Origin of the sequence: Geomonas subterranea, assembly GCF_019063845.1 — a bacterium.
In the GTDB taxonomy this organism is placed as follows: Bacteria; Desulfobacterota; Desulfuromonadia; order Geobacterales; family Geobacteraceae; genus Geomonas; species Geomonas subterranea.
The window spans coordinates 4,927,370-4,985,040 of record NZ_CP077683.1; the positions used below are offsets into that span (position 1 = coordinate 4,927,370).

At 63.9% G+C, this 57,671-nt stretch carries 45 protein-coding genes, 1 tRNA gene and 2 riboswitches (1 of these 48 cut by a window edge); of the genes, 24 read left to right on the forward strand and 22 right to left on the reverse strand.

Annotated elements, in window-relative coordinates:
- Window positions 1-251: 251 nt before the first annotated feature.
- Window positions 252-1,271, reverse strand: coding sequence for a glycosyltransferase family 2 protein (locus KP001_RS21540; RefSeq protein WP_217287519.1), 1,020 nt, complete (start codon window positions 1,269-1,271; stop codon window positions 252-254).
- Between the two features lie 287 nt (window positions 1,272-1,558).
- Here KP001_RS21540 and KP001_RS21545 point away from each other — a divergent pair, with 287 nt between their 5' ends.
- Both KP001_RS21545 and KP001_RS21550 read left to right on the forward strand, forming a co-directional pair.
- Window positions 1,559-2,260 (forward strand): glycosyltransferase family 2 protein, encoded by a 702-nt coding sequence (locus KP001_RS21545; protein WP_217287520.1) that lies wholly within the window; start codon window positions 1,559-1,561, stop codon window positions 2,258-2,260.
- Between the two features lie 3 nt (window positions 2,261-2,263).
- Entirely contained in the window at window positions 2,264-2,629 is a 366-nt protein-coding gene (locus tag KP001_RS21550; protein ID WP_217287521.1) for a DUF2304 domain-containing protein, read from the forward strand.
- Between the two features lie 197 nt (window positions 2,630-2,826).
- Here KP001_RS21550 and KP001_RS21555 read toward each other — a convergent pair whose 3' ends face one another.
- From KP001_RS21555 to KP001_RS21565, 3 genes are all read right to left on the reverse strand, one after another.
- Entirely contained in the window at window positions 2,827-7,068 is a 4,242-nt protein-coding gene (locus KP001_RS21555; RefSeq protein ID WP_217287522.1) for a PKD domain-containing protein, read from the reverse strand.
- A gap of 292 nt (window positions 7,069-7,360) precedes the next feature.
- Window positions 7,361-8,431, reverse strand: coding sequence for a hypothetical protein (locus KP001_RS21560; protein ID WP_217287523.1), 1,071 nt, complete (start codon window positions 8,429-8,431; stop codon window positions 7,361-7,363).
- A gap of 67 nt (window positions 8,432-8,498) precedes the next feature.
- The gene (locus KP001_RS21565; protein ID WP_217287524.1) at window positions 8,499-9,821 is read right to left on the reverse strand and encodes an OmpA family protein; all 1,323 of its coding nucleotides are present in this window, start codon (window positions 9,819-9,821) and stop codon (window positions 8,499-8,501) included.
- 486 nt (window positions 9,822-10,307) lie between these two features.
- On the opposite strand from KP001_RS21565, the gene KP001_RS22135 reads away from it, so the two are divergent.
- The gene (locus KP001_RS22135) at window positions 10,308-10,994 is read left to right on the forward strand and encodes a cytochrome c3 family protein (protein WP_224963022.1); all 687 of its coding nucleotides are present in this window, start codon (window positions 10,308-10,310) and stop codon (window positions 10,992-10,994) included.
- Between the two features lie 204 nt (window positions 10,995-11,198).
- Here the strand turns inward: KP001_RS22135 and KP001_RS21575 are convergent, their stop codons facing one another.
- Entirely contained in the window at window positions 11,199-11,564 is a 366-nt protein-coding gene (locus KP001_RS21575; protein WP_217287525.1) for a hypothetical protein, read from the reverse strand.
- Window positions 11,565-11,713: 149 nt separating this feature from the next.
- Window positions 11,714-12,907 (reverse strand): glycosyltransferase family 4 protein, encoded by a 1,194-nt coding sequence (locus KP001_RS21580; RefSeq protein WP_217287526.1) that lies wholly within the window; start codon window positions 12,905-12,907, stop codon window positions 11,714-11,716.
- Window positions 12,908-13,107: 200 nt separating this feature from the next.
- Here KP001_RS21580 and KP001_RS21585 point away from each other — a divergent pair, with 200 nt between their 5' ends.
- Window positions 13,108-13,284, forward strand: a complete 177-nt coding sequence (locus KP001_RS21585; RefSeq protein ID WP_183348221.1) for a hypothetical protein — start codon at window positions 13,108-13,110, stop codon at window positions 13,282-13,284.
- Window positions 13,285-13,291: 7 nt separating this feature from the next.
- On the opposite strand, the gene KP001_RS21590 is transcribed toward KP001_RS21585, so the two are convergent.
- The 3 genes from KP001_RS21590 to KP001_RS21600 form a co-directional block, all read right to left on the reverse strand.
- Window positions 13,292-14,845 carry a sensor histidine kinase gene (locus tag KP001_RS21590; RefSeq protein ID WP_217287527.1) on the reverse strand — a complete coding sequence of 518 codons (1,554 nt, stop codon included), beginning with the start codon at window positions 14,843-14,845 and terminating at the stop codon, window positions 13,292-13,294.
- A gap of 49 nt (window positions 14,846-14,894) precedes the next feature.
- A complete protein-coding gene (locus KP001_RS21595) occupies window positions 14,895-15,353 on the reverse strand; it encodes a hypothetical protein (protein WP_217287528.1) in 459 nt (152 codons plus the stop codon).
- Window positions 15,354-15,510: 157 nt separating this feature from the next.
- Complete coding sequence (locus KP001_RS21600; protein ID WP_217287529.1) at window positions 15,511-16,008, reverse strand: Spy/CpxP family protein refolding chaperone; 498 nt, start codon at window positions 16,006-16,008, stop codon at window positions 15,511-15,513.
- Between the two features lie 267 nt (window positions 16,009-16,275).
- Between KP001_RS21600 and KP001_RS21605 the strand changes: the two genes are divergently transcribed.
- The 4 genes from KP001_RS21605 (at window position 16,276) to KP001_RS21620 (ending at window position 19,906) form a co-directional block, all read left to right on the forward strand.
- Window positions 16,276-16,479, forward strand: coding sequence for a GSU3473 family protein (locus KP001_RS21605; RefSeq protein ID WP_217287530.1), 204 nt, complete (start codon window positions 16,276-16,278; stop codon window positions 16,477-16,479).
- Between the two features lie 418 nt (window positions 16,480-16,897).
- On the forward strand, window positions 16,898-18,199 hold the full coding sequence (locus KP001_RS21610) for an L-lactate MFS transporter (protein ID WP_217287531.1): 1,302 nt from the start codon (window positions 16,898-16,900) through the stop codon (window positions 18,197-18,199).
- 115 nt (window positions 18,200-18,314) lie between these two features.
- Window positions 18,315-19,493: a pilus assembly protein TadG-related protein gene (locus KP001_RS21615; RefSeq protein ID WP_217289679.1), complete on the forward strand. Its 1,179-nt coding sequence runs from the start codon at window positions 18,315-18,317 to the stop codon at window positions 19,491-19,493.
- Window positions 19,494-19,495: 2 nt separating this feature from the next.
- Window positions 19,496-19,906, forward strand: a complete 411-nt coding sequence (locus KP001_RS21620) for a DUF309 domain-containing protein (protein ID WP_367620597.1) — start codon at window positions 19,496-19,498, stop codon at window positions 19,904-19,906.
- A gap of 71 nt (window positions 19,907-19,977) precedes the next feature.
- On the opposite strand, the gene KP001_RS21625 is transcribed toward KP001_RS21620, so the two are convergent.
- Complete coding sequence (locus tag KP001_RS21625; RefSeq protein WP_217287532.1) at window positions 19,978-20,667, reverse strand: carbonic anhydrase; 690 nt, start codon at window positions 20,665-20,667, stop codon at window positions 19,978-19,980.
- A gap of 226 nt (window positions 20,668-20,893) precedes the next feature.
- Here KP001_RS21625 and KP001_RS21630 point away from each other — a divergent pair, with 226 nt between their 5' ends.
- Window positions 20,894-21,058: a hypothetical protein gene (locus tag KP001_RS21630; RefSeq protein WP_217287533.1), complete on the forward strand. Its 165-nt coding sequence runs from the start codon at window positions 20,894-20,896 to the stop codon at window positions 21,056-21,058.
- Window positions 21,059-21,066: 8 nt separating this feature from the next.
- Here KP001_RS21630 and KP001_RS21635 read toward each other — a convergent pair whose 3' ends face one another.
- Window positions 21,067-21,381, reverse strand: coding sequence for a DUF1634 domain-containing protein (locus tag KP001_RS21635; protein ID WP_239027852.1), 315 nt, complete (start codon window positions 21,379-21,381; stop codon window positions 21,067-21,069).
- Window positions 21,375-22,211, reverse strand: coding sequence for a sulfite exporter TauE/SafE family protein (locus KP001_RS21640; protein ID WP_217287535.1), 837 nt, complete (start codon window positions 22,209-22,211; stop codon window positions 21,375-21,377). The genes KP001_RS21635 and KP001_RS21640 overlap by 7 nt, the downstream gene beginning before the upstream one ends.
- A gap of 508 nt (window positions 22,212-22,719) precedes the next feature.
- Here KP001_RS21640 and KP001_RS21645 point away from each other — a divergent pair.
- The 9 genes from KP001_RS21645 (at window position 22,720) to KP001_RS21685 (ending at window position 32,678) form a co-directional block, all read left to right on the forward strand.
- A complete protein-coding gene (locus KP001_RS21645) occupies window positions 22,720-23,463 on the forward strand; it encodes a hypothetical protein (RefSeq protein ID WP_217287536.1) in 744 nt (247 codons plus the stop codon).
- A 178-nt stretch (window positions 23,464-23,641) separates the two neighbouring features.
- A tRNA-Met gene (locus tag KP001_RS21650) sits at window positions 23,642-23,718 on the forward strand.
- 448 nt (window positions 23,719-24,166) lie between these two features.
- Window positions 24,167-26,086, forward strand: a complete 1,920-nt coding sequence (locus KP001_RS21655) for a sulfurtransferase (protein WP_217287537.1) — start codon at window positions 24,167-24,169, stop codon at window positions 26,084-26,086.
- Window positions 26,087-26,158: 72 nt separating this feature from the next.
- Window positions 26,159-26,998, forward strand: coding sequence for a hypothetical protein (locus KP001_RS21660; RefSeq protein ID WP_217287538.1), 840 nt, complete (start codon window positions 26,159-26,161; stop codon window positions 26,996-26,998).
- A 9-nt stretch (window positions 26,999-27,007) separates the two neighbouring features.
- A complete protein-coding gene (locus KP001_RS21665; RefSeq protein ID WP_217287539.1) occupies window positions 27,008-28,828 on the forward strand; it encodes a VTT domain-containing protein in 1,821 nt (606 codons plus the stop codon).
- On the forward strand, window positions 28,825-29,589 hold the full coding sequence (locus KP001_RS21670; protein WP_217287540.1) for a glycosyltransferase family 2 protein: 765 nt from the start codon (window positions 28,825-28,827) through the stop codon (window positions 29,587-29,589). Before KP001_RS21665 ends, KP001_RS21670 begins: the two co-directional genes overlap by 4 nt.
- 176 nt (window positions 29,590-29,765) lie before the next feature.
- A complete protein-coding gene (locus tag KP001_RS21675; RefSeq protein WP_217287541.1) occupies window positions 29,766-30,647 on the forward strand; it encodes a sulfurtransferase in 882 nt (293 codons plus the stop codon).
- Window positions 30,648-30,706: 59 nt separating this feature from the next.
- Window positions 30,707-31,105, forward strand: coding sequence for a hypothetical protein (locus KP001_RS21680; protein WP_217287542.1), 399 nt, complete (start codon window positions 30,707-30,709; stop codon window positions 31,103-31,105).
- 97 nt (window positions 31,106-31,202) lie between these two features.
- A complete protein-coding gene (locus KP001_RS21685) occupies window positions 31,203-32,678 on the forward strand; it encodes a glycosyltransferase (RefSeq protein ID WP_217287543.1) in 1,476 nt (491 codons plus the stop codon).
- Here the strand turns inward: KP001_RS21685 and KP001_RS21690 are convergent.
- From KP001_RS21690 to KP001_RS21715, 6 genes are all read right to left on the reverse strand, one after another.
- Window positions 32,656-34,053: an MptA/MptB family glycosyltransferase gene (locus KP001_RS21690; RefSeq protein ID WP_217287544.1), complete on the reverse strand. Its 1,398-nt coding sequence runs from the start codon at window positions 34,051-34,053 to the stop codon at window positions 32,656-32,658. The genes KP001_RS21685 and KP001_RS21690 overlap by 23 nt on opposite strands.
- A 276-nt stretch (window positions 34,054-34,329) precedes the next feature.
- The gene (locus tag KP001_RS21695; protein ID WP_217287545.1) at window positions 34,330-36,888 is read right to left on the reverse strand and encodes an Ig-like domain-containing protein; all 2,559 of its coding nucleotides are present in this window, start codon (window positions 36,886-36,888) and stop codon (window positions 34,330-34,332) included.
- 230 nt (window positions 36,889-37,118) lie between these two features.
- Window positions 37,119-37,194: riboswitch (cyclic di-GMP riboswitch) on the reverse strand.
- Between the two features lie 118 nt (window positions 37,195-37,312).
- Window positions 37,313-37,388: riboswitch (cyclic di-GMP riboswitch) on the reverse strand.
- A gap of 545 nt (window positions 37,389-37,933) precedes the next feature.
- Entirely contained in the window at window positions 37,934-38,566 is a 633-nt protein-coding gene (locus KP001_RS21700; RefSeq protein WP_217287546.1) for a tetratricopeptide repeat protein, read from the reverse strand.
- An 11-nt stretch (window positions 38,567-38,577) separates the two neighbouring features.
- Window positions 38,578-40,026, reverse strand: a complete 1,449-nt coding sequence (locus KP001_RS21705) for a response regulator (protein WP_217287547.1) — start codon at window positions 40,024-40,026, stop codon at window positions 38,578-38,580.
- A gap of 422 nt (window positions 40,027-40,448) precedes the next feature.
- Window positions 40,449-41,090 carry a response regulator gene (locus tag KP001_RS21710; protein WP_217287548.1) on the reverse strand — a complete coding sequence of 214 codons (642 nt, stop codon included), beginning with the start codon at window positions 41,088-41,090 and terminating at the stop codon, window positions 40,449-40,451.
- Entirely contained in the window at window positions 41,087-44,614 is a 3,528-nt protein-coding gene (locus KP001_RS21715) for a sensor histidine kinase (RefSeq protein ID WP_217287549.1), read from the reverse strand. Before KP001_RS21715 ends, KP001_RS21710 begins: the two co-directional genes overlap by 4 nt.
- Window positions 44,615-44,871: 257 nt before the next feature.
- On the opposite strand from KP001_RS21715, the gene KP001_RS21720 reads away from it, so the two are divergent.
- Window positions 44,872-45,282 carry a PilZ domain-containing protein gene (locus tag KP001_RS21720; RefSeq protein WP_217287550.1) on the forward strand — a complete coding sequence of 137 codons (411 nt, stop codon included), beginning with the start codon at window positions 44,872-44,874 and terminating at the stop codon, window positions 45,280-45,282.
- On the opposite strand, the gene KP001_RS21725 is transcribed toward KP001_RS21720, so the two are convergent.
- On the reverse strand, window positions 45,283-45,756 hold the full coding sequence (locus KP001_RS21725) for an Lrp/AsnC family transcriptional regulator (RefSeq protein ID WP_217287551.1): 474 nt from the start codon (window positions 45,754-45,756) through the stop codon (window positions 45,283-45,285).
- A gap of 145 nt (window positions 45,757-45,901) precedes the next feature.
- Here KP001_RS21725 and ald point away from each other — a divergent pair, with 145 nt between their 5' ends.
- Entirely contained in the window at window positions 45,902-47,017 is a 1,116-nt protein-coding gene (ald, locus tag KP001_RS21730) for an alanine dehydrogenase (protein WP_217287552.1), read from the forward strand.
- Between the two features lie 185 nt (window positions 47,018-47,202).
- Here ald and KP001_RS21735 read toward each other — a convergent pair whose 3' ends face one another.
- Complete coding sequence (locus tag KP001_RS21735; protein WP_217287553.1) at window positions 47,203-48,054, reverse strand: ABC transporter substrate-binding protein; 852 nt, start codon at window positions 48,052-48,054, stop codon at window positions 47,203-47,205.
- Entirely contained in the window at window positions 48,054-49,931 is a 1,878-nt protein-coding gene (locus KP001_RS21740) for a TonB-dependent receptor plug domain-containing protein (RefSeq protein WP_239027853.1), read from the reverse strand. The genes KP001_RS21735 and KP001_RS21740 overlap by 1 nt, the downstream gene beginning before the upstream one ends.
- A gap of 274 nt (window positions 49,932-50,205) precedes the next feature.
- Between KP001_RS21740 and KP001_RS21745 the strand changes: the two genes are divergently transcribed.
- Window positions 50,206-52,197 carry an ATP-binding protein gene (locus tag KP001_RS21745; protein ID WP_217287554.1) on the forward strand — a complete coding sequence of 664 codons (1,992 nt, stop codon included), beginning with the start codon at window positions 50,206-50,208 and terminating at the stop codon, window positions 52,195-52,197.
- A gap of 102 nt (window positions 52,198-52,299) precedes the next feature.
- Here KP001_RS21745 and KP001_RS21750 read toward each other — a convergent pair whose 3' ends face one another.
- A complete protein-coding gene (locus tag KP001_RS21750) occupies window positions 52,300-53,304 on the reverse strand; it encodes a peptidylprolyl isomerase (protein WP_217287555.1) in 1,005 nt (334 codons plus the stop codon).
- Window positions 53,305-53,719: 415 nt separating this feature from the next.
- Here KP001_RS21750 and KP001_RS21755 point away from each other — a divergent pair, with 415 nt between their 5' ends.
- The 3 genes from KP001_RS21755 to KP001_RS21765 all read left to right on the forward strand — a co-directional run.
- Complete coding sequence (locus KP001_RS21755) at window positions 53,720-55,285, forward strand: cytochrome c3 family protein (protein ID WP_217287556.1); 1,566 nt, start codon at window positions 53,720-53,722, stop codon at window positions 55,283-55,285.
- A 356-nt stretch (window positions 55,286-55,641) separates the two neighbouring features.
- Entirely contained in the window at window positions 55,642-56,583 is a 942-nt protein-coding gene (locus KP001_RS21760; protein ID WP_217287557.1) for a hypothetical protein, read from the forward strand.
- Window positions 56,584-56,796: 213 nt separating this feature from the next.
- Window positions 56,797-57,671, forward strand: the 5' portion of a protein-coding gene (locus KP001_RS21765) for an NHL repeat-containing protein (protein WP_217287558.1). Its footprint extends 403 nt past the window's final position; only the first 875 of its 1,278 coding nucleotides appear in the window; it begins with the start codon at window positions 56,797-56,799; the stop codon falls past the right edge of the window.

The following is a 57,671-nucleotide window of genomic DNA, read 5'->3' on the forward strand; positions in this document are numbered from 1 at the left end:
TGTGATTCGGGCGATGTGTGGAAGACCGGATGAGCTGTAACCGTTACAACGTGCCATGTAACCGTTACATCGGGCCATGTAACCGTTACATTAAACGTCTAGGAACTGCAAAGAGCGTGAAGCTGCCGCTAAGGGGGCAGATTTCTCCTCAAAGGAGCCACCATTGTCGTGGCGCCGATCGACGGCGAGACGCGCCTGTCTTGCGGCGGGCAAGCGAGATGATTTTCCAAAGACGATGGTGGTGCTCGGTTTCAGGAGGGCGGCACATCGAGCAGTTCGTGGAAGGTCAGGTGGTGGCGCCTTAGTAGTTGCATTGTTTCACGGGGGGACAGGTTCTTGTGCCGCATCACCTCGGCGCGTTTCCTGGTTAGGGTGGGGAGGGCGAGCAGGGCGTCGCGCATTCCGCGCAACAGGGCGAGTGCGCACTCGTTCCTGCTGCCGCTGGTCTTGAACTCGCCTCCGGTTCCTTTGCCGTGCAGCACCACCCTGGCCTGTACCAGGTAGCGCAGCAGGGTGTACAGGGGGAGCGTAAGGAGCAGCACCAGCGGGAAGTTTTTCACAACTGCGTAGAAATGGTTGCGCTCGACGAGGTAGAGCTTCAAGGGGGACAGGGTCCCCGCGGTCATGGAGTACTTGTGGTACACGACGGCGTCACGGGCCAAAACGGCCTGCCACCCGGCGAGCCGCCCCCTAAGACCCAGGTCGCTGTCCTCGCAGTAGGCGAAGAAGTCGCCGTCGAAGAAGCCGATCTGGTCGACCATGGCGCGCCGGTACAGCGCGACGCAGGCCGAGGGGAACAGGATCTCGGCTTCGTCCTCGACGGCAAGCTCTGCATAGCGCCTCCCCCGGAAGTTGCCGCGGGACATGCCGTCCCTGCAGATCGCCATCCCCATCGAATCAACCCGCTCCGGATCCTGATAGCTGAGGATCCGGCATCCCACCATCCCCGCCTCCGGGTGCCGGTCGGCTACCGCCACCAGCTTTTCCAACCAGTCGGGCTCGGCCTTGGTGTCGTTGTTCAGGGTGACCAGGTACTCGCCCCGGGCGAAGGGAAGGGCGGCGTTGTTGCCGGCGGCGAAGCCTGCATTCTTCTCTAACGGGACCAGCCGCACCTCCGGGCGCTGCTCGAGGTAGGGGACGGATCCGTCGCTGGATCCGTTGTCCACCACGATGACCTGGAAATCCCTGAAGGTCTGCTTTTGCAGGCTGTCCAGGCATTCCGGCAAATGGCCGAGGCCGTTCCAGTTGACGATGATTACGGATACGCGCACGCCTGCTCCGGTTACTGACATTGAAAAAGTTGAATCATGGTTGTGGCGCGGTTCCCGCTCTCTGTGCTGCAGCCCGGCACCGGCCGGTAAAGCGTCTGCCCGCACGGCGCCCTCTCTATGACTTTTTTAATTGCGCGCCGCCAGATATTTATATTAGTATCGGGCTCCTTGGCAAGTCTTATCTCCTGTCCTAATGCCTGAAAGTTGGTCCGGATCTTGTATTCATTCAGAAAAGGTCCGTTTCCGGCTTTTCATTACGCCATATGGCGTTGGCATAGGTGGGTGATATGAGGATTCTTGCAATAATCCCGGCGTACAACGAGGCCCGTAATATCACGGCTGTCATCGAGGACCTCAAGTGTTTTAGCGGGGACATCCTGGTCGTGAACGACGGATCGACCGACGATACCGCCGCCGTTGCCAAGGGGCTCGGCGCGGAAGTGGTCAGCCACCCGTTCAACCTCGGCATCGGCGGGACGGTGCAGACCGGCCTGAGATACGCCTACGAGCACGGCTACGACATGGCCATCCAGTTCGACGGCGACGGCCAGCACCGCGGCGACCAGATCTTCAAGATCGTCGAGCTGGTGCAAAGGGGGGAGGCCGACCTGGTGATCGGTTCGCGCACCCTGCCCGGCGGCTACAAGATGGGGATCACCCGCTTCATCGGTTCGCGCATCTTCCACTGCCTGATCCGCTGCCTGGCGGGGAAGGCGATTCACGACCCGACTTCCGGGTTTCGCTGCTACGGCAAACAGACCATTCGCCTGTTCTCGCGCTTTTACACCGACGACTACCCCGAGGTCGAGTCGATCATCACCGCCGCACGCAACGGGCTGCGCGTGGTGGAGGTCCCGGTGCTGATGCGGGGCAGGCTTTCCGGGCACTCCTCCATTACCAGGAGAAAGTCCGCCTACTACATGCTGAAGGTCACGCTGGCGATGGTGGTTGATGCCATGCGCGGCAGGGATCTGGTCGGGGAATCATAACCTGTGGATTTAACCAAAATCGCTTCGCTGGGCCTCAGCGTTGGCATTTTCTGCTTCGTGGTCTGGCTGGTCAGGGAGCGCCGCCTGCGCGAGAAGTACGCCCTGCTCTGGCTCTGCACCTCCGTTTTCGTCATCCTCCTCACCGTGTCGCGCCGTATCCTCGAGGTGGCGGCGCTCGGCATCGGCATCTACTATCCCCCCTCTCTGCTCTTCCTGGTCGGCGTCCTGTTCCTGCTGCTCGTCGCCATCGGGCATTCCGTCACCCTCTCCAGGCTCTCCGAGAGTAACCACAACCTGGCGCAGGAGGTGGCACTCTTGAGGAAGCAGGTTGAGGATCTGAAAGATCTGCAAAAGGGCGACAAGCTGTGAAAAATTATTTTTAACGCAAAGCCGCAAAGCCGCAAAGGAAAACCTAAACGGAACAAAACGGGTTGAGTCAATGAGCGCTTGAGCTGTTGGTGTCCTTGCGCCTCTTCGCCTTTGCGTTAATCCAGACTTTTAAAAAACGAAGGCTTCGGGGAAATCCCCGAAGCCTTCGTTGCGTTTAACGTTCCCTTACTGTCGGGTCAAAATAGCGGGCGCGGCGTGACGTAGCCAAAAACCGCCGGGTTCTGCAGCACAGTGGCTTCGACGCTGTTGTTGTCCGGCGCTCCGTCGTCGAGGTAGTCGATGGTGTCGTAGAGAAGCCGCTTGGCGTAGCTGGCGTTGTGGACCCAGCCGCTTCCTGAGTCGAGCAGCCTCAGGTTGAACGCCGCCCCCATCACGTGCGCCCCCTGGACGGTGCCGGAGAGGTTCCAGTCCACCACGCGCGTCTCCTGCGACTGCTGCGCCGGGTCGGGGGTGGTGAAGAAGTACGGGTACCGGCCGCTGTTGTAGTGGATCCCCCTGGCGGCGAGCTGGGCCCAGATGAAGGACAATGCCGCCCGGTACCCCGCTCTCTTAGTCTCGAGCGCGGAAGGCGTCATGGCAAAGGCGACGCCACCGTGGCAACTGGCGCTGGAGCAGGAAGTGGCGGTCACCCCGCTGATCACCCCGTTACTGGACGTGGAAATGGCCTTGAAGGAGTGCTTGGCCGGTGCACTCATGTGGCACCCGACGCAGGGGCCGCGCCACGTGCCGTCCATTCCCAGGTTGACATGGAAGGTACTCGTCGTGGTCTGGCCGGGGCGGTATTCGTAGCCTTGGGGGAGGTCGCCGGGGTACATCAGGTTCGGCCCCGTGCCGCCGTGCGGGTCGATGAAGTCGACGTTGCTCCAGAAGCTGTTGCTGAGGCCGGGGTCGTGCGCTCCTCCCCCCAGCCGGCAGACGATGGAGGGGGCGTCGGGGGGGCAGATGAACGCTCCCCTGAAGCCGGGCGTCACCTGCTTGATGACTCCGCCTGCCCCCTTGCCGGCGTGGCAGGCGATGCAGATGTTGGAGTCCCCCATGTCCCGCGACCCGCTGGTGGTGCTGTACAGCTTCGGCCGGACGATCTTCCCGGTGGCGGCGGACGAGTAGCCGCTCCAGGAGATGACGTCATAGGTGTAGGTGGCGTAGTTGGCGATTCCCACGATGTTCCTGCTGTACCGGGAATCGAACGGGGTGGGGGCGTGGCAGGCCGGACAGCCGATCATCTCGCGGGTGCGGTCGCCTCCGGGCGCGCTCCCGGGGACGCCGAAGGGGGCGATGGCGGTGAAGTTCGAGTTGACGTAGTTGTTGAAGCCCGTGGTGGTGTGGCAGCGGACGCAGTCGAACTGCACGGTGGTCGCGGGAGTGGCCGGCGCAGGCGTCCCCATGCTCTTGAAGTCGAAGCTGGTCACCGCGGCCGACCGGTAGTCTCCCTTGGCGCTCCGGGCCCATTCGCGGTGCTCAGGCAGGACCTGGAACGTGCTCCCCGTCTGGGCGTCCACTTGGTAGTGGCAGCTCTGGCACTGGAGGTTGGGTGTCACGTACTGCGCCGTGCTGAAGCTGGCGAGGTGCGGTGCCGGCAGTACCGCCTTCAGGCGGTGGCCGTTATGGCAATTGGTGCAGATACCGGCGCTGGGCCAGCTGTGGACCGGGTGGCACTGGAGGCACCTGGGGTTGATGTCGGCGGTTGCCTTCAGCATCGGCTCCGCGCCGGGGTGGGCGCTCGTGGGGGCCGGTGCATGGCAGGACACGCAGGCGGCGCCTGCCGCGCTCAGGGCATGCTTGCTGGCGCCGTAGTCGGCGAATATGTCGCCGCCGGTGAGCGGGTCGGTCGCGCCCCGGTGGCATACCTGGCACGCGGAGGCGCCGCTCCCGGAGAGGGAAAGGAAGGCGGTGGCGTTGTCCCTGTCGCCGCTGCCGGAAAGGAGTCCCGCGATGGTGGGGGCGAGGTCGCGGCCGCGGTCGACGCTGCCGAAGGTAAGAAAGTCGATGGAGTCGCGCACCAGCCGCTTCACGTAGGCCGGGTTGTGGGCGTAGGCGCCGGGGTCGTGCACGAGGAGGTTGTAGTTGAAGGCGGCGCCGAGGTTTCCCGGCCCGTCGGCACGGCCGCCCCAGTTGGTCGCGGTGAAATAGGGGTACTGCGGTTTCCCGTCAGGGGAGGTGAGCGGGGTGAAGCCCCTGGCCGCCAGCGCCGCGGACAGCGCCTTCAGGGCGGAGGCGAACTGCTCGCTTCTCCCGGTGAGGAAGCCGGCGCTCACCGTGCCGCCGTCGATGTGGCAGCCGTTGCAGAGCGTGAAGCCCCCCGCTGCGGCCGAGAGGGTGTGCGAGCTGCCGGGGAGGTGGCAGGCCACGCAGGGGCCGGCCTCTGTGCCGCCGATGACGCTGTGGTTCACGCCGGCGTTGCCGTAGGGGAGGCCGGGGTAGTGGTACCCGGTGGCACCGTAGAGCTGGCCGCCGGCGGAGAGGTAGTGCGCGTCGACGAAGCGCAGGTCGCGCCAGAAGGCGCTCGAGTAGGCTGTCTGTGCCGTCACCCGGGAGAGCGCTTGCACGGTGGCGCCCGCCTGGCGGCCGGCGTGGCACCCAAGGCAGAGGTTGGACCTTCCGGCGTCGGGGAAGGTCGCGGTGACGCGAACCCTTCCGGTGGCGGCGCCCGAGTAGTTGTAGTAACCGGTGCGGCTGGAGAGGGAGCGCGGGGCGGAGAAATCGCCGGATTGGTGGCAGGCGTCGCAGGTAAGGGGTTCGCTGTAGCTGACAGCCGTCGCCGAGACCGGCTCGATGCTGGTGTAGAGGGCGAACCTCTGGTAGCCGGCGGCGCTGTGACAGCGCTGGCAATCGGTGGCTACGCTCGCGCTTTCCTTGGCGTCGGCCGCGGCACTCCCGGCCGTTTTCCAGGTGAAGTAGACGGAATTTTTCCATGCGGCGGCGTTGCCGTCGCCGTGGCCGGAAGAGGCCCACTCGGTGCGGAACTGCCGCAGCGCCTGGTCGGCGCTCCCCGCGGGATCCCCCCCCTGGTGGCAATCGCCGCAGGTGGTGGCCGGGGTCACGTAGGCCGCGGCATAGGATGGGTTGGCGAGGGAGGTATAGCCGTTGAAGTGCGCCGGGGTGACCCTCGCGTCCGGTGCCGGGTCGTGTCCCGAGGGGGTGTGGCAGACCAGACAGTCGGTGGCGGCGAGGGTGGTTTGGACGTGGTAGTGGGGGGAGTTGGCCGCGCCGTGACAGCTGAAGCAGGCGTTCAAGGCCGCGGGGAACGTGGTCGCCGGGTTGTGGTCCTTATAGGTGCCGTGACATCCCGAGCAGGTCATGCCTGCAGTACGGTGCGTGGTGCCGGGCTTGTGGCAGTTTCCATTGAGGCAGAAGCTCCCGGCGCCGGAACGGTAGGCGAAGGTGTTCGCGTCGACGCTGGATGAGTTGACCGGCGTCGGCATCTCCCCGTCGGTGTGACAGGTGATGCAGGAAACGCCGGCGGACTGATGCCGCGACGAGGACCAGCCGGGGAAGACGTAGGGGGCGGGAACGACCCCTGTGGCGGCGTGGCATCCCATGCAGCCACGACGCATCTCGTCAACCAGTGAGTCCACTACCGCGACCTGCGTGGTTGCCGAGGCGACGGCGATGCCGGAAACGGTCTGGGTGAGCCTGAACTGGTAGGTGCCTGCGCTTGGCGGGACGAAGCTCGGGGTGAGGGTGTCCGCGCCGGACAGCTGCACAGCGGGACCGGAGAGCTGGCTCCAGGATGGCGCCCCGCTTCCCACCATGCTTCCGGAAAGCGCGACGGTACCGTTCACCCGGGCGAGCTGGTCGACGCCGGCATTGACGCTGTAGGAGGCGTAATAGGCGGTCACGGTACGGGGCGCGGTGACGTTGCTTGCGGTGATCCTGACCGGCCCGGAGTAGGGGAGGGGGACCGGGGCCCCGTTGAGGTCGGCGACACTGCCGCCGGTGGCCGAGGTGAGGTAGCAGCCGGTGGCGCTGGGTGTGCCGGTGAAGACCGTGCTCCCGCCGTAGGCCACTTTGGCACTGGCGGGAGTGATGCTCCCGGGTCCCGATGCCGAGGCGGTCACGGTGACCTGTTGCGCTGTGAACCCTGCGACCAGCGACTGGGTGGCTCCTCCGCTCTTTTGGAAGGTGGTGAGGTAGTGCGAGGTGTAGTTCCCGATGGGGAGTGCAACCCCGTTCCTGAAGAGGGACGAGATCTTGTAGCCGGTGTTGGCGGTGACTTTCACCGGAACGGGGGCGGAGGTGGTGAAGTTGTTGTAGACGACGATCCCGGCGGTGGTTTGCGGGGCCTTGTCTCTCACCTGGAAGGTTCCCCCGGCATTGGATAGCTTGGTTTGCAACTGCCAGGTGGTGGCACTCCAGCAAAAGACCGCGACGGAGACAGGCAGCAAAGCGATAAGGAACAGCAGAGATTTCTTACCCATACCGAACCCTCCCTTCCTGTGGTTATGCCAATTGGACTCCTGGTCTGATCCTCCCGCTTAATTAATATGGGGGTGAAACGCGTTGTCAAGAACGGTGGAATGGTAAAAATATTATATTTTTCAAAGAGATACGGTGCCGGGGTGGTGATTTGGCGGGCGGCCTGGAGGGGCGCTCAGGAGAGGACCGGCGGGTTGCGACGCTGCGGGGGGCGCGGCGAGAGGGAAGTTGGAAATGAAAAAGGGGGCGGACATGTCGTCCGCCCCCAAAGGGGCTTTTCTGCCGAAAAAACGGTTATTTCGCTGCGGGGCCGTTGGAGAAGATGATCTTGTCGAAGGTGCGATTCAGGCTTTTGCTGGAGAAGTTCGTCATCACGTTGCCGGGGAGGAGAGATACCTCCTCGCCGACCTTCACCTCCATGGGAGGGACGGCAACCCAGGTTTTCACGCCGTCCTTTTCCACGCAGATATAGGTGTAGCCGCCGGCGTTGGCGGTTTCGGTCACCTTGCCGGTGATGGGAGCCGCTGCCGCGGCCTTCGCCTTTTCCACGGCTTTCTCCATGTCGGCGGGTTCGATCTTCGGATGCCCGGCGAACAGCGACGCGTTTTCCCCGGCGGGAGCCGCAGCGGCAGGAGCAGCGGGAGCCGTGGCGGCAGGCGCCGCTTCCGGGGTCGCCGGAGCTTTCGGGTTCTTCTTGGTCACCTCCACCCCTCCGGCGAAGTAGATGGATTTGAAGGTACGGTTCAGGCTCTTGCTGCTGAATTCTCCCATCGCCGTCCCGGGAGCGAGCTGGACTTCGTCGCCTACCGTGACATCGGTCTTAGGCACGGCAGACCATGAGGCCTTGCCGTCTTTCTCGATGCGGAGGTAGGTGTAATTGGCGGCGGCGATGGTCTCGATCACCGTGCCTGCCAGAATCGCTTCATCGGCCTCGGCAGGACCGCCTTCGGCAACGGCCGTACCGGCTGCTCCCGCAGCGGGAGCGCCCGCGTCGGCCGCTGCCGTTGCCGGACCCTTCAAGTGGGAGGGGAGTCCGCCAGAGAAGACGATGTTTTCAAAGGTGCGGCCAAGGGACTTGCTGGTGAAGCGCGGCATGGTGGCGCCCGGCAGGAGCTGCAATTCCTGTCCCACGGCAACCTTCATCACAGGTGCCGCAACCCAGGTGCTCTCGCCGTCCTTGAGCAGATTGATGTAGGTGTATCCGCCCGCGTCGAAGGTCTCGGTCACCTTCCCGGTGATGAGGTAGGGACTCGAGGCCGGGGCGGGGGCAGGCTTGGCGGTCTTGGCCGGAAGAAGGGAGCAACCCGCGCAGGCAGCCAGTATGCTGAGAGCCGTGGCGGTGGTCAGTGTCTTGATGGTTTTCATTTACAACTCCTGTCGTTTGGTCCGGCTTGAGCCGGAGGCTGTACGTCTCGGCGGCGTCGTCTGCGTGTTACTGCGTGATCACCAGGGTGAGCGTCACAACCGCCCTGCGGTTTTTCTGTCTCCCCTCGTTGGTCTTGTTGCTGGCCCGCGGCTTGGAGAAGCCGTAACCCTTGATGGTTACCTTGGCGGGATCGACGCCGTGCTTGAGCAGCTCGTTCTTGACGTTCTGCGCGCGCTGCTGCGAGAGGTCCAGGTTGGACTTGCTGTCGCCCACGTTGTCCGTGTGCCCTTCGATAAGGGCGGTCGATTCGGTGTTCGCCTTCATCAGTGCGGCGAACGCTGCCAACTGCGCCTGGTAGATAGGCCGGATGGCAGGACTGCTGAACAGGAACTCTATGGTGAGAGTCCTGATGGAGCGCTGCGGCTGGCGCGCCGGCTCCTGCGGGGGCGCCGCCGGTTGGGGCGCTTGCGCAACTGCCGGCGGCGGCACGGCCGCAGGCGGCTGAACCGGTACCGGTGCAGGCTTGGATATCGGAGCCGGGGCCGGTACCGCCTCCGGGACCTTGGCAACGGGCGGAGCAGGTTCGGCGACCGGTGCCGCCTTGGGCGGCGCCGCGACCTTGGGCATCTGCTTGAGCGTGGACTTGTACGCCTGCGCGGGAACCTTTGGCTGCGCCTGGGGCGCCGTGCCGGGCTGGAACTGCGGCGGCAGGGTGTTGAGACCCAGCGCCGCTGCGCCCGTCGCTCCCAAAAGCTCGACGATGTCGGGGGGCGGTGCCGCCACCGCAGGGGCTTCCTGCGTCGCCGGGGTGGCCGCGGGTGCTTCCTCCACGATCTGGGGCACCGGGATCACCGGCTTGGGCGGGGGGGGAGGAGGCGCCTTCTTCTTGCGTTCCTTGCCGAAGTAGTAGGTCAGGCCGGTGGTGAGCTCGAAGTCGTTGCTGGTGTTGACGTTGTTGTAGACCATCAGCTGGCGCAGGTCCGCCCTGACGGCCAGGTAGTCATCGAAGAAGTACTTGATGCCAACGCCGAAGTTGAGAAAGGGGCTGCTGTCCCGGGCCCCGTCGCGGTTCTCGAAGATCCCCCCCGCCCCCAGTGCGAGGAACGGAACCCACTTGCTCCTGGGATCGAAGGAGTAGATCGCGTCGGTGCGGAACAGGTAGGCGGTCGCCTTCTTGTCCGAATTCTTCACGGTGGTGCTGAGGTAGTTGAAGGTGGCCTCGACGCCGATGCTGTCGATTAAGCCCTTGCCCACATGGTCATAGCTCACTCTCACACCGTAGGTGGGGGCGGGGTCGAGGGCGTGAGTGGAGGAAAAATAATAGCCGCCGACAACAGGAGAGAGCCCGAAGGAGTCTATGGCCTTCAGTGTCTTGGGTGCTGTGGTCACTGCATGTCCTGGGGATGGCAGAAACAGGGACAGGCTGAGAACGGCTATCAGGCGGCAAAATAATCGGGGCAACTTCCCACTCCCATAGAAGACGTGTGATTGCCGCATCTTATACTAAGTAAAGGCTTACTTCAACCACAAATCCTGCGGCCACAACAGCAATTCAAGCCGTTTAGCCGCGCTCTGAGCCGCTCTGTCTCCCCCCTTTGGTCCTGCACGCCCTCCCCCTTCTCCGCAACCGTTTCCCCTGTTCAATGCTTGACCGCCCGCAAACCCTTCCCCGCAGGCGCTTTGCGACCAGTTTGAAAATACTCCCTGTTCAAGTGTTCAACGGTTGCACAGCATGTTTTTGAAAAAGGAAATCAGATTTGTTTTTCTGAGATCAAAATAACCATGTGATTCAAGGGTCTTAAAAGATTATTTCGGTCGTGCCGCCAAATGGTATCCCGCTTGTAACTGGTTGGGTAACGAACCGGGAGGTGGGCCATGAGAACTCAACTGAGCAAACAGAGCGTGATGCGGAAGATGGTAGGGCTGGCATGTGCGGCATCGATGATTCTGGGCCTGGCCCAGGGCGCCGGCGCTTTTGGAACCGTCGGCTCCAGCACTGGCAGCGAGACCTGTGCCTACACCCTTCAGCTGCAAAACTCGGTGCAGGCCCGCAGGGATTACCTGGTGAAGGTAGACGCGATCCGTGGCTCTAACTACACCGCCGGCGGCAGCGTCGACGAGATGTATGGCAACGTGGTTCCCGCAGCCTACTCCGATGATGATTCCGCCGGTGCCACAGGGAGCCTCACGGTCCTCTTCCGTTCCGTCAAGCGCGAAGCCACCGCGAACTTCGGTGGAACACCCGACGACCTCTCCGTCGGTTGCCTTAGCTGCCATGACGGCGTGGGGGCTTCCCAGATCAACGTCGACTTTAGGGATCGCCCCTCCGACCGGAGGTCGATGGTCAATTCCTTCAGCAGCGACCACCCCCTGGGGATGACTTACGACGCCTACGTGGCCGCGAACCGGGGCTACAAACCCGTCGGCAGCAACACCAAGATGATCTTCGTGAACGGCAAGGTCGGCTGCCTCACCTGCCACGATCCCCTGAACACGGAGAAAGGGCACCTGGTGATGAGCGATTACGGCAGCGCTCTCTGCAAGACCTGCCACGACAAGTAAGCATCGATCGCAGCTCTACCCCATCCTCCCCCTGCATCCCGAGCCGGTCCTCCGGTTCGGGATTTTTGTTTTCACCTCAAAGGCACGCGGTTGTGGGCGAATGGGGGGCTGAAGGGGCGACTGCGGGTGCGCCTGCCGCCGGTCCTTTTCCGGACAGTCGTGGCGGCGGGTGGGGCTTGTCGCGGGGGGAGACGGGAAGGGGGATCAGACGTACTTCTCGACCAGTTCCTCTATGATCTCGCCGATGGTTATCCTGCGGTAGGCGGAGGCAATCTTAAGCTTCAGGTGCAGATCCTGCCGGATGTTGGCGGTGAGGCGCACGTCACCTTCGGGAACGAGACCCGAGACCGCCTTCACCGCTCCCTTGGGGAGACGGCCGCGTTTTTTGGGGCGCGCAGCGGGCGCGTCAGTCTTCGGCGCCGGCGCCGCTGCAGCCGGTTTGGGCGACTGTTTGGGACGTGGCTTGGGTTCGGGGTGTGGCGCCGGTGCGGGCGGCGCCTGCGGCGGCACGGAGGTCTCCACGATCCCCGCCAGTTCGAACAGCCCCATCTGGTTTTCCAAGTCCGACATGCCTCACCCTCCCTGAAAACTGCCAGGCACTATAGCAACGACGCCTTCGACGAGGCAACCCATTTTTGATACCAGGCGTTCCCGCTGAAGGGCTCAAGGGGAATCATGGGACAACGGGATGATGGATCAGGAGGGGAAGAGGGGAGTGGTCAGCGGGGCGGCGGGGCAGCGGGGACGTCTGTGGCGGCAGCGGCGAGTTCACGGTAGCTCGACTCGATCCGCTCGAGCACGGCTGCGATACTGAAGTGGCCGGCCACGAAGGCGCTGCCGCTGGCCGCCACCTGCTCGGCGTAGGGGCGGTCGCGCAGCAGGGTGACGACGGCGGCGGCAAACTCCCGCGCGGTGTCGGCGACCAGAAGATCCCTTCCTGCAATGGCGCCGATTCCCTCGTTGCCGAAGGACGTGGTGACCACAGGGGTGCCCGCTGCCAGCGCGTCCAGGACCTTGACGATGATGCCGCCTCCGGTTAGAATCGGCGCCACGAAAACGGACGCGCTCTTGTACAGTTCGTCGGTGTCATCCACGAAACCGGTGACCCGGGTTCGCGGGTCCCGCTCGGCCAGTTCCACCAGCTGAGGCGGTGGACCGAAGCCGGCGATGACGAACTCGGCCTCGGGAACCTCGCGGCGCACCAGCGGCAGGACCTCCGCGTGGAACCACAGTGCCGCCTCCACATTGGTTGGCCGATACTTGTAGGAAGCGAGGAACAGGAGCCGTCCCGGCACCCGCGGGTAGACGGCGGGGGTGAGGTCCATCCCCGCGGGGATGGGGACCGTGGTGACTTTGAGCCCGGGCGCGAGGTCGAGCAGGTAGCCCCGGTCGAATTCGGACATGGTGAAGATCCGGTCGAAGCGCCCCATGATGGCCACTTCCAGAAACCGCACCAGCTGCCAGCGGACCAACTGCGCCAGGCGGGCAAAGCCCCGGCTGCGCAGGTAGGAGCGCCGGGCGGGCTTGGTGATGACGTCATGTGCATCCAGGACCATGGGGGCCGCGCCGCGCCGGATCATGACAGCGGTTTCCACCCACTCCACCTGGACCAGATCGTAATCTCCCCGTTGTATCAGACGGTTGGCGAAAATGCTGAAAGCGAGGTAGTTCGCCGCCAGGCGCAGCGAGGCGAGCACTCCGCGCTTGGGGAGGCGGGGATAGCTGAAGGGATGGATGCCGGCGCAGTAGGGGGTGAGCTCCGATAGCAGGGGCTCTTCTCCCTCCTCCAGCCGGGTTGCCAGATGGATCTCGTGCCGCTGGGACAGACGACGCACCAACTCGTTGACGTAGCGGCCACCTGCGTGGTAAGCCTTCTGCTGCGGCAGGAAAAGTGAGACGAACAGGATCTTCATGGAAGGCCGGGCTCGCAGTTGGGAGACGGCACGTGGGTCGGCCGCCAGGGTGACGTTGATGCGGCACAGGGTAACCCGATTGCGACGGCGGGTAAAGACAAATCTCCCACGCCGGCAGCGTCGGAGTTGTTGACACAATGGGCAGGATATTTAGAATTGTCTAACCGGCCCGGCACTCATTCAAGAACGCGGAGCGAACTATGAATCCAGATCTGGCCAGACTGACCCCGGGGCAGAAGTTGATGAAACAGGCGATACACGAGATCGACGATTATTTCGGCGAAGGAGTGGCGTTTAAAAACATCGACTTTTTGGGTGAGTATATGCAGACTCTCGCCATCCTCGAACTGAAGGAAACGCTGAGGAACAAGCTCTAGGCCGGTTTCACCCCGCCTGGTTTGGGAGTGAGAACCAGAAGCAGGCGCCTGTTCCGACTCCCCCCTCGGCCCACACCCTGCCTCCGTGCCGCAGAACGATTCGTTGCACGATGGCGAGCCCCACGCCGGTCCCTTCGAACTCCTCGTTGGCGTGCAGGCGCTGGAACAGCCCGAACAGCTTGTTGGCGTAGGCCTCGTCAAAACCGACACCGTTGTCGCGAACGAAAATTTCCTGCTCGTTTTCCTGTCGCACCGCGCCGATGGCTATCCTGGCGACGGCGCGGGACCGGGTGAACTTGACCGCGTTGCCGATCAGGTTGATCAGCACCTGGCGCAGCATGGCGGCATCTCCCAGCACCACCGGCAGCTGCCCGATTTCCCATTCCACCTCCCTGTCTTGCAGGTCCGCCTGAAGATCGGCCACGATCTCCCGCACCAGAAGGGCCAGGTCCACCCATCCCTTCATCATCTCGCTTCGCCCCATCCTGGAGAAGGCCAGCAGGTCGTCGATGAGGAGTCCCATCTTCTTCGCGGCCCCTCCGATGACATCGAGGTAGTGGCGGCTTTTTTCGTCCAGCCCCGTCCCCGCCTTTGAGTTGAGCAGATCGACGAACCCGATGATGTGCCGAAGCGGCGCGCGCAGGTCGTGGGAGACCGAGTAGCTGAACGATTCCAGTTCCCGGTTGGTGGCGGCCAACTGCTCCAGTTGGTGCCTGAGGGCGAGGTTCAGTTCCAGGATCTTGGCCTCCCCCTGCTTTTGGATGGTGATGTCCCGGATGACGGCGAAGACCCAGGTCGATTCCTGCGTCTCGATGGGGTTCAGCATGATGTCCACCGGTATCTCGGCGCCGTTTTTGTGGCGCCCGTACAACTCCAGCCCGATCCCCATCTTGCGGGCTCTCGGGTCGGAGAAGTAATTACGCAGGTGCTGGCGGTGGCGTTTGTGGAAGCGCTTGGGGATGAGGAGCTCGATGCGCTGCCCCACCAACTCCTCGCGCATGTAGCCGAAGATCACCTCCGCCTGCTGGTTCACCTTGCGGATCACGCCGCCGCCGTCCACTACCACGATGGCGTCGGGTGCGGTTTCGAAGAGGCGCTCCAACATGGTGCGGCTCTTCGCCATGGCCTCCTCGGCTGCCCGCCGCTCGGTGTTGTCGTGCAGGATCAGCACGTACCCCGCGTGCTCGTCGGAGGGGTCCCGCAGTTGGTTGAGGGTGATGGCGGCGAAGAAACGGCTGCCATCCTTGCGCAGGCGCCATCCCTGCAACTCGATGCTTCCCATGGTATCCGCGATGGAAAGCTCGCGCTGCGGCGCGCCCGAGCGGATCTCCTCCTTGGGGTGCAGTACCGAGAAATGCTTCCCGAGTATCTCGTGAGCCAGGTACCGGGTGATCCGCTCGGCACCGCTGTTCCAGGAAATGATCTCGCCTTTGAGGTTGAGCAGGATCAGGGCGTAGTCTTTCACCTGTTCCGCCATCAGTCGGAAGAACTGGTCCCTCGCCCGCTGGGATGCTTCCTGTGCCTCGCCGGTTTCCTTGCCCGTTTCGTGTTTATTGGCCATTGTCGGTACCCTGCTGTTTTTACCGTTGCGCCCGATGGGGCTGGGCCGGTTACCTCGGCGGGACCACGGTCTCGAAGCTCTGCATCCAGTTGGTGCCGTCACCCAGACCGTGGTTTCCGCCATCGGTGCCGAAGTACTTATACGTGATGCGGAGCCGGTCTCCCGCAGCCAGCGGTGCCGGGATCTTGATGCTGAAGTCGGCACTTTCGTCCAGTCCCAACTCGGACGGCATGATGAAGGTCATCCCCTGCGCCCGGATCTTGCCCTGGTCGTCCAACTGCGCCGCCCAGACCTCCAGGTTGCGCATCCGGAAATAACGGACGTTCTTCACCACCCCCTGCACCAGCGTATTCCCGCCGGCAGGCATCACTTCATATCCCATAAGGAGGTCGAATTGCTTGTAGTGGTGCGGCAGGGCGGCCATCCGTTGCTGCTGTACGTCGGGATAACTGGCGCAGGCGCCGAAGAGAAGGAACAAGATTAGAAAGACGGGTCTCAGTTGTCTCATGTGACACCTCCTTGGACAGCTGCTATTTTACGCCACTGGAGGGTAATGCACAACGCGGCGGGGGCGTTTGTACTGCACGTGGGGGAGGTCGCATGGAGGAGGGACGCCGGTCCGGGTAAAGGCGCCGCCGCAGCCGGGGCGGCAGCGCCTGGTGCGGTTATCGGCCGTTACGGGGAGTTGGGACCCGGTCACCGTGGCGCGCCTCGCGCACGGTCTTGAACTTCGCCGTCTGCTCCGGCGTCAGCAGGGCGATGAACTGCCTGCTCTGCGCGGCTCTTTGCACGGCGAAGTCCGCCTGCAACGCCGCCACTCTTGCCGCCTGCGCCCTGATGGCCGGTTCGTCGGCGCTGCCGGAGCGCACCAGGGACTGCAGTTCGTGCCGCTCGTGCCTGAGGGACGCGAACAGCGGGGCGTTCCGGGCGCGGCCGGCCTCGAAGATGGCCCGTGCCTCGTTCTTTTGCTGGTCGGAGAGACCCAGTTCCCCGGCCATCTTCATGAACATCCCCCGGTGCCCGCCATGTTTTTGCCGCTCGACGCACCCTTTGCCGCCGTCCTCATGCATCGGGCCTAAGCCGGCGAACGCGTTCTGGCTCCCCAAAACGGCTGACGCGGTGATGCAGGTGAACAGTGCCAGTTGCTTCAGCTGTGTTTTCATGTCAGTTCTCCTTGTTGATCAGGGTTAGCGATAGCTCTTCCGGCTGTCGTATGAAGATACGGTACCTCCTTATTATGAAGGCAATGTGAAGGAATTGAGGAAATCGGCACTGCACGCTCTCGAAACGGCGGCGCACGCTGTCACCGGAAAAGATATGACTGTGGAGATGCGAATTTTGCCAGGGCCGTTCTTGCCATCTCCGCCGCCATTGATAAAATGTGCTAACGATGATTGTCACCACGCTGAAACATCATGGAGGAGGGTGCTATGAAGATTCCGGTTGTGTTTGCTGATGAAAGACGCGGGCTGGTAAAGGCAGAGGAACTCCAGCAATTGATAGAGCAGGCGGTGATTGTCTCTTTCCTGCGCAGCGACGGTGAGTGCGTGCAGGTCGGGGTCGACAGCGTGAGGGGAATGGGGGGAAGGACCTATCGCGGCCCCGAGCGCCGGGGGAACGTCCTGTTCTGCTGATCCCATTCCCACAGGGCAAGAGACAAGGCCGGCCTTCTTCCTGGAGCCGGCCTTTGCTTTTGCTCTCCTCGAATTTTCATACCCTGCATGTTTTACCAATCCGGCGTTATTTACAGTTTTGCAAAACACGAAAGGCGCTTTCGCAATTGTGCGAAAGGTTCCCGGGGACGCGGCCGCGGTCATCAACGTGCTGATATCACGCTGCATCGTCGCCGGCCGTGCGTTTTATCTCAGGCTGACGCTTTTGCCGTTATGCGAAAAAGATCCGGCTACCCCGGTGGCGTCCGGGGATGCAGTGTGCCTGTAAAGTGCCGATTCGTAAGGATTTTAAAAAATATACAAAATCGTAAAACGTTGGTATGCGAGTTGCTACAGTCTGTGGCAAGAGTCGTCAATCCCAACATGGAGGTATAAAGGCATGACACAGACAACATCTAACAAGGGCTGGCAGGTAGTCTTCGCCGGAACCGGAATCAACCTGGCGCTCGGGGTGCTGTATGCCTGGAGTATCTTCAAGGGGGCCATCAAGGCGTCCATCGAGAAAGGGGGACCGGATGCCTTCCAGTGGAGCCTCGGCTCCATCAACGACCCGTACGCTCTCTGCTGTCTCGCCTTCGCCTTCTCCATGATCCTGGCGGGCAAGTGCCAGGATAAGATCGGCCCGGCCAAGACCGCCCTCATCGGCGGCCTCCTGGTTGGGGCAGGCTTCTCCCTCATGGGGTACTCCAACAGCTACGCCGCCTGGGTCACCGGCTTCGGCGTCCTGGCCGGTTCGGGCTTCGGTTTCGGCTACTCCGCCGCCACCCCGCCGGCGCTTAAGTGGTTCTCCTCCAAGAAGACCGGCCTCATCGCCGGCATCGTGGTCGCCGGCTTCGGTCTCGCTCCGGTGTACATCGCGCCGCTTTCCAGCTACCTCCTGGGCGCCTACGGTATCCAGCAGTCCATGTACATCCTCGCCGCCGGCTTCGCGGTCATCGTCTGCGGCCTCTCCTTCGCCCTTGCCAATCCCCCCAAGGGTTACGTTCCCGCGGAACCGGCCCTCAAGGGTGACGAGAAGGCCGCCCCGGCGAAGAAGGCCGTACATGACGCAAATGTCGGCGAGATGCTGCGCTCTCCCAAGTTCTACATGCTCTGGGCCACCTTCTTCATCGGTGCCGGCGCGGGCCTCATGGTGATCGGCTCCGTCGCGGGTCTCGCCAAGAAGAGCATGGGCCCCATGGCCTTCGTGGCGGTGGCCATCATGGCCATCGGCAATGCCTCCGGCCGCGTCGTGGCCGGCGTTCTCTCCGACAAGATCGGCCGTCGCGCCACCCTGACCATCATGCTCGGCTTCCAGGCGATCCTCATGTTCGCCGCGGTGCCGGTGGTCGGCTCCGGCTCCGCCGCAATGCTGGTGCTGCTCGCCTCGCTGATCGGCTTCAACTACGGCTCCAACCTGACCCTCTTCCCCTCCTTCGCCAAGGACTACTGGGGCTTCAAGAACTACGGCCTGAACTACGGCGTGCTGTTCTCCGCCTGGGGCGTCGGCGGCCTGGTCATGGGGCGCGTTTCCGAGATGATGAACGCCCAGCCGGGCGGCTTGAACAAATCCTTCATCCTTGCCGGGTCGTGCCTGGCGCTTGGCACCGTGATCACCTTCTTCCTGCGCGAGAAGAAGGCGGTCGAGGTCGAGGCGACCGAGCTGGCGGGCGAGAAGGTCACGGTCAAGGTGTCCGCCTAAGGTGGTTTTTTCCTGACGTTGGAAAAAATGAAGGGGCCATGCGATTCTGCATGGCCCTTTTTTTCGCGATGATGCTATTATGTCGCACCCGCAACCCACACCGCCCACTCTGGAGATGATCGTGTCTGAAGAAGAGTCCGCCTTCGATACCAGCTATGTCACCATCATGCTGGTCGTCTTCCTGGTCGTGACAGGTCTTGCCATCGATATCGGGTACATGTACGTGAGCGAGGAGGACCTGCAGCACTCCGCCGAGATGGCGGCCCTCACCGGAGCCCAGAGCATCAAGCAGCGCTACCTGCTGCAGGCGCAGACCGATCCCGCGCGTCTCCCCGACGTCTCCAGGGATCCGGTCCAGTCACAGGCCCGGGGCGTAGCGGTCGACCTGGTCACCGGCAAGCACGACGCCGCGGCGCTGGTCGGGCTTTTGAACAACAACGGCAATGCCCTCACCGGCGATAACGACATCACGGTCGGCTTCTGGAACATGAGCAGCCGCAGCTACACACCCGGGGCCACTCCGGTCAACGCCATGCAGGTGAGGACCAGGCGCACCGCCGAGAGCAGCTCGGTCGGGCTCGGGACGCTTGGGACCTTCATCGCCAAGATCAGCGGCACCGAGGACTTCGGCTCCACCCCGGTGGCGACGGCCGCCCTGGTGCCGGGGACCCGCTCCAACATCGCCATCTGCGCCGAGGCCTGTCAGCCTTCCTGCACCTTCCCCCAGATCTGCAGCATCACCGAACGGCGGATGAGCCACTCCGCCTGGGACCCCAACTCGGGAGGCTCCCTCTCCGGCCACTACCTCTACACCTCGTTGCTGCACCCGGTGACCATCACCAACTCCATGTCCGACCTCGTCTGCCAGGAGATGCCGGTGCAGGAGGTCTGCGGTCTCCCCATCTTCGCCGCGGCCAGCGACAGCGACGTCGTCCTGCGCGACGTCAAGGCGATGATGTACGATCCACAGGTGGACCGCTCCAACAAGGAGTACGACAAAAACGGCAGACTGGTCGGGTGGTGGGTGATCGTTCCGGCCACCGACTGCTCCGGCTTCCTCCCCGCCGGGAGTTACCAGCAGCACAAGGTGGCCAGGTACTCCCTGGTGCGTATCAGCAGGATCTGCACCAGCGGCGCCGCCGGGTGCGGCAAATCCTCGGGGCAGGGCGATCTCCCCGCCACATCCTGCACTCCGGGGGGGGACGGTCTGTACATCGACCGTATTTCCTGCGTCGGGTGCGACAGCCAGGCCCGGAAACTCCTGCCGGGGCTGCGCCCGGTGCTGGTGGACTAGCGGTGACGGCGCAGGGGATGCCGGAAAGGGGGCGCTGTGATGATGCGCCCCCGCCGGAGCTGCAAAAGGCGATCAGTGAGTTCAACGGCGGGGAATGGTTCGAGTGCCACGAGACGCTTGAGGAGCTCTGGGTGGGCGAGAAGGGGGCGTTGCGCGATTTCTACCAGGGGGTCTTGCAGGTCGCCGTCGCGCTCTACCACTGGCGTAACGGCAACTTCAAGGGAGCCGAGGGGCTGCTTGGACGCGCCGCCGACCTCTTGAGGCGGGTCCCGCGGAGCTGCCTCGGTGTGGACGTGGCGCGGTTGGTGGCAGAGGCGGACGTGCTGCACGAGGCGCTGCTCTTCTTGGGGGAAGAACGGATGGGGGAACTCGACCCCGCATTGATCCCGAAACTGCACCCCCCCGCCCCCTGAAACATCAGCCTGCAACGCCAAAAAAGCCGCCCCCTGGTATGGGAGGCGGCTTTTTTTCCGGAACGGAGCGGCTATTTAAGCAAAGTGACCTTGCCGTCATCGAGGTCGTACTTGGCGGCGACGATCTTGATCTTTCCTTCCTTCATTTCCTTGGCGAGGATCTTCGATTTCTTCGGGAGCTCGGCGGCAACGGCCTTGGCGTTGATCTCGACCGCGCACTCCACGATCTCCTCCTTCGCCTTCCCCTTGCAGGTGGCCTTGGCCTTCTTCGCGGCGGGAGCGATCTCCTTCACGATGGCGCCGATGTTCCCTTCCGGCTTGCCTCCGGCGACGGTCGCGGTGACGGCGCCGCAGCGCTCGTGCCCGAGCACCATGATGAGCGGGCTCCCCAGGTGTTCGGCCGCGTACTCAACGCTCCCCAGGACCAGCGGGTCTGCCACGTTGCCGGCGACGCGCACCACGAACACCTCTCCCAGGGACTGGTCGAAGATGATCTCCGGCGGGACCCGGGAGTCGGAGCAGGAGAGGATGATGGCGTAGGGGTGCTGGCTCTTGGCCAGCTTGCCGCGGGCGGTGGCGTCGCACAGCGCCGTAGCCGACATCTTGCTCTCCACGTAGCGGGTGTTGCCGTCCATCAGTTTCTGAAGCGCCTGGTCGGCAGAGATGCCGCTCACTTCGCCGGAAGCGAAAGCGAGGCCAGCCGTCGCGGCCAAGGCTGCGGCCACTACTGCGATCCTGCGTGCTACCTTGCTGCTCTTCATAGTTTCCTCCTTTAATGTAGCCCCTGTGGGCGAAGCAGATCCTTCCTTATCGGTCGGGAACTGCTGGGCATGAGGGAAAAGCGGCCTCATTCTACATGAAAAGAATTATTATTCCAGCCTAATTTTAAAGGTCCGGTTACCGGGGGCAGGGTGGGGACGGTTGACAAGCGTCGGCGCTTCAGGCAGATTAGGCAGGCGTAAAGACACGAAAAAAGCGGGGTAATCGATGTTTGTGCTGAAACTGTTGGGTATCGGGGTGATGGTCACGGTGGGTATCGCCATGATCGCATTTTTGGAAGAGAAGCTGGTGAGCGGGCCGCGCAGGCGTCAGATCGCCGAAAGGGCGCGCCAGAAGCTGGCCGGCGGGAAAGGGGAAGGGGAGAAGGAGTAGCTCCCCGGTCACATCCCCTTGCCGAAGTAGATCCCGGCGGCCACGGCGCAGAGCACCACCAGGGAAAACAGCGCGAAGTGCCAGTCCCGCTCCTTGACGAAGATCACGGCGGCCACCAGCACGCGCAGGACCGGGGTGCCGAGCAGCACCAGGAGTCCGGCGGTGATCAGCCTGGGCGCGACGGCGCTCTGACCGAGAACCATGAGGGCGATCCCTACGGCGAGGAGCGCCGCAGCCACCAGGGACCCTAACCGCAACAGCCTCGCCAGCACCAGCTCGATCGGGTGCTCGGCCGCTTTTTCCTCCGGATCGATTCCTACCACCACTTCACCCCCTTGTAGATCATCTCGATGGCCGTGTACGCCAGGATCGGCATGAAGAAAAGCCTGATCTTGCTGGCCGGCATGCGCATCATCAGGCGGGCGCCGAGGATCGCCCCGAGGAGCACCCCGAGCACCACCGGCCCCGCCACCAAGGGCTTCACGTCGCCGCGCGCGAAGTACACCACCGCCCCCGAGGCCGCGGTCACCCCGATCATGAAATTGGAGGTGGCGCTGGATGCCTTGAAGGGCATCCCCATCACCTGGTCCATGGCCGGCACCTTGAAGATCCCCGCCCCGATCCCCAAAAGCCCCGCGGCAGCCCCGGAGAAGTACATGATGACGAGCCCCGGCAGCGTCCGGGTCACCTGGTATTCCACCCGGCGCCCCAGCGCCTTGTCGTAGTAGGAGCCGCCGAGCCTGAGCTTCGCGGAGATGGCGTCCGGAATCACCTCTGGTCTGGCGTGCTCTTTCCGGGTGCGGAACATGTTGTAGGCCGAATAGGCCAGCAAGAGGCCGAAGAGGACGAACAGGACGCGCTGGTTCACCAGGGCCGCCACCAAGGCGCCAGTCAGGGCCCCCATCGAGGTTCCCATCTCGAGCCAGATCGCCACGCGGGTGTTGGTGAGGCGGTCTCTCAGAAAGGCCACCGCGGCGCCGGTCGAGGTGGCGATGATGCAGACGGTCGAGGCTGCGACCGCGGTGCGCATCGGCATGCCGAAGCCGAGGGTGAGGGCGGGGACGATGATGATGCCGCCCCCAAGGCCCAGGATCGCCCCGACCACCCCGGCCGCGATTCCGATCGCAAATATCGTTATGAAGGTGATTACCACGTACGTCCTCCGCCCCCGGCGCTGCCGGATCATTCTGACCGCGACAATCTACCTTTTCTTCGCCCGCTTTACAAATAAATAAAGGGATCGTAGAACCCGCATCCAGGCGCCTTGGCGGAGCGGGCGGCGCGGCTTTCTCGCGGCTGCTCCAGGGAGAAGCGGGAGTCCCTGCCGATGCACAAGTATTAGGCTACTCTGCCTTTATTGGGTCAGGCGCAGTGCGCGGGGCGGGATGTCGCTTTTTTGTAACTCTCCGCAATCCGAATGGTTTTTGCAGCGGACGAGAAAGTGGCACAGCTTCTGCTAACAAGTGGCCAGGTAACGAAGCACAACGAAGTGCTCGGGACCGCAGGCAAGACAGGCAAAGGCGCCTCTCCACGACGGGTGAGAGGCGCCTTTTTTTATGCAATCCAGTGAAAGGGGGAGGTTCAGCCGCAAAGGTAGGCAGTCTCAGGGAGATATTCGCAGCACCAATACAGAGTGAAATTCATTACAAAGGAGTAAGGACATGAAAAGAACCATCAAAAGCCTCATCTTGGCAACGGCGCTGACCATCGCAACCAGCGGGATCGCAATGGCGACCCCCTCCACCCAGATCTGGATCCCCTCCACCGACGTCCAGGGCTTCAAGTCCCTGCACCTTGGTATCGACAACTACACCCGCACCTCCAACAACTCCAGCGTCGGCAACGTCTACGACCTCGGGGTCACCGCCGGGGTGCTCCCCTTCGAGAAGCTCCAGGCCGAGGTAGGCGTGGACTACATCACCAGCGGCTCGAACGGCTACGACAGCAGGCCGATCTACTTCAACGCCAAGATCGGCACCCCTGAAGGGTCCCTCTTCGAACTCTCCCCGGCTCTGGCCGTCGGCGGCTACGGCTTCGGCACCAACGGCGACAAGAACAGCGCCTTCCGCACCGACCAGAACATCGTCTACGGCCTCGCCGCCAAGACCCTCCCGGTTGTCGGGCGTCTCTCCGCAGGCTACTACTTCGGCAACGACAAGGTCATCGGGCCCAAGGATGACGGCGTGCTCCTCTCCTGGGACCGCACCATGAGCGAGATCTCCGACAAGCTCTGGCTTGCCGCCGACTACCAGGGTGGCAAGAACACCGTCGGCGCCTTCAGCTTTGGCGCCTCCTGGGCCTTCTCGAAGAACGTCTCCGTGATCCTGGGCTATGACATCTACAACGACCAGCAGTTGGCCGGCAAGAACACCTTCACCACCCAGGTGGACATCAACTTCCCCTAGGGTGGCGCAACTGCGGGGCATAAACGGGACGGGGGAGGTGCGTGAGGCGCCTCCCCCGTTCTTTTATGCTCCGGTCTGTCCATGCCGTGGCCGGTGATCTTTTTGACGACTGCAAACTTTTTTAGAGAAAATGATTGACTGCACCGGAAAGGGTGTGGTACAAGTTGGGACTCAATGACGCGGGGTGGAGCAGTCTGGTAGCTCGTCGGGCTCATAACCCGAAGGTCACAGGTTCAAATCCTGTCCCCGCAACCAAAACATTATAAGGACTTAGCTTAAGCGGCTAAGTCCTTTTTTGTTGTTGATTGTGCTGACTTTGTGTCAGTGGGCTGCGTTGAGTTCAGTTGGTGGGCCAGCTTCGAATTTAAACCCGGTATCGGCTGTGCAAGGCTGGCCAACACCCTGTGAAATATCGTGCTGTTACAGATTGCTGGTGGGGCTCAAAATGCCGAGGGGTTAAAGTCGGACGCCGATTGACAGGGAGGAGCAAAGACCGAATAACGCGGGGGCGGAACTTTCAGTTTCGATCCCTGTTTTTTTGCCCAGTGCTATTGGTAAAAACGATACTCTTGATGGTGTTTTTTAAATATATCAATTTGACTTTGCTAACACTGGCTGGTAGCCTCGCCGCACCTTAAGACGGTGCGCTGCTTAGTTCTTCTTAGCAGGGTAACTGACATATATATACCGAGGAGGAAAAAACATGAAACATGTGCTGAAGAACGCGCTGTTGCTGTTCGGGGCACTTTTTGCGCTGGCGCTTGCCGGTTGCGGCAGCAGCGTCACGGACAAGTCCCAGAAGACCGCAAGCCTCGCGGCTGCGTCTGCCGAGTTCCCTAACGCCGACCTTTTGGTCTCGGCGGATTCGGTGCAGAAAAGCCTCAACGCCACCGACCTGTTGATCATCGACGCCCGTGCCGCCTCGGCCTACGCGACGGGTCACCTCCCCGGCGCCATCAACCTGCAGCACAGCGCCTTCTGGGCCAAGGGGCGCGGCCTCAAGGACACCGACACGGTGGCCGCACAGTTGGGCGCCGCCGGGATTACCCGGCAGCAGAAGATCGTGATCTACGACAACACCACCGCTTCCTGGGGCGCCGCCGGGCGCCTGTTCTGGATGCTGGAATACCTGGGCTGCACCGACGTCCACATCCTGGACGGCGGCTGGGACAAGTGGTCCGCCGACGGGCGCCCCACCCAGCGCGCCGCTGTGACCCGCGCCGCCGCGACCTTCACCCCGAGCGTGCAGGGCTCCCTGAAGGCCACCTCCGCCAGGATCGCCGGCCGCCTCTACGACAACGACTTCGCCGTGATCGACACACGCACCGATGAGGAATACCTGGGGTGGCAGCTCTACGGTGAGACCCGCGGCGGCCACATCCCGCGCTCGGTCAACCTTCCCTACGCCTGGTACTACAACACCGACAAGTCGACGCTGCGTTACCAGCAGCTGAAAACCATGCTGGAATCCCGCGGCATCACCCCCGACAAGGAGGTGACGGCGTACTGCACCGCCGGCATCCGCTCCGGCTACGCCTATTTCCTGCTCCGCCTGATGGGGTACCAGAAATGCTCCAACTATGACGCCTCCATATGGGACTGGGCCGACAACACCTCCTACCCGATGGACCAGGCGCCCAACTACGCCGACGCGGTCTACCCGGCCTGGGTCAAGGCGCTCATCGACTACCACAAGCCGGGGAGCACCTCGGCCGCGCCGCCGCAGTACTCCTACGACCGCAACCACAAGTACCTGATCTTCGAGACCCAGTGGGGGAGCTTCGATGACATGGCCCACGGCTGGGCGGACAACTCCTATCTGCTCGGGCACATCCCGGGCGCCATCCACTCCAACTCCGACGTCTATGAAAACGGCAACCCGCGCTGGTTCCTGCTTCCGGACGCCGGGCTGAAGACCGCCCTTGGCAGCATGGGGATCACCCCCGACACCACCGTCGTGGTTTACAGCGATTCCAACATCTTCGCGGCGCGTCTCTGGTGGATCCTCAAGTACGCCGGCGTCACCGACGTCCGCTTCATGAACGGCGGCATCCAAGGGTGGCAGGCGGCGGGCTACCCGACCGAAACCACCATCAACACCCCGGTCGCCACCACCTACGCCGGTGCCACCAAACCGGCGCTTCTGGCCAGCACCACCTACGTCGAATCGGTCTATAACCAGCCCACAGCCAAGATGGTCGACGTCCGCTCCGGCAGCGAGTACTCCGGCATGATCAGCGGCTACGGCTACGTGGTGAACAAGGGGCGCATCCCCGGCGCCACCTGGGCCTATAACGCCGACGATTCCGCCGGGATCTACGTCGACGCCGACGCCACTCTGAGAAGCTACGAGGAGGTCAAGTCGCTCTGGAGCAATCTGGGCATCGACTTCAGCAAGGAGACCATCTTCTACTGCGGCAGCGGCTACCGCTCGGCCCTTGCCTACCTCTACGCCCACCTGATGGGGTACACCAACATTCGCAACTACTCGGACGGCTGGGAAGGGTGGTCCACCAACTACGTCGAAGATCCGGCCTACCTGGCTACCCCCGCTGTCCCCGGCAGTACCGACGGCTGGCGCCAGGATCCCTCCGGACGCCCGGTCGCGACCGGCGGACTGTAAGCAGAACCAGTGACACTACAGTAGGGAAGGCGCCGGCAGCGGCGCCTTCCTTTTGAGATCAGGAAGGAAATCATGAAAACAATCCTCGCATCGCTGACCGCGGTCGTCCTTATCTGCGTCTTCCCGGTCCCGTCCTCGTTCGCCGGGGCCTGGACCGCCAAGAAAGGCGGCTTCTACGAGAAAGCATCCTTCAACTTCTACTACGCCGACAAGAGCTTCAATCCTGACGGCAACCGCAGGGACCTCGCCAACCGCGGCGAGTTCACCGACTACAACCTCACTAACTACTTCGAGTACGGCGTCACCGACGAACTCACCGCGATCAATTCGCTTTCCTACAAGTGGCTGGAGAACGACAACGATCTGAGCCGCGCCACGGCCCACGGCATCGGCGACATCGACCTCGGCGCGCGCTACCGCCTGTACCAAAGCGACGCGGTCGGCGTGATCTCGACCCAGCTCCTGGTGAAGATCCCGGGCGGCTACGGCAAGAACGACCCGCTTCCCCTGGGCAACGACCAGTACGACACCGAGGCGAGGCTCCTCTGGGGGCGCTCGCTCTACCCGAAACTCCCCGGCTACGCCAACGTTGAGCTCGGCTACCGCCTGCGCGCCGGCGCCCCTTCCGACGAGATCCGCTACCTGGTGGAGGTGGGCTTCGACCTGGGCAAGAACCTCTTTACCCGCGCGAAGCTCGACGGCATCTACAGCATGGACAACGGGACCAGGGTGGACGGCAGCGGCAACCCTACCACCACCAACAACTTCGACCTGGGTAAGCTGGACCTCACCCTGGGCTACCAGGTGACCCCGTCCATGGGGGTCGAGCTCGGCTACCGCCCCGACCTCTACGGCCAGAACACGGCGGCGGGCGCCAACTACTCGGTTGGCCTTTACTTCAAGACCCCGTAGGGAAGTGCCATGACTGCAAACGAAAGCGTCCTTCGACCCGCGCTCCGGGCAAAGCTTGCGGCCACCAAGGCGGGATGCACCGACTGTGGGGCATGCCTCCACGATTGTGCCTTTCTGAAGCGGTTCGGCACCCCGGGGGGAATCGCCCGCTCCTGCGATCCATCGGATCGTAGCTCCCTGTGCAGGTCCTTTGAGTGCAGCCTGTGCGGGCTCTGCTCCCAGCTCTGCCCGGAACGGCTCGACCTCGACGGGATGTTTCTCGAGATGCGGCGCGAGGCGGTGGAGCGGGGGGTCGGCGAATTCCAGGAGCACGCGCCGCTGATCGGCTACGAGCGGGCGGGTACCTCCCGGCGTTTCAGCCTGTACCTCCTCCCCGAGGGGTGTTCGACCATCTTCTTTCCCGGCTGCTCGCTCTCCGGTACCCGGCCCGATGCCTTAAAAATGATCCTGGCAGCACTGCGGGAATCCGACCAAGGCGTGGGCATCGTCTTTGATTGCTGCCTGAAGCCCTCCCACAGCCTGGGGCGCGAGCGGTACGTGAGCGCCATGTTTGACGAGATGAACGCCTGGCTTACCGGGCAGGGGGTGACGGAAGTGCTGGTTGCCTGCCCCAACTGCCAGACCATGTTCCAAACTCTCGGCAAGGGACTCAAGGTGAGGACTGTCTGGGAGAGGCTTGCCGAGAGCGGAATGCGCCTCGCGCCGGTCTCCGGGACGGTCACGGTCCATGACCCCTGCGTGCTGCGCGGGGCAACCTCGGTCCACGGGGCCGTACGTGACCTGCTGCGGCGCCAGGGGATGACCGTGGAAGAGATGCCCCATTCAGGCGAAAAGACACTCTGCTGTGGCAAGGGTGGGGCGGTCGACCTCTTAAACCCCGATCTGGCCGGCTCATGGGGGGAGCTGCGCAAACAAGAGGCCGCCGGCAGACGGACCGTCACCTACTGTGCAGGATGCGTGCAGGCACTCGGGGCGCACACCCCGACCTGGCACGTGGCCGACCTGCTCTTCTCTCCCGGACAGGCCATGGCCGGAAAGAAGATGGGAGCAAGCGGCCTCTTCACCTACGTGAACCGCCTGCGGCTCAAAAGAAGTCTTCGGCGCATGCCGTGGGGCGCCGTGACCCGGGAGCGGGACTCCCATGCTGGAGAGCGGCGGAAACGAGTGTGGCTGCCGTTTGTCATCCTCACCCTGCTGGTGGCTGCTCTCGCGGCGGTGCAGCTCTCCGGTGCGAGTCACTATATCCAGCAGGATCGCCTGCGCGGCCTGATCGCCTCTTACGGCACGCTGGCGCCGGCAGTCTACATCCTGGTGTACGCCCTGGCGCCGGTTCTCTTCCTCCCGGCCCTGCCGCTGACCATTGCGGGGGGGATCGTGTTCGGCCCCTTCTGGGGGGTGGTCTACACCATCGTCGGCGCGACCATGGGTGCATCGCTCGCCTTCCTGGTGGCCCGATACGCGGCGCGCGACTGGGTGGCGTCAAAGCTGACCGGTCCAAGGTGGCAAAGACTCGACAGCGAGGTGGCCCAGCACGGCTGGAAGGTGGTGGCCTTCACCCGCCTGATCCCCGCCTTTCCCTTCAACCTTTTGAACTACGCCTTCGGGCTCACCAGGATCAACTTTGCCCACTACATGCTGACCAGCTTCGTCTGCATGTTACCGGCAACCGTCGCCTTCATCGTTTTCTCCAGCTCGCTTCCGGATCTTTTGCGCGGCCGGCTCTCACCGGCGACCCTGGCCGGTATCGCCCTGATTTCGGTGGTGATGCTGATCCCGGTGTGCTACCGTCGTCGCCCAAAAAGGGGAGGAGGCGCGGCAGCGACGCAATGACGGAAGGGCGACCCATCGAGGCAGTTCTGATAATCCCGGCGAGAAACGAGGAGGGGGCGCTGCCCGAGGTGCTGGGCAAGGTTCCCGGCGTGATCGGCGGGGTCGTGGTCGTCGACAACGGTTCCACGGACGCGACCGCCGCGGTGGCGGCCTCCTTCGGCGCAGAGGTCGTGTACGAGCCGGTACCCGGGTACGGCCGCGCCTGCCTCGCGGGATTGGCCGCGCTCAGGGCGAACCCGCCGCGGATAGTCGCCTTCGTCGATGCCGACGGCAGCGACGACCTTTCCTTTTTCCGGGAACTGCTGGCCCCCGTCGTGGCGGGCGAGAGGGACCTGGTGCTGGGGCGGCGCATCCCGGCGGAATGCGGCGCGCTCAGCTTTCAGCAGCGCTTCGGGCACGTCCTGGCCACCTTCCTGATCCGTCTCTTCTGGGGACATCGCTTCCGCGACCTGGGCCCCATGAGGGTAATCACCTGGGAAGCGCTGGAACGGCTGGAGATGCAGGACCAGGCCTTCGGCTGGACCGTGGAGATGCAGGTGCGGGCGCTGCGGCACGGGTTGAGGATCCTCGAGCTGGACGTACCGTATCGCCGCCGCCGCGCCGGTAAATCGAAAATCAGCCGCACCATAAGCGGCACCTTCAAGGCCGGGAGCACCATCCTCTTTGTCATCGCGAGGGAGCTGCTTCTGGAGCTGAGAGGGGACACCGCGAAAGAAAAGACCGCCGCTCCCGGTGCGGGCGCGCGGATAAAAGAGTCCTGATCAGGTAAGATCTTCCGCCACATACGCCCATATCCCCTCTCCCCCCGTGAGCCGGGTGAGGGGGTTGCCAAGGGCAAAATAACACAGCCGCCAGCCCTCATCCGCCCTTCGGGCACCCTCTCCCGGAGGGAGAGGGGCTAGGGAAGATCATCTCCAGTCAGGTAAGGAGTTGTTTCATGTCTGACAAAGTGTTGCTGACGATGAATGTGAGGCGCCTGTCGCGCCTTTTGCCGCTGGTCCTTTTGGCGCTGGCGCTCTTTGTCCCCGCTGCCGGGGCTCGCGCGGCCGACCTGGGGCTTATCGACGCTGCTGCGCTCAAGGGCACCGCCGGGAAGTGGGTGATTCTCGATGCGCGCCCGAGGGGGGAATGGCTGGCGGGGCACATCCCGGGTGCCATCTCCTTTTGCTGGGAGGACTACACCCGTACCGACTCGAAAGGCGTGAAGTACAGCTCCTTTCCTGCCAACGAGCTGGCAGCGCTATTGGGCGCGCAGGGGATCGGCGAGAGAACCGCGCTGGTTATCTACGGCGACGCGGACAAGAGCTGGGGGGGCGAAGGATACGACGCCTGGCTCTTTTCCTGGCTGGGGCACAGGGGGGCCGTCCGCCTCCTGAACGGCGGCATCCAGGCCTGGCGCAGCGCCGGCTTCCCCCTGGTGCAGGGGGCGGAGCCGCGGCAGGTGAGGCGGGTCCCGTACCAGGCGCAGCCGAAGCCGCAGACCGCGGTAAGCACCGAGGAGCTGCAAAACCGCAAGGACGGCTACACCCTGGTCGATGTCCGCTCCACCCTGGAGTGGCTCAAGGGGCGGATACCCGGTGCCGTGCACATCTCCTGGGAGGATTTCTACACCGGCAAGGAGCGGCGACCACTCTCCGGGGGCGAGCTCAGGAAGCTCCTCGCGAAACATGGTGTTGATCTGGGTAAGCCGGTGGTGTATTACTGCCTGGGCGGCGTCCGCAGCGGCTATGCCTGGACCGTGCACCAGCTGGCCGGCCTCCCGGAGGCCAGGAACTACAAGGGAGGCTGGGAGGCGTGGGACAAAAGGGAAGGGCGCTAGTCCTTTTCGGTCTGTTCTTGCGTGTCCTTCGCGTCTTAGCGTCTTTACGTGAGGCTTTCTTGCGATTTGTCCTTTTAGCGGCCCGGATGGTTCCGGCGGCGCTGTTGTTGCTGCTCGCCGCCGGCGGTTCCTTGGCGGCTTCCGGTCAGAAGAAGCTCCTCCTCTTCGCCAAGGACCCCTCCACCTGGTCCATCGTGGAGGGGGGAGCTCGCGGCAAGCTGGTCTACCACGAGGTGAAGGGGGCCTACCAACTGGATGCGTCCGGCCTCGCCCCCCGCGCGCCGTACGCCCTGGTGCGTTACGTCGGATCGCCGCCGCGCGGGGAGGTTCTGGCCCGTGGGGTGAGCGACTCCGCGGGAAGGCTTTCCCTGCAGGGGAGCTGGCGCAACTGGACCAGCAAGTTCTGGGTGGTCTCGGGCGAGGACGTAGGGGGCTCCCCGGTAGCGCCGCTTCCCTGAAGGCATGGAGGCCTGAGCGGTACCTTTTCGAGGAAAAGCCGCTCGGTATTCCCTGCAGCTGTCCCGAGCCGGAAGAACCCTGAAAGGTGGCAACTTGATGTCGGCAGTACTGATCCCGTTTCTCACAGCTTTGCACTTTTGCGCCCTGCTCGGCCTGTGCCTGTATGGGGCGCACCGCCTTTGGCTGCTGAAAAGCCTCTGCTTTGATTCCGTGCACCCCGCTCCCGCTCCGCCCCCGTTCGCTTCCCCGGAAGAGTTCCCCTCCGTCACTGTCCAGCTTCCCCTTTACAACGAGCGCTTCGTCGCCGGGCGCCTCATCGATGCCGCCGCTGCGCTTCAGTGGCCCGCCGGGCGGCTGGAGATCCAGGTGCTGGACGATTCCAGCGACGACACCGCCGCCATCGTCGAGGAGCGGGTGGCCCGGTGGTGCCAAAAAGGGGTGGATATCGGCGTGCTGCGGCGCTCCCATCGCGCCGGTTACAAGGCGGGAGCACTGGCGCAGGGGCTTGTCGCCGCGCGCGGAGAGTTCGTCGCCGTCTTCGATGCCGACTTCATCCCGCCCCCGGACTTCCTCGTAAGCATCATGCCCTGGTTTCGGGAGGAGCAGGTGGGGATGGTGCAGGCCCGCTGGAGTTTTTGCAACGCGGAGCACTCCTGGTTCACCGGAGTGCAGTCCCTGCTGCTGGGGCCGCACTTCGCCATCGAACACCAGGTGCGCTACCAAAAGGGACTCTTCTTCAACTTCAACGGCACCGCCGGCGTCTGGCGCAGGAGCGCCATTGAATCCGCCGGCGGCTGGCAATCCGACACGGTTACCGAGGATCTCGATCTGAGCTATCGGGCGCAGTTGGCAGGATGGCGCTTCGTGTACCGTGACGAGTGCCGGGTCCCCTCCGAACTCCCGGTCACCATGGGGGCGCTGCGCAGCCAGCAGCAGCGCTGGGCCAAGGGGTCGATCCAGACCGCACGGAAGATCCTGCCCCGGCTTTTGCAGGAAAAGCTTCCCCTGGCGGTGAAGCTGGAGGCTGCGGCGCACCTGACCGCCAACATTTACTGGCTCCTGGGACTGGTGGTCATGCTTACCCTGTACCCGGCCGTCACCTGGCGTGTGGGGATCGGGCTGCACCAGGTGCTGCGCGTCGACCTGCCGCTTTTCCTCGCCACCAGCGGCGCCATACTGAGCTACTTCCTGCTCTATGCGCAAAGAAGCGGGGCGGTGCAGTGGAGAGAGCTTATGCTGCTTCCGGCCCTTACAGTCGGGCTGGCGCCGAGCTTATCCCTTTCGGTGCTAAAGGGGATGTTCAAATCCGGCGGCGAGTTCGAGCGCACCCCGAAGTTTGGGGTGCTCGGGCGGGACCGCATCCCCGGGCTCGCGCTTGTCTACCGGCAGAAAAACCTCGCTTACCTGTTCCTGAACTGCGCGTTGTTTCTCTACTGCCTGCTTCCGATAGCCTTCGCCTGGCGGCGGGAGACCTTCATCGCCATCCCCATGTTTCTCCTCTTCCCGCTCGGTTTCGCGCTGACAGTTGCCAAGGATCTGGGCGAGTCGCTCAATTCCCGCAGGGCGCACTGATCCCGCTCTTCTCACCAAGACGTCGACTTAGGACGCTCGCCAGCCACGCCGCTGCCGGCGCCAGGAACACCGCCGCCGTCACCGGCGGACTCTCGATCCACTGTCCCAGGATGAAGTACGGGATCTGCACCCGGTAGGTGAGCAGCACTGTCCAGCAGAGCACGATGCCGGCCGGGCCAGCCGCAAAGGGGAGCAGCGCCGCAAGCATCAGGGCGTACCACGGCTGCAGGGTGGGGGTGGTGAGCAAAAGTGCCATGGTGATGGCGTAGCAGGCCCTAAGCGCGTGTCTTCCCTGTTTGGCCGAAGCAGCGTCGTTGGGCGCGTTCGGCAAACCGGGCACGCGCGAGGTCAGCGCGGCAACGAAGAGCAGCAGAACCGCCACCAGCGCGAGGCGCGCGAAGCTGCCGGACCCGGTGGCGCCGCGCAAGGTGTTGAAAGCGAACCCGGCGAATTCCCAATTCCGCGCGTAGGCCCCGAGGCTCTCACGTATCCTGATGAGATCCGGCAGAAACGGGATCGAAAGCAGCGCCAGGCCGCAGCAGAACCCGGCCAGGAAGTGAAGGCGGCGGGGACGCGGGGCGATCAGGAAGAGCACCGGCCCCAGTACCAGGGGGAAGAGTTTCACGAGCGCCGCCGCGGCGAAAACGGCCCCGGAGCAGGCTGCGCCTGTCCGCTTCCCCCCGCAGGTAAGCAGCAACAAAAAAGCGGTCAGAAACAGTGCCATCCCTCCCCCGTCGACGTGCCCGGAGCCCGCGATCTCCAGTACTGGCAGCGGGTTCCATGCGTACAGCACCGCTCGCCAGACCGGCATCTGCAATCTTCTCAGCAGCAGTATCAGCAAGCCGCACAGCACCAGGTCCACAAGCACTAGGAAAGTCTTGAGTCCGGTGACCGTTCCCCCAATGGCCGAGCCGGCAGCGAAGAGCACCTGCGCTGCGGGAGGGTAAATGGTCACGTATTCCGGGTGATTGATCGCGGCATGGACGGCCTTCAGCCCGTCAGGCGGCGTCATGGCGGCAGGGGCTGCCGTGTAAGGGTTCACGCCGCGCAAAAGGTTGCCGCCGTCCCACAGGTAGCGGTAGATGTCATCGGAGAGTTGCGCCGGCGCAAAGAGGAATAAAAGCCGCAGGGCGAGCGCCACACCCAGGATCAGCGCCGGGCACCAGGAAAAGGGATGCCGTTCTCCGCGGTACAGGATCAAGGCCAGCAGGGCCATAATGACAGCGGTGAGGCCGGTCATCAGCGGCACCGACAGGCGAAGCTCCGGCTCGCGCGCCAGCAGAAGCAGGGCCGCAGCAATGAGAAGGGGGAGGGCAAACGAGACGGCGGTCTGCGTCGTGCGGAGACGATCTGTTGCTGGAGGGGGACAAGTCATGAGAGCTTATACCATGATTGGTGCTTTTCATGCCACTGTCCCCCCGTTGCCTGCGTCATACCAACTGCTAGGGGCAATGCACGTCGATTTCCACATCCCGCCGACGTAGGATTACTGCGCTTCCTCAACCGGTTATCTGCCCGAACCATGCCTTGCGTCTGGATTGGGCAATCAGCCGTAGAGGCTGAACCCCCTTTTTTCATTTCACATTCCACGGCAAAAGAGGCCACCTCTTTCGGAGGTGGCCTCTTTTGATGCATGGCTTACATCGCCTGGTTAGTCGTCGTAGCGCTCCTTGCGCTTGAGACGGAGTTCGCTGAGCGTCGCCTTGCGGTAGATCACGTTACGGGTGACCGTGCTGCTGTTGCCGGCGGCGTCGGTGGCGGTCACGGTGATCACGTACGTGCCGTTTTTCAGGAACCTGAGCTGCTGCTTGAAGAGGCCGGTGCTGTCGACCCTGGGCTTGTAGGTGCGGCCGCTCATCTTCACCAGGACGGTGGCCTTGCCGACCGTGTCGGCGACGGTGCCGGTGAGGACGATGCTGCTCTTGCTGGTGGTGATGTCCTGCGCCGGGTAGGTGACCGCCATGGTGAGGGCCCCGGTCGGGGTGTAGGTCACGGTACGCTTGGCGCTGGTGACGTTGCCGGCCAGGTCGGTCGCGGTGATGGTGATGGTGTTGACGCCGGCCACGAGGTTCACGGTCGCGCTGAAGGTGTTGCCGCTGATGGCGGCCGAGGTCTGGTTGCCGCCGTTGTCGGTCACGGTGACGGTGGAGCTTTCGTCGACGGTTCCGGTCACGGTGGTGAAGGACTGGGCGGAGTCGCTGTTGTCGCCGGGGGCGGTGATGGAGAGCACCGGCGCGGTCGGGTCGAAGGTGATGGTGCGGACGTCGCTCTGGGCGTTGCCGGCCTGGTCCGCTGCCACCACCGTGATCACGTTGGCGCCGGCCACCAGCGTGACGGCGGCGCTGAAGGAGCCGTCGGGGTTGACGGCGACCGCCTGGCCATTGATGGTGAGCGACTGCAGCCCACCGGCGTCGGTCGCGCTGCCGCTGATGTTGAGGGTCACCTTGTTGGTGTAGGAACCATCGGCCAGGGTCGAGACGACCAGGGTCGGGTTGGTGGTGTCGGCGGTCGGGGCGGGGATGGTCACGGTGACCGTCGCGCTCTTGCCGGCCGATACGTTTCCTGCCGCGTCCTTGGCGAATGCGTAGAACGTGTTGTTACCCTCGACCGCGGTGACCACCGCCGGGGGGGCCATGCTCCAGCCGATGGCGGAGGCGGACGGCGCGGCGGAGCCGGTGCTGATCAGGTAGCCGGTGACGGCGACGTTGTCGCTCGCCGTGAAGGCGGATACCGGGACGGTAAGGGTGGTCGCGGTGGCCGGCAGGGCGAAGCTACCGACGACCGGAGCGGTGGTGTCGGGGAGGGTGACGGTGACGGTGGCGCTCTTCGCCGCGGAGACGTTGCCGGCGGCGTCTTTGGCCCAGGCGTAGAAGGTGTTGCTCCCGGCGACGGCGGTGACGCTGGCCGGAGCGGTGGCGCTCCACCCGGCTGCGGAGGCGGACGGAGCTGCGGAGCTGGTGGTGACCAGGTAGCCGGTGACGGCGACGTTGTCGGTGGCGGTGAATGCGGAAACCGGAACGGTCAGGCTGGTTGCGGTGGCCGGCAGGGTGAAGGTCCCCACCACCGGAGCGGTGGTGTCGGGGAGGGTGACGGTGACGGTGGCGCTCCTCGCTGCGGAGACGTTGCCGGCGGCGTCTTTGGCCCAGGCGTAAAAGGTGTTGCTCCCGGCGACGGCGGTGACGCTGGCCGGAGCGGTGGCGCTCCATCCCGCGGCGGAGGCGGACGGAGCCGCGGAGCTGGTGGTGACCAGGTAGCCGGTGACGGCGACGTTGTCGGTAGCGGTGAAGGCGGAGACCGGGACGGTCAGGGTGGTCGCGGTGGCCGGCAGGGTGAAGCTACCGACGACCGGTGCGGTGGTGTCGGGGAGGGTCACGGTCACGGTGGCGCTCTTCGCTGCGGAGACGTTGCCGGCGGCGTCCTTGGCCCAGGCGTAGAAGGTGTTGCTCCCCTCGACGGCGGTGACGCTTGCGGGCGCGGTGGCGCTCCATCCCGCAGCGGAGGCGGACGGAACCGCGGAGCTGGTGGTTACCAGGTAACCGGTGACGGCGACGTTGTCGGTGGCGGTGAAGGCGGAGACCGGCACGGCCAGGGTGGTCGCGGTGGCCGGAAGCGTGAAGCTGCCGACGACCGGCGCGGTGGTGTCGGCGGCGGGCGCCGCTGCGACGGTGAAGGAGTTGGTGCTGACCATCTCGTAGCCGTGGTTGGGGTTGTTGGCGTCGGGCGTCCAGCTGCCGAAGGCGGCCGAAGATATGTCGTACTGGTTGCCATACCACCCCACCTGCCAGGTGTAGGTGCCGGCCGCCGTGGGGGCCGGTGCGGTCAGGATCGCGGGGAGGGTGGTGGAGCTTCCCATGCCGCTTGCTGTGCCGGTGGAGATGGCGAGCTGGGTGCCGCTTTGGTCGAGCAGGACGGCGCGGACCCAGCCGGTGCGGTAACCGCCGGCTATGGTGACGGACACGGTTTCACCGGGAGCATAGGAGGTCTTGTTGGTGGTGCCGCTCACGTTGATGGTGTTTTTCGTGCTCGTGGCATGGGTGCCGTGGGCGTGACAGCCGTTGCAGGTGGCGGTCGTGGTATGGCAGTTCACGCACCCCATGGTCGTATAGTAGGACGACTGTGCCTGCGCCTCGTTGCGCCAGAGCTGAAAGGACAGCAGGGACAGTGCGAAGACAAACAGCACCAGCAACCTTCCTTGATTCTTTTGAGTCATGCGAGCTCCTTTGGTTGTAAAAAACCTTTTGTGTTTGTTTGAGAGACTGCGATTTTTCCTCATACTGCTTCGGGATCCGGAGTGGCGTTTCCTCCTTTTCGATTGCCTGCCGCTACCAGGTGGCGGGGGCTCAGGCTGTAACTCCGGAAAGCGTGGTAAAGACTGCGGTATGGTGAGACACGGTGAAGTCCGGGCACGAAAAAAGCCGGGCGCGAACATCGTGAAGATATTTCGGCGACCCGGCTGTCTCAGTGAGACCCTTAGGCTTTCCGTCCCACCCTCGCGGGTGGTTTAGCATTGTCGTGTATCAGGGCTTTGGCTCCGCAGGGACGCTGCGGATATGTGGTCCAGGTTGGCGTTACGTCAAGGTATCTCCCCAGAAATTGCGCGCAAAAAAGCCGGGCGCGAATATCGTGAGTGATATTTCGGCGACCCGGCTATCTCGGTGAGACCCTTAGGCTTTCCGTCCCACCCTCGCGGGTGGTTTAGTATTATCGTGTACCACGGTTTTTGTTATAGCTGGATATTGAGATATCTTATTGGCACAAAATTGGTCAACAAGAAAAAGATGAGAAAATTAGGCATATAAGAAACTAATTTTTCTGGCATAGGGACGCGACGCTTACTGGTTGGTGCCAATCCTGGTATCACTAAGCCAGCTCCTTGAGATACTGAAAGTGTATACTGTTACAGCGGTGTCGTAGTCTAAGTTGCTGAAGAGAGTAGGGGAAGATTCCATGACCGCAACGAGGATATTTATGAAAGAAAAAGTCAGTTTCGTGTCAGTGGTGGCACAGGTTTCCGGCGACGTTTTTACAGACGGCAACGTGTTGGTTACGCGGGCATTTTAAAAAAATAATCACTTCAGACCCTGTTTCCCGGGGGGGGGAGTGCCTGCGCGTGGACGTTTTGCCCCCCGGTTTGCCACCGGCGGCCTGGTTCACCCATGCTGCGGAGCTAGGAAGAATTGCACCGGCTGAGGCTCTCGCCTCATGTGCCGGCAGGCCGGAACAGGGAAGGGGGCTTTGGGACGCCTCGGCGAAAGCTAAAACGCCGCCGCCTGCTGCAGCAGGTCGGCAGCGGCGGTGTCGCGGCCCGTGGAGCGGTAAAGGCTGGAGAGGTTGTAAAGCGTGATGCGGAACATCGACGCGTGCCGGCTCGAGAACTCCCCGCAAAGACGCAGTGTGGCTTCAAAGAGCTCCTGCGCCTGCCACACGGATCCGTTCAGGCTGTAGAGGATGGCCAGGTTGTTGAGGATCATGACCGTGGCTTGAGGATCGCCCACCGCGCCCTGCTCCAGGATGGCCAGCGCGTCCAGGTAGTGCCGCTCCGAATTGGCGAAATCACCCTTCATCTGGTACAGCCGGGCCAGGTCGTTTAGCCGCAGGGCCACCTCCGGATGGTTCGCACCGAGCGTCACCTCGTAGATCGCTACCACCCTCCGAAACATCGTCTCGGCCCGGTCGTACTCCTGCCGCTGCAGGTACAACTCGCCGAGGTCGTGCAGGCTGACCGCCAGGTGGGGATGGTCGGGCCCGAGCAGCCGGCGGCTTTTATCGGCCGCGGCCTCGGCCCGTGACAGCGCGCTGTCCGAGGCCTGGGGGGACGAGGCCGCCCTGACCTGGAGAGGGGACGAAGCCCAGAAGAGCAGCAGGAACAGCCCCGCCTTCTTCGTCATCGCCACCCTTCTCATTCGATGCACCCGCAACCAACGCCGGTGTGGCAACCTGCTTCGCTCTTCACCCCCCAGCGCCTCAGGCCGAAACTGATCGCCTTCAGCAAGTTGCTGCGGTTGTACGGCTTCTGGTTCAAAAAGAAGTGCGGGTCGTTGCCCAGGTGCATGTAGAACTCTCCGGCTGCCTCCGGGGAACCGGACACGGCGCACAGGGTGGTCATGGGAAACTTCTCGTTCTTTCCCTCCAGGTCGCGCATCATCTGCGCCGTCTTCGCCCCGGTCATGCCGGGAAGCCTGTAGTCGAGACAGACCAGACCATAGGGTGCCTCCTGCTCAAGCCCCGCGCCGAATTTCTCCAGCGCCTCCTCGCCTGTTTTGACGCACTCCACCTGACAGTATGGGGACAGTACGCGTTCCAAAAGCCTGCAGTCCAGCTCATCATCATCAACTATGAGTGCGCGCATCGGGTTCTCCTTGGGAGCTGTGCCCTGTTGCGGTGCAGCGGGAGGCTGGCTCCCCTGCGCCTGGATTCGCATGAACGGGACGACCTTGCTTGTCGCCCCGGTGGCCTTCGACCGGTGGCAACGGGTGGCGGCTTCGTGGCCGTGCGGCTTCGCGGAGAGGACCGGGGCCTGGGAGCCGGGGAGGGGGGCCTCGTCACCGCTGCAGGAGATGAGTTCGAACTCCGGTATTAGCCGCTCGAACGCCCTGACCACACCGGGGTCGAACTTGGTGCCGGCCAGGGAGATGATGTGTTGCGCGGCTCGCGGCACGCTCACGGCCTCCTTGTAGATGCGGGTGGAGGTGAGGGCGTCGAAGACGTCGGCAACCGAGACGATGCGCGCGGCGAGAGGGATCGCCTCACCGGCCAGGCCGTCCGGGTACCCCGCGCCGTCCCAGCGCTCGTGGTGCCAAAGCGCCACGTCCATGGCCATCTGGAACAGCTCGCTCGGCTCCGGCTGGGCCGCGTTGCCGTTGTGATTGCAGTCTTCGTTGACCGCCGCGATGATGTCGTGGCCGATGCGGGTGTGGCGCTGCATCACCTCGTACTCGAAAGGGTCGAGTGGGGCCGGCTTCAAGAGGATCCGGTCGGGGATCCCGATCTTGCCGATATCGTGCAGCGGGACCACCTTGGCCAGGCGCTGGATCCATCCCCGGCTCAACCTTTGGGGATAGAGGGGATCGCTCGTGAGGGCCGAGGCGAGGAGGAGCGCGTACCGCTGCACCCGCTTGACGTGCCTCCCCGTTTCCAGGTCCCGCGCGTTGGCGATGTTCACCAGCAGTCCTATCGCCAGTTCGCAGGCTTCGCTCCTCGACTGGCGGTGCAACTCCACCTCCTGCCGCAGGCGCTGGTTCTCCGCCTGCAGCAGCTGGAGGGTGCCGGTGGGGTGTCCCGCCTGCATCTGCTGGTGGGGAATCCACGCTTCTTGCCGCACGTGCTTTTGTGATTCTGTGAACGTCACAGGTTCTCCACGTCAACCCCATGAGAGTCGCGGTCGGAGCCGGCAATGGCTCTGGAGCCGCTTCTCCCCCCGGGGAGAGCTGCCCGGCGAGGGTGGACCATGATCCACTAATAGCACGGCTGTAATTTCAGGTATGTCCAGCGCGAGACGATTGTCGTGCAGGATGATTTCCTACGCCAGGGGGAAGAGGGGGGAGGGCGGAAGGAGGAACATGACTCAGGAGGAAGGAGGAAGGAGGAAGGAGGAAGGAGGAAGGAGGAAGGAGGAAGGAGGAAGGAGGAAGGAGGAAGGAGGAAGGAGGGGGGAGGAAGGAGGAAGGAGGAAGGAGGGGGGAGGAAGGAGGAAGGAGGAAGGAGGAAGGAGGGGGGGGGGGGAGCCGGGAAGAAAGGCGCGGAGGGATGTCCCCCCGCGCCCCGGCGCGATCACCCCTTGTCGCAGAGCAGCCCGTTCTTCACCACGTAGGTGGTCACTTCGGCGTTGTTCTTCATCCCCATCTTCAGCAGGAGCCGGCTGCGGTAGGTGCTGATGGTCTTGACACTCAGGGAAAGCTTGTCGGCGATGCCGGTCAGGGTGAGCCCCGAGCCGATCATGCACATGATCTGGTACTCCCGGTCGGACAGCAGGGTGTGCGGATCGGCGCCGCGCGGATTGGCGAGCTCGGTGAAGAGGGCCTCGGCGAGGTTGGAACTCAGGTATTTGCCGCCGGAATGCACCTTGCGGATGGCGTGCACCAGCTCCTGGGACGCGGTCTCCTTGGTCAGGTAGCCGGCAGCCCCTGAGCGTATGGCGCGGATGGCGTACTGCTCTTCCGGGTGCATGCTGAGCACCAGCACCGGGGTCTCCACCTTCTCCGCCTTGAGCTGCTTCAGCGCGTCGAGGCCGCTTCTGCCCGGCAGCGAGATGTCGAGGACGATGACGTCGCATTCGACGGCGCCCAGCTGCGCGAAAAGCTCCTGGATGTCCCCCGCCTCCCCGACGACCTTGATGTCGTCCGTGTCGTGCAAAAGCCCCTTGAGCCCCTCGCGCAGTATCTTGTGATCGTCCGTCAGCAGTACCCGTATCATCTCTTCCTCCTTCTCCTCTCCATGGGCATGTCAACCCGTATCGTGGTTCCCTTGCCGGGATTTCCCGTGATTGTCGCCGTTCCGCCCCAACGCAGGGCCCGTTCCTTTATCCCCAAGAGCCCGAGGGAGTGCAGGTTCGCGGTTTTGTCGCTGCTTATGCCGCAGCCGTTGTCGGTCACCTCGAGCAGTATCATCTCCTTGCCGATGTCGAGCAGGATGTCGACCGCCGTGGCACCGGAGTGGCGCATGACGTTGGTCATGCTTTCCTGGAAGATCCGGAACAGGGAGTTGGAACGCTCGAGGTCCACCTCGAGGTCGCGCTGCGGGACCGTCAAGCGGCACTCGATCTGCCGCTGCCGGTACAGCTCGAGCTGCTCTTCCATCGCCGCGACCAGCCCCAGCTCGTCCAGCATGCGCGGCCGCAGGTCCCGCGTGATGCGGCGCGCGCACTGGATGGTGGTGCTCAAAAGCTCGTTCACCGCCTTCACCTTCGCGGCGTACGTCTCGTCTCCCGCCGGGATCCGCTTCTGGAACCAGGCTATGTCAAGCATGAGGGCGGCCAGCAGTTGCCCCAAGTCGTCATGGATCTCCTGCGCCACGCACGCCCGCTCATGCTCCGCCACCTTCTCGATCCGCTCCGCCAGCAGCCGCAGGTCCGCCGTTCTCTGCGCCACCGCGCGTCTTAGTTTCCCCTCGCTTTCGCGCAGCACCAGCTCGGCTTCCTTGTTCGCCGTGATATCGGTGATGAAGCCGCACCACGCCACTTCGCCTGCGCTGTCGATGGTGGCTACCGCCGAGGTCTTCACCCAGAGCTCCCCCTTGGGAGAGAGGAGGCGGAACTCGGTGACCACCGGCTGCCCCTCTTTGCCGGGGCGGGACATCCTCCTGGTGAAGACGGGGCGGTCCTCCGGGTGGATCAGCGCGAGGACCCTGGAGCCGATTTCGTCCACCTCGTCCGGCGCGAAACCCCAGAGCTCGAACACGGAGGCGCTCACGTAGGGGAAGAAGCCGGTGCCGTCCCGGTGCTGCTTGTACTCGAAGAGGATGCCGGGCGCGGTGTCGGCGATGATCTTCAGGCGTTCCTGCAGGGCGAGCCGCCTTTTCAACTCCTCGTGCGCCTCGTGCTGGACGGTGATGTCACGGGCGATCCCCAGGATGCCGAGCTGCCTGCCGTTTCGGTCCAACATCGGAGTCTTCTTGATCTCCAGGAAGATGCGGCGCCCGTTGGCGCGGTCGGTGAGCCACTTCTTGAAGGCGATCTGTCTCCCTGCGGCGAGCACCTCCCGGTCGCACCCGTGGAAGAAGGCCGCCTCGTCCGCGGGCCATATTTCGTAGTCGTTCCTGCCGATGATCTGAGCCTCGCCCGCCCCGACCAGCTGCTCGAAGGCGGGGTTCACCGTCATGTACACGCCGTGCACGTCCTTCAGGGTAACCAGGTCGGGGATGGTGCTGATGATGGTGCGCAAAAGCGAGCGCTCCTGCTCCAGCTGCTCCCCGATCTGGATGCGGTCGGTGATGTCACGCGAGATGGCGAAGATCCCGGTCACTTCCCCTTTCTCGTTCCGGACCGGCCCCTTGACCACGTTGAAGACTCGGGTCTCGCCCCGGCAGTCGCGCCTGGACTGTTCGAACGTCACGATGGCGCCACTGTCGAAGACCTGGCGGTTGTACTCCTGGATGACTGCCTGCTCCTCCGGAAGGTAGAGGGCGCTTTCCCCCCTGCCCAGGGTTTCCCGCCCGAGGAAGCTCAACCCGGCCTTGTTCATCAAAAGGTAGTTTCCCTGCCGGTCCTTGACCGAGATGTGGTCGGGAGTGGTTTGGATGATGGCGTTCAGAAGCTCCCGGCTTTCCCTGAGCTGGGCCGTGCGTTCCTCCACCCGCTCTTCCAGGCAGAGGTTCAGTTGCTTGAGAGCCGCGTGGGAGAACTGCAGCTCGCGGGTCATCACCTTCACGTTGTCGGTGAGGCCGCGCAACTCGCTGGTCGCGGGGGTCGGCCAGGAGATGGTGGCGCCGGCGGCAACCTGTTGCGGCAGCTCGCGGGTCAAGCGCTCGAAATCGGAAACCACGGCGGCGAGCCTGCCGGCGAAGAGGCGCGAGCAGAACAGCAGCAGCACCAGCAACAGGCCGATACCTGCCAGGACGCTGCTGATCTTCTCGGAGAGGGCGGTGAGGGGGGCCTTCAGCGACGACTCCACCACGAGCTTCCAGCCGGGGTGCCCCTCGAGGGGGAGCTCCTTCAGGTACAGGGAGGCAAGCCATCGCTTGTAGGGGCTCAGTCCCGGCTTCGGGCCGGGGATCCAGTGCGCGACGCCGTCGGCTACCGGCAAAATCGTGCCGCCGGGGGGGAGGGCGTACCGCTGCAAGGGATGCAACTGGTCCTTGGTGCTCAGGACCACGAGGCCCCGCTCGTCGACCAGGGTGATCTGCGCGGTGTGCTCGTTGACCAGTTTCCGCAGCAGCTCCCTGAGGGAGGCGAGGTCGGCGACCCCGAATACGACTCCACGGAACCCATCACCGGCGGGGACCGGCGCGGCCATGACGAGTCGCGGTCCGGGCCTCCCGATCTGGCCGTGGATCAACTCCATCACCTCATGATGGGGTGGGGCGGCGACGCGCTTGAGGTAGCTGCGGCCAGAGAGGTCGAGCCCGATGGTGGCCCCCCCCCTCTCGTCCTCCGTGGGGGAGAAGGCGACGGTGATGCCGCGCGCGTCGGTGATGCCCAGGCGCTGGAAATAGTTCAGGGAGCGGCGCATCTTCTCCAGGTCCCGGCGCGCTTCCGGCAGCGAATCGGGGTACGACGCGGCGAGGAACCGGACGATCCCCTGGCCGGTGTCGAGCCAGGAGCCGGCGCAGGTCTGCGCCGCGCTTGCCACTTTAACCGTCGATTCCTGGTGCCGCGACAGGTCCTGGTTCAGGGTGTGCCGGATGTCGAGATAGAGAAAGAGCAGGGCCGGGATCGTGACAAAGAGCGATATGGTGACGAAGATCAACTGGCGCAGGCTCGGCAGGCTGCCGGGGCGCTGGTGGTGGAAACAGTAAGCGCCGTAGAGCGCGGAGGCGATCAGGGTGTTGAAGATGCCGTTGATCCCCTGCTTCAGCCCCATGACCGTGGCGGCCAGCAGCGGAAATCCCATGACCCCGACGTAGAAGAAGAGCACGAGCCCGATGCCGCCGGTGAACCAGTAGGCGAGGTTGTTGATGACGGGGTCGCGGTCCCTGGCGATGCGAAGCCTGGATGTGCAGAGGGTCTCGGCGCAGAAGATGACAATCGCCCAGGGGTGGTGCCACAACTGCCACGTGCAGCCCGCCGCGATGACGGTCGCTGTCATCCCCGTCACCAGTCCGAACCGCATCAGCGCGAACATGGTGAGGACGGAGCCGAAGATGAACTCGACGTTGAAGTAGAAGTCGAGTTTGAACCAGTTCAGCAGGAAGCCCCCCAGGCCGAAGCCGATCCCCAGCGCCACCTGTTGCAGCAGGCTCTCGTCGCCGGGGTGATGCTGTTGGGGGGCTTGCTCGGGCATGGCCGTCTCCTGCGGGCGGTTCAAAAGGTCGGGGTCGCGTGGCTGACTCATTGATAGCAAAACCCGTCGGTTTTAAGAATCGGGTCTATTCCTATATTTCTGTAGTCTTTTTCCTACATGCCGGTGCAGCCGCAGCCGCTCCGTCGTGTAGTCGAAGCACGGACGGAACAAACGGCCGGGTTCCGATTTACAGGAGTCCCCGAAGGGGGTAAAGATCGGGACATGGCAGGAAACGATGCGCAAAGGAGGGCAAGACGATGGTCGCTACGGTGCACCCGGTTGACGAGTTCGGCAGCGGTGAGAGGGGCTTCGATGACGTGGCGGGGAAGAAGAGCGACCGGGTCGACGCCCGCATCGCCATATTCGAGGGACCGTACCAGAAGACGCTGGTGCTCAACTACTCGGTGAACGTGAGCCCCGGAGGGCTCTTCATCGAAAGCAGCGAGATCCGTCCGGTAGACACCCTGCTGACCCTGAAGTTCAGGCTCACCCGTTACGACACGGTGATCTGCTGCCAGGCGAGGGTGGCCTGGACCAACGAGCCGGGGGCGCTGAAGAAGCCTGAGCTTCCGGTGGGGATGGGACTGAGCTTCGTGGGGCTGCGCCTCTCAGACCTGCACGCATTGAGAAGCTTCCTGGAGCGCAGCAGGATCGTTCCGGTCTGGTAGCTATAGCGGCAGGGAGGTCTTGCTCACCACGGTGCGCAGGGCGAAGGAGGACTGCACCCGCAAGACGCCCGGGAGCCCGGTCAGCTTGTTGTGCAGGCGCAGGTAGTCGTCGGTGTCCTTGACGATGACGCGCAACAGGTAGTCCACGTCGCCGGACATGAGGTAGCACTCCATCACCTCGGGGACGGTCCCGATGGCCTCCTCGAAGCTCGCGAGCTTCTCCCGCTGCTGCCCGTCGAGGGTGACGCGCACGAAGACGGTGCCGGGCTTGCCGATCGCCCCCTGGTCCACGAGCATCACGTACCGGTCGATGATGCCGCTTTGCTCCAGCATGCGCACCCGCCGCAGGCAGGCCGATTCGGAGAGCCCCACCAGTTCGGCCAGCTGCACGTTGGTGAGCCTGCCGTCCTTTTGCAGCTCGGTCAGGATGGCCCGATCAATCCTGTCTACGGCGTCTGGCGCAATATTCTTCATCTTTGTCCCCGTTTAGTCGTGTATTCTACGAAAATCTAGCTTCTTTTCCACCGATTCGCAAGAAAAAACCGGCCGGTTTTTGGTATGCTCTCTATCGTACCGGCCGTCCGGGGAAAAGCCATCAAAGAGGGGAAAGGAAGCGAAGATGATCGTCGGAATTCTGAAGGAAATCAAGGTGGAGGAGAATCGCGTCAGCATGACCCCCGCCGGGGTCGAGGTCATGGTGAGCCACGGGCACACCATGCTGGTGGAGGGGGGCGCCGGGGCCGGCAGCGGTTTCGACGACGAGGCCTACCGCAGGGCCGGGGCCGAGATCGTGGCCGCGCCCGCGGAGATCTACCGGCGCGCCGGAATGGTCATGCACGTGAAGGAACCGCAGCCAAGCGAGTACGACCTGATCCGCGAGGGGCAGATCGTTTTCACCTACTTCCACTTCGCCGCGGCCGAGGGGCTGACCCGCGCCTTCATAAAGAGCAAGGGTGTCGCGGTCGCCTACGAGACCATCACCGGCCCGGGGAACTCGCTGCCGCTTCTGACCCCGATGAGCGAGGTCGCCGGCCGCATGGCGGCGCAGCAGGCGGCCAAGTACGCCGAGCGGGCCCAGGGGGGGCGCGGCATTCTCCTGGGCGGGGTCCCGGGCGTGGCGCCTGCCACCGTCGTGGTCATCGGCGGCGGCGTGGTCGGCACCCACGCGGCGCAGATGGCCTGCGGCATGGGGGCGAAGGTGTATCTGCTCGACATGAGCCTGGAGCGCCTGCGCCACCTCTCCGAGGTGATGCCCAGGAACTGCTTCCCGGTGATGTCCTCTCCGGCCACCATCCGCGAACTGGTCAAGGAGGCGGACGTGGTGATCGGGGCGGTCCTCGTGCACGGCGCCAAGGCGCCCAAGCTGGTGACCCGCGACATGCTGAAGACCATGAAGCCCGGGGCGGTGCTCGTGGACGTGGCCATCGACCAGGGGGGGTGCTTCGAGACGTCGCGCCCGACCACGCACCGTGAGCCGACCTACCTCGAGGAGGGGGTGCTGCACTACTGCGTGGCCAACATGCCCGGCGCCGTGCCGCTCACCTCGACGGCGGCCCTCACCAACGCCACGCTCCCCTACGCCGTGGCGCTGGCGGACCGCGGCTGGCGGGACGTGGCGCGCGAGAACGCCGGGGTCAGGGAGGGGATCAACGTCGCCCTCGGGGAGGTCACCTACCGCGGCGTCGCCGAGGCGTTCGGCCTCGTCTACACCCCGGTCGACGAGGTGCTCGCCTAAGCGGGCTCCCGGGGCAACCTGAAACGCGAAGAGGCCAGCCGTCAACCGGCTGGCCTCTTTTTTTTTACCGATGGTCCTCCGCCGCTTTCCTCTCCCAGGGGGGAGGAGGTGGACACTTGGGGCGAACTCCTGGATCAGCTATTGTTCCCGCTTCATCCGCGCCCGTGTTGCTGCGCGGCGCAGCCTCACGGTATCCGCAGGCCCAGCTTGCGCAGCACGCTGTCGTTCACCTGGAGCCGGACCTTGCGCGGCTCCAGCACGGGGACCTTGTGGCTTGAAGCGCCTCGCAGCAGGGACTGGGCCAGCTCCCCCGCCTGCACCCCCATGTCGTACGGGTCGATGTCCAGCGCGGCGGCGGCCCCGTTTTTGAGGTACTGGCCGGTGAAGGTGACGGCCGGGATGCCCCGGGTCATGGAAAAAAGCAAAAGAGCCTCCATGTTCACCGTGGTCACCACCGTGCTGTCCGGCAAAAGCCACAAAAGGTCCACCTCTCCCTTGAGGTTCTCCAGTTTCGCCTGCAGGTCGCGCGAGTTGCGCACCGCTTCCATGGCAAGGGTCACGCCGTAGTTGCCGGCTTCGGCGCCGGCCCTCTTCAGGTAGAGGCCCGAGAGCTTCGGGTCGTAGAGGACCCCGACCCGCCTGGCGCCCAGCTGGGCGAAGAGCTCGAGGTAGCGCCCCGGGGGGGCCACCATGGTCACCCCCCCGATATGATCGGGCTGGGGTTTTTGGGACAGCGACAGCGAAAGCAGGGAGACCACCGGGACCTCCCTGATCTTGCGGCAGGCGGCGAGGGCCCTGTCACCGACCGCGACCACCAGCCGCGGGCGCTCCTCCCTGACCAGGCGCTGCACGTCCACCTCGGCGTAGTCCGAGAGCACCAGCGGCTGCTCGTTGGTCCTGGCGGCGGCACGGAAACCGCCCAACGCCTCGGAGTAGACCGGGCTGCGGCTTGACTGAAGGATCAGCAGCTCCGCTGCCCGTGCCGCCACTGGAAGCCCGAGGGACAGTAGCAGGATGCAAAGAAAGAGGGAGCGCATCAGAACCGGAACCTCCCCCCGACTTCGAACCACCGCGGTGCCGCTGGACGGAAGTCATACTCGTAGAGCTTGGTGTCGAAGATGTTGCGCAGCGAGAAGAAGAGTTCCGGCGAGTTGTCGCGGGCCGGCAGGAGCTTCTGGTTCAGGTGCAGATCCCAGAGGGTCGCCTGGGACCGGGCGCCCGGGGCGGTGAGGTTCCAGTTGGTGTAGTTCGCGGTCAGGACCGCGGTGAGACCGGCTTCGTCGTTGTCGTAGGTGAGCGCCCCTTTCACCGCGTGGCGCGGACCGCTTTGGCTTCCTTCCAGCTGCTCCCCGGTGGCGCGGTTGCGCGCGTCGGTGAAGGTGTAGGCGCCATTGAGGGAGAGGCCGTGCCAGGGTGAGGTTCGCAGCTCGAGGTCGACGCCGTGACGGCGCTGTTTGTCCCTGTACAGCAGGCCCGCCTGGAAGTCGTACTCCTGGATGTTCCAGACGTTGGTGTGGAACAGCATCCCCTTCAACCAGAGGTACGGGACGGCCGTGGTCTCCACCCCCCCCTGCACGGTGCCGACCTGCTGCAGTTCGTGCTCCAGCTCCCCGGTCGGCGAGCCGTAGCGGCTGATCAAGGGGAGGCTGTAGCCGCGCGCGGCATAGCCGCGCAGGAGCGTGTCCTGCCCCAGGCGCAGGGTCGCCCCCAGCGTCGCGCTCACCGGGTCGTCCAGAAGGTTCAGGTGGTCGACGCGCACGCCGGGAAGCAGCGAGAACCTCCCGATGGTATAGGTGCCGTTGGCGTAGAAGGAATGCCGGTCGAGGCCAAGGTCCGAGTTGCTCCCGGGTATGCGCTGCAGCGGCTCGCGCTGACGCACCTCGATCCTCTCATATTCCACCCCGGTCTTGACGCCGTTTTGGGCGTCCCCCCAGGTGAGGTCGGCGGTGTACCCCTGGTGTGTCTCGCGCGCCTCCGGGGTGAAAAAGAGGATCCCCTGGGAGAGGACCCCCCTGCGGTCGGTGCTCTCACGCACTCCGCCGCGACCGTTCACCTCGAGCGTCAGGCGCTGGGCCAGCGGGACCTGCAGCGAGAGATAGCCGTTGAGGTAGCGGACCTCGCCGTTTTCGTAAAAGTCGTACTTCACCGACCGCATCAGGCCCATGTCGGCATGGCGGATGTCGAGCCCCAGCGTCGCCCTGGCGCCGCCGGCGAAGTCGTAGGTGAGCTTGCCGAAACCGTGACGGAAATCGACGTTGTTGCCGGGGATGAGCCCGTTGGAGTGTATGGTCCCTGCGGTAAGGTAGTAGCCGAACGCGTCTCTGCTGCCGCTGATCTCCCCCCGCAGGTCGCTGGTGGCCGCCGTGCCGATGGAGGCCGAGGCGAGCCCGGTGGCCCCCCGGTCGGGCGCCGGCGACTTGGTGATGATGTTGATCACCCCCCCAAGGGCGGAGCCCCAGGCGGCGGACGCAGCTCCCTTGATGATCTCGATCCGCTCGACCACCTGCGCCGGGATGAGGCCGAGGTGGGCCAGGTTTTCGCCGCCGACGAAGTTCTGGGGCACGCCGTCGAGCTGCACCAGGATGTGACGGTTGGAGGAGCCGAGCACGTTGTAGAGCAGGATCGAGCCGGGAGTCTGCAAAAGGTCCAACTGCACACCCGGAACGGTCTGCAGCACGTCCGCCACGGTATGCGCGTTCAGCCGGGCGATCTCCTCGGCGGTGACCACGGTGACGTTTTCGGCAATGAGGGATGCGGGGCGGGGGAGGCGCGAGACGCCCGCAGGCTCTTCCCCGGAGAGGCCGAGCGAGCGGGTCACCTCGTCCCCCTCCACTCCCATGGCGCGAAGCGGCGCCAGCGGGATCAGGAGCAATAAAGAGGCGAGCGATAATTTGCGGAGGAACTTACCGGTCAAGGAACCCCTCCCATCGAAAAAAGAACATTGACAGTTGCATCTTTTTCTGAAAAAACTGGCATAAAACTGGTGGTATACGTATCAGCTTAGTGGATAGCTGTCAAAACATTTTCCATTAATAGTATTTATTGCTTTCTTTGTGGTTTGTAGACCTCATTCTGTTGATAATTGGGAGCTACCAGCTATAGTTCTACCTGTTCGCAGATTCAATTTATTCTCACGGGACAGCAGCACCGAGATTCGCTTCCCGCCCACCCTCAGAAGGCCTTAAGCCATGAACAGGTTGCCGTCACCCCAGCGCTTTTGCTCCTTCCGCTCCAGCTTTCAATTCAAGCTTTTCCTGCGCTTCACCCTCTTCTCCGCGGTCATCGCCGTGGTCTGCGGCACGCTATTCGTGCTGCACCAGATCAACCAGAACAAGAGGCACGCCGAGCAGATGCTCCAACTGCAGGCCCACGCCCTGGCCGGCGCCGTACGCCTTCCCCTGTACGCCGAGAGCGACGAGCTTCTGAATTCCTACGCCGCCGAAACCATGCGCCTTCCCGAGATCCGGGGTGTGGAGATCGTCAACGCCCGCGGCAAGGTGCTGGTCAGGCTTCCCTCCTCCCTCCCTTCCGGGGAGCTGCTCAGCCAGAGGGCGGAGGTGCACGGTCATCCCCTGACCCTTTCACCGGAGCAGGCCCTTTCACCGGAGCAGGCCCTTTCACCGGAGCAGGCCCTTTCGCCGGAGCAGCCCCTTTCCGGGGAACGTGCCGGGGCCGGACCCCTGGTCGGGGAGGTGCGGCTTTATCGCGGCACCGCCGACCTGTGGCGGGAGGCGCGCCGCCTGGCCGCCCTGAGCGTGGTGCTCGCGACGACGTGCTGGCTCTTCGTGAGCCTCTCCTGCTACCTCATCCTCAGGCGGGTGACCGCCTCCTTCAACTCGCTGATGCGGGGGATGGAGAAGGTTCACGGCGGCGACTACGTCTCGCGCATCGACATCGTCTCGGACGACGAGCCCGGGCGCGCCTCCGCCTCGCTCAACGACCTGGCCGAGTCGCTCAGGCGGCGCGAGGAGGAGAACCGCCGCCTGCACGCGGAGCTGATGGCCGCGATGGAGTTCGAGATCGCCTCCAAGGAGCAGCTGATTTCCGTCAACCTGGACCTGGAGAAGGAGATCGAGCAGAGGACCCAGGCGCGCCAGGAGCTGAAGAACCTGGTGCAGCAGCTCCCCTTGGGGATCGTCTGGTCCGACGAGGAGGGGGAGATCGAGTACCTCAACTCCTTCATGCTGGACACCTTCGGCTACGGCGCGGACCAGGCACCCGACCTGGACACGCTCTTCACCCTGATCTGCCCGGACCAGGCCTACCGCGAGAGGGTGCTCGAAAAACGGCGCGCCGCCATCGCGGCATGGGAGCAGGGGGGTCTGGTCACCTTCTACGAGGTGAGCGCCCTGTGCCGGGACGGTTCCCCGCGTCACCTGAACTGCAGCAACCAGCGCTCGGGCAGCCGCGTGGTCGACATCATGATCGACATGACCGAGCGCGAGCTCTTGCAGCAGCAGATCGTCAGGAACCAGAAACTGGAATCGATCGGGGTGCTGGCCGGAGGGATCGCCCACAACTTCAACAACGCCCTGACCGGCGTCCTGGGGTACATCTCCTTCGCCAAGAAGTTCCTGGACCGTTCGCACGGCGCCCACGAGCTGTTGCTGCAGGCGGAGAAGGCGACCATGCGCGCCGCCGGATTCGCCAACCAGCTGCTCTCCTTCGCCAAGGGGGGAGCGCCCCTGAGAAAGGGGGTCCCGGTCGCCGCGCTGGTCGAGGAGTCGGTGCTCCTCTCCACCAAGGGGTGCAACGTCAGCGTCGCTCTCGATCTTCCCCCGGACCTGCCGCCGGTCTTCGTGGACGACAGGCAGATGCGCCAGGCATTCAACTGCATCTGCATCAACGCCGTGCAGGCCATGCCCGGGGGGGGGACGTTCTCCGTGCGGGGGAGGCAGGTTTCAAGCGAGCAGGAACGGCTGCCGGCGCCGCTATGCGGCCACTACGTGGAGCTCTCCTTCCAGGACGAGGGGTGCGGCATCCGCGACGAGGACAAGCCGAGCATCTTCACCCCCTATTTCACAACCAAGACGCAACTCGGCACCGGCCTTGGGCTCGCCACCGTGCACTCCATCGTCACCAGGCACGGCGGTTTGATCACCTTCGACAGCCAGGCGGGGAAGGGGACCACCTTCACCCTGTACCTCCCGGTTTTCTGCGTCGAGGCGCCGGCGCCGTAGCGGCGGGCGCAAAAAAGCAGCCAGGCCGGAGACGGGTCGGCGCTGGCTGCGAATGAATAACAGGTATGGTGATAGGGGATTTTCCCCTACGCTGTCTGCCGGCTACCCCCTGGTGATCTTCGCCTTGCTCTTCAGCTCCTCGACGAACGCACCCACCTGCTGCCTCACCTTTTCCGCCTTCAGGTATTCGAAGATCTTCGCCTTGGCATCGTCGTAGCTCATCTTGCCCGCCTCATGCTTTTCGGCCAGCTTGATGATGTGGAATCCGAACTGGCTCTCCACCACCGGGCTGATCTCCCCCGGCTTCAGGTCGAACACGGCCTTCTCGAAGGGGGGGACCATCTGGCCGCGGCCGAAGGTCCCCAGGTCGCCTCCAACCGTCGCGCTCGGGCACCCCGACTCCGCCTTGGCCACGGCGGCGAACTCCTCGCCACCTTTCACCCTTTTCAGAAGCGTTTCCGCCTTCTCCTTCGCCTTCGCCTTCTCCTCGGCGCTTTCCGTGGCATCCACCTTCACGAGGATGTGGCTCGCCCGCGCGCTCTCCGGGCGGGTGAAATACTTCTCCAGGTTGTCCTGGTAGAACTTCTCCGCCTCGGCGTCGCTCACCTCGGCCTTGGTGGCGAAGCGCCGTTCGATGAAGGTGTTGATCACGATGCTCTTGCGCGCGTTCCTGGTCATCTCGGCGACGGTGAGCCCGCTACCCTTCAAGGCCTGTTCGAAGGCGTCCGGGTTCGGGTAGAGCGCCTTGCTCTCGGCGATCTTCTTCTCCACCTGCTGGTCCAGGTCCTTGATCTCGACCTTGGACGCCTCCTGGTAGATGAGCTCTGCCGTGGTGAGCTGGTCCAGGGCGGCCTGGGTCGCCTTCTGCATGGCCTGGGGGGGGAGCTGCTGCGGCTGCCCGCTTTGGGACAGCAGCACGCGGGTGGCGCGCTCGACCTCGGCGCGGGTTATGGCGACCCCGTTCACTATCTGCACCGCGTCCTTCACCTCGGCCGCCTGTGCCGGCGCGGCGGGGGCGGGTACGGCGGCCTTGTTGGCGCCGGCGCAGCCGGCGAGGCAGAGAAGCGCCGCGGTGGTCGATGCGATACTCATGGTGATTCTTTTCATTGCATGGTCTCCTTTGTGGGCAATGGTAACTGTTTTGTTTCCAGTTCCTGGACCGGCTGGGTGTTCCCCGGGGGGACGCCGGTACCCATAGCAATTCCGGAGCCAAGACCGGGCTTAATGCAAACATCACGTTTTCGCGATGCTTTGGCCGGGGACGAGCCGGAGTGGGGGCGCCGGGTTGCGGGAAAACCCCCAGCTTCACCCCGGGGGGATGGACGGGTGGGGCAAATGACCCACTTTCCGCCGTGCACCTTTTTCCGGCGATCCGCGGGAACTTTCGATAAACAGGGAGTTTTCCGCACTTTCACATTGACTTCCGGCGACTTCTGAGTTAACTAGACTTCACTTTTATATAGACATTTTTCTATATGTTGTCTGCCGCCAGGCTGGCGGAGCGCACCCAAAGGATGCCGCCATGAAACCATATCTCTTGCTGCTGGCCCTTGTCTTTTCCCTCGCTGCAACCACCGCTGCAACCACCGCTGCAACCACCGCTGCAACCACCGCTGCAACCACCGCTGCAACCACCGCTGCAACCACCGCTGCAACTACCGGGGCAAACACCGGGGCAAACACCGGGGCAAACACCGGGGCAAACACCGGGGCAAACACCGGGGCAAACACCGGGGCAAACACCGGGGCAAACACCGGGGCAACGACCACCAGCGCGACGGCCGGGGCGACCACCCGGGCGGCTGCCGCGCAGAGCTGCCTGGGCGTGGGGTGCCACGTCAAGATCGCCTCGCTCAAGCACCCGCACCAGCCGGCCGGTGAGGATTGCCTCTCCTGCCACCGGCAAAAGAGCAAAGAGCACCCGCTGCAAAAGGGAAAGAGCTTCGAGCTCGCCGCCAGGGGGGGCGCCCTGTGCGCCACCTGCCACGGCGCCATAGGGAAGAAGAAGGTCGTGCACCCGCCGGTGAAGGAGGGGGAATGCACCTCCTGCCATAACCCGCACGGCGGCAACGGCAGGCATCTGACCGGGGTGGGTGATGACCAGAAAACGCTCTGCTTCGGCTGCCACGAAGCCGCCCCCTTCACGCGCCGCTTCGTGCACGGCCCGGTGGCCGAGGGGGCCTGCGGCGCCTGCCACGAACCGCACGAGTCGGACGGCAAGGCGCTCATCAGGGGGGACCTGAAGGCGCTCTGTCTCAAGTGTCACGAAGACTTCGCCAAGGGGATGCAGGCGGCGGTCCGCGTGCATGCGCCGGTCAAAAACGCCCCCTGCACCTCCTGTCACGACCCGCACAGCTCGGTGAACGCCGCGCTGCTCAAGGAGAAGATGCCGGACCTCTGTCTGCGTTGCCACAAGGATGTGGGCAAGAAGATGAGCGGCGCCAAACTGGTGCACAAGCCGATGACCGATCCCAAGGGGTGCGGCAACTGCCACTCGACCCACTACTCCATGGTCAAGGGGCTCATGGCCGGCGACCAGAAGACCATCTGCCTCGGGTGCCATGGGGCAAAACCCCCGGGAAATCCGCCGCTGCGTGATATGGCCAGGGAGCTCTCCGGGAAGAAGGTGCTGCACGGCCCTCTCAAGGACGGCAAGTGCGACGGCTGCCACAACCCCCACGCCTCGGACTACCGGCGCCTGCTTTTGGGGAACTACCCCGTCTCCTTCTACGCACCCTACCGGGAAGGGGCGTACGATCTGTGCCTTAGATGCCACAACAAGAACCTGCTCCGCTACCCGGACACCACCGTGTACACCAGGTTCCGCAACGGGGCGCACAACCTGCACTACGTCCACGTCACCGACAGGATCAAGGGACGCTCCTGTCTCGCCTGCCACGAAACACACGCCGCCAGCGACGACAAGTTGATGAACCCCTCCGGTGCCCGCTTCGGACAGTGGCAGATCAAGACCCGCCTCAAACTCACCTCCACCGGTGGCAGTTGCGCCCCCGGTTGCCATTTGCCCTATGCCTACGACCGCGACCGGGCCGTGGACAACACCAAGGCGTCAGGGGACACCCGGTAACACCCCTCCGTTCGCCTCCTCTTCAGCTCCCCCTGTCGCTTCCGCTGCAGGGGGATTTTTTTGTTCTCATCTCCCCCCGCCCGCATTCCCCCCAACCCTAACCCCCAATGTGGGGCATCTCACCCACCCCACACCCACCCCCGCTCGGGTGGGCGCGCAGCTGGATCTTGTGATTTCAATCACTTGACGAGCCGCCCACCGTTGGCACAGAGGTTGCTCATGTGATTGCGTTTTGATAATTCCGGAGCACCTCTGGGGGGAGGTGGCACCGGTCTTTAATCAGAGTGAAACGGAGTTGCAAGTAAAGAGAGCCGGGCAGCGAGTTTTCACTACCATCACAAACGGAGGAACAGGACATGAAAAAGCAAGTAGTGGCCATCGCGGCCATCGCAGGACTCGCGCTCGGCGCGGCTATCGCACAGGGTGCCGATTCCAGGGGCGCCGGCATTGTAGGCTCCGTTCACGACCTGAGCGGCAACGCGGGCTTCGGCGGCGCCGGCAGCACCTACGGCGTCAAGGACCCGGGCGGCAGGATCTGCGCCTTCTGCCACTCCCCGCACCATAGCAACGAGAACAACCAGAACTGGAACGGCACCCCGGTAACCAACCTCGGCACCAACAGCAACGTCGATCCGGATCTGAACGCCGATTCCACCAAACCGAACCAGTACTACGTGTACGCTCCCCTCTGGAGCCGCACCGACCTCGGTAAGGCGGTAGGGTACGAGCCGTACAAGAGCCAGACCTTCAACCCGGAGACGTTCAACGGCGGCAAGGCGTACGATCCGCTCATCGGACCGTCCCGTCTTTGCCTGACCTGCCATGACGGCAGCATCGCCCTCGACTCCTACTACGGCCAGACCGGCAGCGCCAACATCGCGGCCAGCGACGCCTTCGGCGGCCCGGAAGGGGGCTCCAAGAACATCGGCATCGCCAAGGGGATGGGGCTTAGCAACGACCACCCGATCGGGATGAAGTACACCGACTACCTGAACACCGTCGACAACGTCACCGACTACGAGCTGATGCCGACCGGCACCAAGTTCAGGGACTCCAACAACAGCCAGGCCACCACCAAGAGCATCCAGAGCGTCCTGTACTCCGACCCGATGCTGCCGGAAGTAAAAGACTTCGTGACCTGCGCTTCCTGCCACGACGTCCACAACGGCAAGGCCGTCGGCAACACCGCCCCGCTGACCAACATGCGCGGCTACCTGCTCTACGGCGCACAGGTGAACTCCTCCTTCTGCCTCACCTGCCACGACAAGTCCAACGGCACCGTGCCGCTGACCAAGTAAGGTTCCGTGAAGTCCTTGTGACCTTCGGAGAGGGGCCGCCACCCAGTGGCGGCCCTTTTTTTCGGCCCGGCCGGGGAGTTGCCGGGAGCGCCCCTCCGCTGCGGCGCGCCCCGCCGTTTTTTGCTTCACATTTCATCGTAATTGTTATATGTATTCGCATATTTTAATTGTCAATTGGTAATGGTCTTCCCGCCACGGTATAAGGAGCGCTCTATGTTGAAGGAAATCGCACCACGATTGGCTGTCGCCGCGTTTGCTCTCTCCCTGCTCGCCGGTTGCGCTTCCGGGGAGAAAACCGTGAAGCAGTTCTGGCCCCCTCCGCCCGACGCTCCCAGGATCCAGTACCTGCAGAAGATCTCCGACTCCACCGACGTGGTCGGGAAGAAGTCGATCTCGCTCATCGATCTCGGCAAGGAGGAGGAAAAGACCATCCCGATCATGAAGCCTTACGGGATAGCGGTGCACAAGGGGGTGATCTACCTCTGCGACACCATCCAGGCCCAGGTCGTCATCCTCGATCCCCCCCGGAAGAAGGCCTCGGTCCTCTCCGGGAACAAGGGGCCGGGGCAGCTCACCAAGCCGCTCACCATCACGGTCGATGCCGACGGCTTCATCTTCGTCGCCGACAGCGCGCGCAAATGCGTCATGAAGTACGCCCCGGACGGCGCCTTCGTCTCCAAGATAGGCGCCGACGAGAACATGAAGCCCGTGTCGCTTGCCAGCGACGATCTCTACCTCTACGTCCTCGATTCCGCGCAGGGCCTGGTGCGCGTCTACGACAGGAAGACCTCGGCGCCGGTGCGCACCTTCGGGCAGGAGGGGGAGGAAAGGGGCAAACTGTTCACTCCTCTTGGACTCGGGGTGACCAAGACCGGCGACGTCTACGTGACCAACCTGGACGGCCGTATCCTGCACTTCGACCGCGACGGGCACCCGCAGCGGGCCTTCGGAAAGCTCGGCACCGCGTTGTCCGAGTTCAACCGTCCGCGGGCGATCACCTTCGACGACAACGGCATCATGTACATCGTTGACGCGGCAAGCCAGGACGTGAGGCTTCTGACCGACCAGTTCCAGCTCCTCATGGGGTT

Excerpts from the sequence above, each read along its gene's own strand:
- KP001_RS21545 (WP_217287520.1), top strand. The coding sequence starts at position 1,559 with ATGAGGATTCTTGCAATAATCCCGGCGTACAACGAGGCCCGTAATATC.
- KP001_RS21555 (WP_217287522.1), bottom strand. The coding sequence starts at position 7,068 with ATGGGTAAGAAATCTCTGCTGTTCCTTATCGCTTTGCTGCCTGTCTCC.
- KP001_RS21560 (WP_217287523.1), bottom strand. The coding sequence starts at position 8,431 with ATGAAAACCATCAAGACACTGACCACCGCCACGGCTCTCAGCATACTG.
- KP001_RS22135 (WP_224963022.1), top strand. The coding sequence starts at position 10,308 with ATGAGAACTCAACTGAGCAAACAGAGCGTGATGCGGAAGATGGTAGGG.
- KP001_RS21575 (WP_217287525.1), bottom strand. The coding sequence starts at position 11,564 with ATGTCGGACTTGGAAAACCAGATGGGGCTGTTCGAACTGGCGGGGATC.
- KP001_RS21580 (WP_217287526.1), bottom strand. The coding sequence starts at position 12,907 with ATGAAGATCCTGTTCGTCTCACTTTTCCTGCCGCAGCAGAAGGCTTAC.
- KP001_RS21585 (WP_183348221.1), top strand. The coding sequence starts at position 13,108 with ATGAATCCAGATCTGGCCAGACTGACCCCGGGGCAGAAGTTGATGAAA.
- KP001_RS21590 (WP_217287527.1), bottom strand. The coding sequence starts at position 14,845 with ATGGCCAATAAACACGAAACGGGCAAGGAAACCGGCGAGGCACAGGAA.
- KP001_RS21595 (WP_217287528.1), bottom strand. The coding sequence starts at position 15,353 with ATGAGACAACTGAGACCCGTCTTTCTAATCTTGTTCCTTCTCTTCGGC.
- KP001_RS21600 (WP_217287529.1), bottom strand. The coding sequence starts at position 16,008 with ATGAAAACACAGCTGAAGCAACTGGCACTGTTCACCTGCATCACCGCG.
- KP001_RS21605 (WP_217287530.1), top strand. The coding sequence starts at position 16,276 with ATGAAGATTCCGGTTGTGTTTGCTGATGAAAGACGCGGGCTGGTAAAG.
- KP001_RS21610 (WP_217287531.1), top strand. The coding sequence starts at position 16,898 with ATGACACAGACAACATCTAACAAGGGCTGGCAGGTAGTCTTCGCCGGA.
- KP001_RS21615 (WP_217289679.1), top strand. The coding sequence starts at position 18,315 with ATGATCGTGTCTGAAGAAGAGTCCGCCTTCGATACCAGCTATGTCACC.
- KP001_RS21625 (WP_217287532.1), bottom strand. The coding sequence starts at position 20,667 with ATGAAGAGCAGCAAGGTAGCACGCAGGATCGCAGTAGTGGCCGCAGCC.
- KP001_RS21630 (WP_217287533.1), top strand. The coding sequence starts at position 20,894 with ATGTTTGTGCTGAAACTGTTGGGTATCGGGGTGATGGTCACGGTGGGT.
- KP001_RS21645 (WP_217287536.1), top strand. The coding sequence starts at position 22,720 with ATGAAAAGAACCATCAAAAGCCTCATCTTGGCAACGGCGCTGACCATC.
- KP001_RS21655 (WP_217287537.1), top strand. The coding sequence starts at position 24,167 with ATGAAACATGTGCTGAAGAACGCGCTGTTGCTGTTCGGGGCACTTTTT.
- KP001_RS21660 (WP_217287538.1), top strand. The coding sequence starts at position 26,159 with ATGAAAACAATCCTCGCATCGCTGACCGCGGTCGTCCTTATCTGCGTC.
- KP001_RS21665 (WP_217287539.1), top strand. The coding sequence starts at position 27,008 with ATGACTGCAAACGAAAGCGTCCTTCGACCCGCGCTCCGGGCAAAGCTT.
- KP001_RS21670 (WP_217287540.1), top strand. The coding sequence starts at position 28,825 with ATGACGGAAGGGCGACCCATCGAGGCAGTTCTGATAATCCCGGCGAGA.
- KP001_RS21675 (WP_217287541.1), top strand. The coding sequence starts at position 29,766 with ATGTCTGACAAAGTGTTGCTGACGATGAATGTGAGGCGCCTGTCGCGC.
- KP001_RS21685 (WP_217287543.1), top strand. The coding sequence starts at position 31,203 with ATGTCGGCAGTACTGATCCCGTTTCTCACAGCTTTGCACTTTTGCGCC.
- KP001_RS21690 (WP_217287544.1), bottom strand. The coding sequence starts at position 34,053 with ATGACTTGTCCCCCTCCAGCAACAGATCGTCTCCGCACGACGCAGACC.
- KP001_RS21695 (WP_217287545.1), bottom strand. The coding sequence starts at position 36,888 with ATGACTCAAAAGAATCAAGGAAGGTTGCTGGTGCTGTTTGTCTTCGCA.
- KP001_RS21700 (WP_217287546.1), bottom strand. The coding sequence starts at position 38,566 with ATGACGAAGAAGGCGGGGCTGTTCCTGCTGCTCTTCTGGGCTTCGTCC.
- KP001_RS21710 (WP_217287548.1), bottom strand. The coding sequence starts at position 41,090 with ATGATACGGGTACTGCTGACGGACGATCACAAGATACTGCGCGAGGGG.
- KP001_RS21715 (WP_217287549.1), bottom strand. The coding sequence starts at position 44,614 with ATGCCCGAGCAAGCCCCCCAACAGCATCACCCCGGCGACGAGAGCCTG.
- KP001_RS21720 (WP_217287550.1), top strand. The coding sequence starts at position 44,872 with ATGGTCGCTACGGTGCACCCGGTTGACGAGTTCGGCAGCGGTGAGAGG.
- KP001_RS21725 (WP_217287551.1), bottom strand. The coding sequence starts at position 45,756 with ATGAAGAATATTGCGCCAGACGCCGTAGACAGGATTGATCGGGCCATC.
- ald (WP_217287552.1), top strand. The coding sequence starts at position 45,902 with ATGATCGTCGGAATTCTGAAGGAAATCAAGGTGGAGGAGAATCGCGTC.
- KP001_RS21735 (WP_217287553.1), bottom strand. The coding sequence starts at position 48,054 with ATGCGCTCCCTCTTTCTTTGCATCCTGCTACTGTCCCTCGGGCTTCCA.
- KP001_RS21745 (WP_217287554.1), top strand. The coding sequence starts at position 50,206 with ATGAACAGGTTGCCGTCACCCCAGCGCTTTTGCTCCTTCCGCTCCAGC.
- KP001_RS21750 (WP_217287555.1), bottom strand. The coding sequence starts at position 53,304 with ATGAAAAGAATCACCATGAGTATCGCATCGACCACCGCGGCGCTTCTC.
- KP001_RS21755 (WP_217287556.1), top strand. The coding sequence starts at position 53,720 with ATGAAACCATATCTCTTGCTGCTGGCCCTTGTCTTTTCCCTCGCTGCA.
- KP001_RS21760 (WP_217287557.1), top strand. The coding sequence starts at position 55,642 with ATGAAAAAGCAAGTAGTGGCCATCGCGGCCATCGCAGGACTCGCGCTC.